At 68.9% G+C, this 57671-nt stretch carries 47 protein-coding genes (1 of these 47 running past the window's edge); 30 read left to right on the top strand and 17 right to left on the bottom strand.

What is annotated here, in order from left to right:
- From C507_RS0117095 to fsa, 5 genes are all read right to left on the bottom strand, one after another.
- Positions 1-303 carry the 5' portion of a LysE family translocator gene (locus tag C507_RS0117095; protein WP_018700941.1) on the bottom strand. The gene continues 339 nt to the left of window position 1, outside the view, so the window shows 303 of its 642 coding nt (coding positions 1-303); it begins with the start codon at positions 301-303; its stop codon lies beyond the left edge, outside the window.
- 63 nt (positions 304-366) lie between these two features.
- A complete protein-coding gene (locus C507_RS0117090; RefSeq protein ID WP_018700940.1) occupies positions 367-903 on the bottom strand; it encodes a DUF3833 family protein in 537 nt (178 codons plus the stop codon).
- A 101-nt stretch (positions 904-1004) separates the two neighbouring features.
- The gene (locus C507_RS0117085; protein ID WP_018700939.1) at positions 1005-1610 is read right to left on the bottom strand and encodes a 2-hydroxychromene-2-carboxylate isomerase; all 606 of its coding nucleotides are present in this window, start codon (positions 1608-1610) and stop codon (positions 1005-1007) included.
- 158 nt (positions 1611-1768) lie between these two features.
- On the bottom strand, positions 1769-2704 hold the full coding sequence (locus C507_RS0117080; protein ID WP_018700938.1) for a tyrosine recombinase XerC: 936 nt from the start codon (positions 2702-2704) through the stop codon (positions 1769-1771).
- A gap of 101 nt (positions 2705-2805) precedes the next feature.
- Complete coding sequence (gene fsa, locus C507_RS0117075) at positions 2806-3462, bottom strand: fructose-6-phosphate aldolase (protein WP_018700937.1); 657 nt, start codon at positions 3460-3462, stop codon at positions 2806-2808.
- Positions 3463-3636: 174 nt separating this feature from the next.
- On the opposite strand from fsa, the gene C507_RS0117065 reads away from it, so the two are divergent.
- The 6 genes from C507_RS0117065 (at position 3637) to C507_RS0117035 (ending at position 11064) form a co-directional block, all read left to right on the top strand.
- On the top strand, positions 3637-5838 hold the full coding sequence (locus tag C507_RS0117065) for a primosomal protein N' (protein WP_245559707.1): 2202 nt from the start codon (positions 3637-3639) through the stop codon (positions 5836-5838).
- Between the two features lie 208 nt (positions 5839-6046).
- Positions 6047-6607 carry a F0F1 ATP synthase subunit delta gene (locus C507_RS0117055; RefSeq protein WP_018700934.1) on the top strand — a complete coding sequence of 187 codons (561 nt, stop codon included), beginning with the start codon at positions 6047-6049 and terminating at the stop codon, positions 6605-6607.
- The gene (gene atpA / locus C507_RS0117050; protein WP_018700933.1) at positions 6607-8139 is read left to right on the top strand and encodes a F0F1 ATP synthase subunit alpha; all 1533 of its coding nucleotides are present in this window, start codon (positions 6607-6609) and stop codon (positions 8137-8139) included. The genes C507_RS0117055 and atpA overlap by 1 nt, the downstream gene beginning before the upstream one ends.
- A 29-nt stretch (positions 8140-8168) precedes the next feature.
- Positions 8169-9062: a F0F1 ATP synthase subunit gamma gene (locus C507_RS0117045; protein ID WP_018700932.1), complete on the top strand. Its 894-nt coding sequence runs from the start codon at positions 8169-8171 to the stop codon at positions 9060-9062.
- Positions 9063-9201: 139 nt separating this feature from the next.
- Complete coding sequence (gene atpD / locus C507_RS0117040; RefSeq protein ID WP_018700931.1) at positions 9202-10623, top strand: F0F1 ATP synthase subunit beta; 1422 nt, start codon at positions 9202-9204, stop codon at positions 10621-10623.
- 36 nt (positions 10624-10659) lie between these two features.
- Positions 10660-11064 carry a F0F1 ATP synthase subunit epsilon gene (locus C507_RS0117035; protein WP_018700930.1) on the top strand — a complete coding sequence of 135 codons (405 nt, stop codon included), beginning with the start codon at positions 10660-10662 and terminating at the stop codon, positions 11062-11064.
- A gap of 132 nt (positions 11065-11196) precedes the next feature.
- Here C507_RS0117035 and C507_RS0117030 read toward each other — a convergent pair whose 3' ends face one another.
- From C507_RS0117030 to C507_RS0117010, 5 genes are all read right to left on the bottom strand, one after another.
- Complete coding sequence (locus tag C507_RS0117030) at positions 11197-12603, bottom strand: serine hydrolase domain-containing protein (protein WP_018700929.1); 1407 nt, start codon at positions 12601-12603, stop codon at positions 11197-11199.
- Between the two features lie 76 nt (positions 12604-12679).
- Positions 12680-13924, bottom strand: a complete 1245-nt coding sequence (locus C507_RS0117025; protein ID WP_018700928.1) for a CCA tRNA nucleotidyltransferase — start codon at positions 13922-13924, stop codon at positions 12680-12682.
- Complete coding sequence (locus tag C507_RS0117020) at positions 13921-14184, bottom strand: DUF6111 family protein (protein ID WP_018700927.1); 264 nt, start codon at positions 14182-14184, stop codon at positions 13921-13923. Before C507_RS0117020 ends, C507_RS0117025 begins: the two co-directional genes overlap by 4 nt.
- A 77-nt stretch (positions 14185-14261) precedes the next feature.
- Positions 14262-14927 carry a CoA pyrophosphatase gene (locus C507_RS0117015; protein WP_018700926.1) on the bottom strand — a complete coding sequence of 222 codons (666 nt, stop codon included), beginning with the start codon at positions 14925-14927 and terminating at the stop codon, positions 14262-14264.
- Positions 14924-15541 (bottom strand): DUF1285 domain-containing protein, encoded by a 618-nt coding sequence (locus C507_RS0117010; RefSeq protein WP_018700925.1) that lies wholly within the window; start codon positions 15539-15541, stop codon positions 14924-14926. The genes C507_RS0117015 and C507_RS0117010 overlap by 4 nt, the downstream gene beginning before the upstream one ends.
- A gap of 234 nt (positions 15542-15775) precedes the next feature.
- On the opposite strand from C507_RS0117010, the gene C507_RS0117005 reads away from it, so the two are divergent.
- Genes C507_RS0117005 through C507_RS0116990 form a run of 4 tightly spaced genes read left to right on the top strand, consistent with a single transcriptional unit; the run spans position 15776 to position 22652 of the window.
- Positions 15776-16783: an AAA family ATPase gene (locus C507_RS0117005; RefSeq protein ID WP_018700924.1), complete on the top strand. Its 1008-nt coding sequence runs from the start codon at positions 15776-15778 to the stop codon at positions 16781-16783.
- Positions 16784-16817: 34 nt separating this feature from the next.
- Positions 16818-17741 (top strand): DUF58 domain-containing protein, encoded by a 924-nt coding sequence (locus tag C507_RS0117000; protein ID WP_018700923.1) that lies wholly within the window; start codon positions 16818-16820, stop codon positions 17739-17741.
- The gene (locus C507_RS0116995; protein ID WP_018700922.1) at positions 17741-20563 is read left to right on the top strand and encodes a DUF4159 domain-containing protein; all 2823 of its coding nucleotides are present in this window, start codon (positions 17741-17743) and stop codon (positions 20561-20563) included. Before C507_RS0117000 ends, C507_RS0116995 begins: the two co-directional genes overlap by 1 nt.
- Before the next feature lie 13 nt (positions 20564-20576).
- Positions 20577-22652, top strand: coding sequence for a hypothetical protein (locus C507_RS0116990; RefSeq protein ID WP_018700921.1), 2076 nt, complete (start codon positions 20577-20579; stop codon positions 22650-22652).
- 52 nt (positions 22653-22704) lie between these two features.
- On the opposite strand, the gene C507_RS0116985 is transcribed toward C507_RS0116990, so the two are convergent.
- Positions 22705-23208: a GNAT family N-acetyltransferase gene (locus tag C507_RS0116985; RefSeq protein WP_018700920.1), complete on the bottom strand. Its 504-nt coding sequence runs from the start codon at positions 23206-23208 to the stop codon at positions 22705-22707.
- A 506-nt stretch (positions 23209-23714) separates the two neighbouring features.
- Here C507_RS0116985 and C507_RS22560 point away from each other — a divergent pair.
- The gene (locus tag C507_RS22560; protein ID WP_018700918.1) at positions 23715-24950 is read left to right on the top strand and encodes a GGDEF domain-containing protein; all 1236 of its coding nucleotides are present in this window, start codon (positions 23715-23717) and stop codon (positions 24948-24950) included.
- A gap of 6 nt (positions 24951-24956) precedes the next feature.
- Here the strand turns inward: C507_RS22560 and argE are convergent, their stop codons facing one another.
- Positions 24957-26105, bottom strand: a complete 1149-nt coding sequence (gene argE, locus C507_RS0116970) for an acetylornithine deacetylase (protein ID WP_018700917.1) — start codon at positions 26103-26105, stop codon at positions 24957-24959.
- Positions 26106-26365: 260 nt separating this feature from the next.
- On the opposite strand from argE, the gene C507_RS21865 reads away from it, so the two are divergent.
- Complete coding sequence (locus tag C507_RS21865) at positions 26366-28150, top strand: adenylate/guanylate cyclase domain-containing protein (RefSeq protein ID WP_169508984.1); 1785 nt, start codon at positions 26366-26368, stop codon at positions 28148-28150.
- Here C507_RS21865 and C507_RS0116960 read toward each other — a convergent pair.
- Both C507_RS0116960 and C507_RS0116955 read right to left on the bottom strand, forming a co-directional pair.
- Positions 28145-28969: a creatininase family protein gene (locus C507_RS0116960; RefSeq protein ID WP_018700915.1), complete on the bottom strand. Its 825-nt coding sequence runs from the start codon at positions 28967-28969 to the stop codon at positions 28145-28147. The genes C507_RS21865 and C507_RS0116960 overlap by 6 nt on opposite strands.
- The gene (locus C507_RS0116955; RefSeq protein ID WP_018700914.1) at positions 28966-29361 is read right to left on the bottom strand and encodes a RidA family protein; all 396 of its coding nucleotides are present in this window, start codon (positions 29359-29361) and stop codon (positions 28966-28968) included. Before C507_RS0116955 ends, C507_RS0116960 begins: the two co-directional genes overlap by 4 nt.
- A gap of 302 nt (positions 29362-29663) precedes the next feature.
- Between C507_RS0116955 and C507_RS0116950 the strand changes: the two genes are divergently transcribed.
- The 9 genes from C507_RS0116950 (at position 29664) to C507_RS0116910 (ending at position 38488) form a co-directional block, all read left to right on the top strand.
- Positions 29664-30680, top strand: coding sequence for an ABC transporter substrate-binding protein (locus C507_RS0116950; protein ID WP_018700913.1), 1017 nt, complete (start codon positions 29664-29666; stop codon positions 30678-30680).
- Positions 30681-30709: 29 nt separating this feature from the next.
- A complete protein-coding gene (locus tag C507_RS0116945; protein WP_018700912.1) occupies positions 30710-31519 on the top strand; it encodes an ABC transporter ATP-binding protein in 810 nt (269 codons plus the stop codon).
- 64 nt (positions 31520-31583) lie between these two features.
- On the top strand, positions 31584-32438 hold the full coding sequence (locus C507_RS0116940; protein ID WP_051089803.1) for an ABC transporter permease: 855 nt from the start codon (positions 31584-31586) through the stop codon (positions 32436-32438).
- 4 nt (positions 32439-32442) lie between these two features.
- Complete coding sequence (locus C507_RS0116935; RefSeq protein ID WP_018700910.1) at positions 32443-33756, top strand: cytosine deaminase; 1314 nt, start codon at positions 32443-32445, stop codon at positions 33754-33756.
- A gap of 2 nt (positions 33757-33758) precedes the next feature.
- Positions 33759-35159 carry an FAD-binding oxidoreductase gene (locus C507_RS0116930; protein ID WP_026319187.1) on the top strand — a complete coding sequence of 467 codons (1401 nt, stop codon included), beginning with the start codon at positions 33759-33761 and terminating at the stop codon, positions 35157-35159.
- 28 nt (positions 35160-35187) lie between these two features.
- Positions 35188-35781, top strand: a complete 594-nt coding sequence (locus tag C507_RS0116925; protein ID WP_018700908.1) for an NAD(P)H-dependent oxidoreductase — start codon at positions 35188-35190, stop codon at positions 35779-35781.
- Positions 35782-35913: 132 nt separating this feature from the next.
- Positions 35914-36399 carry a MarR family winged helix-turn-helix transcriptional regulator gene (locus tag C507_RS0116920; RefSeq protein ID WP_018700907.1) on the top strand — a complete coding sequence of 162 codons (486 nt, stop codon included), beginning with the start codon at positions 35914-35916 and terminating at the stop codon, positions 36397-36399.
- A 176-nt stretch (positions 36400-36575) separates the two neighbouring features.
- A complete protein-coding gene (locus C507_RS0116915; protein WP_018700906.1) occupies positions 36576-37475 on the top strand; it encodes a DMT family transporter in 900 nt (299 codons plus the stop codon).
- Between the two features lie 56 nt (positions 37476-37531).
- Positions 37532-38488: a 2-hydroxyacid dehydrogenase gene (locus C507_RS0116910; protein ID WP_026319186.1), complete on the top strand. Its 957-nt coding sequence runs from the start codon at positions 37532-37534 to the stop codon at positions 38486-38488.
- A gap of 7 nt (positions 38489-38495) precedes the next feature.
- On the opposite strand, the gene C507_RS21860 is transcribed toward C507_RS0116910, so the two are convergent.
- The gene (locus C507_RS21860) at positions 38496-39356 is read right to left on the bottom strand and encodes an isocitrate lyase/PEP mutase family protein (RefSeq protein ID WP_018700904.1); all 861 of its coding nucleotides are present in this window, start codon (positions 39354-39356) and stop codon (positions 38496-38498) included.
- A 144-nt stretch (positions 39357-39500) separates the two neighbouring features.
- Between C507_RS21860 and C507_RS0116900 the strand changes: the two genes are divergently transcribed.
- Both C507_RS0116900 and C507_RS0116895 read left to right on the top strand, forming a co-directional pair.
- Positions 39501-40679 carry a pyridoxal phosphate-dependent aminotransferase gene (locus C507_RS0116900; protein WP_026319185.1) on the top strand — a complete coding sequence of 393 codons (1179 nt, stop codon included), beginning with the start codon at positions 39501-39503 and terminating at the stop codon, positions 40677-40679.
- Positions 40680-40708: 29 nt separating this feature from the next.
- Positions 40709-42886 carry an FUSC family protein gene (locus C507_RS0116895; protein WP_018700902.1) on the top strand — a complete coding sequence of 726 codons (2178 nt, stop codon included), beginning with the start codon at positions 40709-40711 and terminating at the stop codon, positions 42884-42886.
- A gap of 16 nt (positions 42887-42902) precedes the next feature.
- Here the strand turns inward: C507_RS0116895 and ubiG are convergent, their stop codons facing one another.
- Positions 42903-43646 (bottom strand): bifunctional 2-polyprenyl-6-hydroxyphenol methylase/3-demethylubiquinol 3-O-methyltransferase UbiG, encoded by a 744-nt coding sequence (gene ubiG / locus C507_RS0116890; RefSeq protein ID WP_018700901.1) that lies wholly within the window; start codon positions 43644-43646, stop codon positions 42903-42905.
- A gap of 170 nt (positions 43647-43816) precedes the next feature.
- Here ubiG and C507_RS0116885 point away from each other — a divergent pair, with 170 nt between their 5' ends.
- The 6 genes from C507_RS0116885 to clpB all read left to right on the top strand — a co-directional run bounded on the left by C507_RS0116885 (position 43817) and on the right by clpB (position 53580).
- Complete coding sequence (locus C507_RS0116885) at positions 43817-45076, top strand: aspartate kinase (RefSeq protein WP_018700900.1); 1260 nt, start codon at positions 43817-43819, stop codon at positions 45074-45076.
- Between the two features lie 75 nt (positions 45077-45151).
- On the top strand, positions 45152-47413 hold the full coding sequence (gene ptsP, locus C507_RS0116880) for a phosphoenolpyruvate--protein phosphotransferase (protein WP_026319184.1): 2262 nt from the start codon (positions 45152-45154) through the stop codon (positions 47411-47413).
- A 60-nt stretch (positions 47414-47473) separates the two neighbouring features.
- Complete coding sequence (gene prfA, locus C507_RS0116875) at positions 47474-48544, top strand: peptide chain release factor 1 (protein WP_018700898.1); 1071 nt, start codon at positions 47474-47476, stop codon at positions 48542-48544.
- Complete coding sequence (gene prmC, locus C507_RS0116870; protein WP_040401362.1) at positions 48537-49397, top strand: peptide chain release factor N(5)-glutamine methyltransferase; 861 nt, start codon at positions 48537-48539, stop codon at positions 49395-49397. The genes prfA and prmC overlap by 8 nt, the downstream gene beginning before the upstream one ends.
- 584 nt (positions 49398-49981) lie before the next feature.
- A complete protein-coding gene (locus C507_RS21855) occupies positions 49982-50662 on the top strand; it encodes a DUF4167 domain-containing protein (protein ID WP_018700896.1) in 681 nt (226 codons plus the stop codon).
- A 317-nt stretch (positions 50663-50979) separates the two neighbouring features.
- Entirely contained in the window at positions 50980-53580 is a 2601-nt protein-coding gene (clpB, locus tag C507_RS0116860; RefSeq protein WP_018700895.1) for an ATP-dependent chaperone ClpB, read from the top strand.
- A 139-nt stretch (positions 53581-53719) separates the two neighbouring features.
- Here clpB and C507_RS0116855 read toward each other — a convergent pair whose 3' ends face one another.
- The gene (locus C507_RS0116855; RefSeq protein ID WP_018700894.1) at positions 53720-55696 is read right to left on the bottom strand and encodes a M23 family metallopeptidase; all 1977 of its coding nucleotides are present in this window, start codon (positions 55694-55696) and stop codon (positions 53720-53722) included.
- Positions 55697-56005: 309 nt separating this feature from the next.
- Here C507_RS0116855 and adhP point away from each other — a divergent pair, with 309 nt between their 5' ends.
- Complete coding sequence (gene adhP / locus C507_RS0116850; RefSeq protein WP_018700893.1) at positions 56006-57037, top strand: alcohol dehydrogenase AdhP; 1032 nt, start codon at positions 56006-56008, stop codon at positions 57035-57037.
- The last annotated feature ends 634 nt before the right edge of the window (positions 57038-57671 follow it).

Here is a 57671-nt window from a genome sequence, read left to right as displayed (position 1 = left end):
GAAGCCCGAACCCTTGCGGATCGCTTCGACGGCGAGCCAGAGAAGATAGATCGCCCCCACCACCTTGAGGACGAAGAAGGCGGTGGCCGAGGCCGCGATCAGCGCCGACAGCCCGACGACCACAAGCACGGTGTGGACCAGCACGCCGGTCGTGGCGCCTGCCATGGAGGCGAGGCCCGCGCGCCGGCTTTGGGCGATCGTGCGGCTGAGGAACAGCGTCATGTCCGGGCCCGGCGTCAGCGCCAGGGCGGCGGAGGCGAGCACGAAGGCTCCGAGGACGGGCAGGCTGGGGACGAAATCCATGCGGGCGGCTCCGGTGGCAACTCACGTCTCATGCCACAGGAGCGACCGTCCGGCGAGCCGGAATCAGCGCTTGCGAAAGACCACGGTCACGGTGCCGACGGGCACGCCGTACTTCGACACGACGGCCTTGTTGAGGACCGAGGTGGACGATTGCGGGACGAGGACATCCTCGAAGGTAAGGACGCGGGTCGTGCCGCCCTTGCCGACGACCTCGGCGTCGTAGGCCAGGCGGACGGTCTTGCCGTCCTGCCAGATGTCGGCCACGCCAACCACATCCTCGCGGGTGCCCTTGAAGCTGCCGTCCCTCTGCCTGGTGAAGCGCCAGGTCTTGGTGTCGCGCTCGCCGTCGTCGAAGACGAAATCTTCGCGCAGGGTGAGTGTGCGGCCATCCCACGTGCCGCGGGTGGCCACCGTGAAGGTGCGCTCGACCCCGGCAATGCCGCTCTCGAACCGCCCCTCGCCCGCGGTCCTGCCGGCGAAGAACGTCTCGAGCTCCAGCGGCTCGACCATCGGCGGGACCGTCGCTTCGGGCGTCGTCATGCAGCCCGCGGCGAGGGCGCCGGCAAGAACAACGAGAAGGGTGCGGCGGGGAAGGGGCATGAGCTGTCCTTTGTCGACCAGGCTGCGGGGCGCGTCCTCGATCTACGTACGCTTGCGCGCCCTCGAACGGATCGCGCCGCGCTCACCCTACGCGCCGTGCGTCACGTCCGGCCGACGGTCCAGCGAATCGCATCGTCGATCCGGTCGTCGCCCCAGAACATCTCACCATCGGAGGCGACGAAGCTCGGGGCGCCGAAGATGCCGTGCGAGACGGCTTCGTCCGTGTTTGTTCTGAGCGCCATCTTGGCGGCATCGCCCGCGGCCGCGGCGAGCAGGGCCGTGCCGTCGAGCCCGGCGCCATCAAGCGCGGCGCGCACCACGTCGGGATCGGAGATCTGGGCGCCTTCGCCGAACCCGGCATGGAAGATGGCCCGGGTTGCCTCCGCGCGCGCGGTCTCGCCGGTGACGGACAGCACGCAGCGCGCGGCCAGCAGCCCGTTCTGCGGAAACGGGTCGGGCTGGACCAGTGGCAGCTCGCGGATGCTGGAGAGGCGGCCGACGTCGCGCCACATGTAGCGGCCCTTCGCGGGGTAGACGTTGAAGGGTGAGGTGTTCCAGCCCTGGCGGCGAAAGATTGGCCCAAGCAGGAACGGCCGCCAGCGCACCATGATGGCGTGTGTCTCCGCCAGCGCCTCGATGCGGGCGGCTGACAGGTAGGAGTAGGGCGAGGCGAAATCGTAGAAGAAGTCGAGCACGGGCTGGCCCACCGGCGCCTCCTTTGTGCGCTGTCTCAGGCCGGCGGATGGTATGCCCGGCCCGATCGTCGTCGTGCCGCGCCTCCGATCCGGGCAGGGCGAGCCCCTTATCTGGGACAAATCCTGCGCTGCGCAACGTGGGACGAAATCGGCCCGCTTTAAGGAAAGGATCAGGCCCGCGGATGCGCGCGGGCGTAGGCGTCGAGCAGGTGAGCGGTGTCGATGGCCGTGTAGCCCTGGGTGGTCGACAGGCTGGCGTGGCCGAGGAGTTCCTGGATGGAGCGGAGATCGCCGCCGGCGGCGAGCAGATGGGTGGCGAAGGCGTGGCGGAGCGCGTGCGGCGTCGCGGTGTCCGGCAGGCCGAGCGCGCCACGCAGCATCGCAACGGTGCGCTGGACGATGCGTGGCGAGAGCGGGCCACCCTTGGCGCCGAGAAACAGCGCGTCGTCAGGATCCTGGGCGTAGGGGACGAGCCGCAGATAGGTCCCCACGGCGTCCGTCACCGCCGGCAGCAGCGGCACCAGCCGGGTGCGGCCGCCCTTGCCGGTGACGCGCAGGGGAACGCGGGCATCCACCGGCGCGTCGCGCCGGGCAATCGCCAGCGCCTCGCCGATCCGCAGGCCGCAGCCGTAGAGCAGCGTCAGAACGGCGGTGTCGCGGGCTGCGATCCACGGGACTGCGTGGTCGTCGGCGCCGTCGATCAGGGCGCGGGCATCGGAAACGCCCACCGGGCGCGGCAGCGTCTTCGGCGCCTTGGGGGCGGACACCGTGCGGAAGGCGGTGGCGTCGAAGCCGGTGCGCCGCTCCAGATGGGTGGCGAAGGAGCGCACCCCGGCAAGGCCGCGCCCGACGGTGCGGCTGGAGGCTCCGCCCATGCGGCGGCGGGCCAGGAAGGCGCGCACATCCTGGGCCTTGAGGGCGGACAGGTCGGCGAGCGATGGCGGATCGCCGAGGTGCTCGGTGAGAAAGCTGCAGAACTGGCGGACGTCGCGCTCGTAGGCACCGAGCGTGTGCGCGGCGAGGCGGCGCTCGCCGGCGAGCGTCGCCAGCCAGCCCGAAACGGCTTCGGCGAGGTCGGCCTGCATGATCCGGATCGGCGCGGTCATGGTCCCTGTCCCGTTTCGCGTCGAGGGAAATCCCGCGACGGCACTCCAGAGCAAGGACCTAGCGCACCGCCGCTTGCAGACGGGTTAAGCCGGCCGGCCGGTCAGAGGATGGTCTGGCCGGTCTTCTTCCAGTCCGACAGGAAGGCATCGAGGCCCTTGTCGGTCAGCGGGTGTTCCACGAGCTTGTGAATGGTCGCCGGCGGAATCGTCGCCACATCGGCACCCGCCAGCGCGCAGTCGCGCACGTGGTTGGAGGTGCGCAGCGAGGCGGCGAGCAGCTGGGTGGACAGATCCGGATAGTTGTCGAAGACGGTGCGGATCTCGCGGATGAGCTGCATCCCGTCGAGGCCGATATCGTCGAGACGCCCGATGAAGGGCGACACGAAGGTCGCGCCCGCCTTGGCGGCAAGCAGCGCCTGGACGGCGGAGAAGCACAGCGTCACGTTGACCATGGTGCCTTCACCGGTCAGCGTGCGGCAGGCCTTGAGCCCGTCCCAGGTCAGCGGCACCTTGACGGTCACGTTCGGCGCGATCTTGGCGAGCTTGCGGCCTTCCGCCAGCATCGCGTCGGCATCCGTGGCGGTGACCTCGGCGCTGACCGGACCGTCGACGACGTCGCAGATTTCCGCGATCACCTCGGTCATCGGCCGCCCGGCCTTCATGATCAGCGAGGGGTTGGTGGTCACGCCATCGAGGAGGCCGGTCTCCGCAAGCGCACGAATCTCCGCTACATCGGCGGTATCGACGAAGAATTTCATGAGGGCATCCCTTTCGAGTTCCGCGTCGTCATGGGCCAGCCTCGCGCCCGACGCAAGGAGGAATGACGGTGAGCGCCGTTCAGTTCGCATCGACCGGATCCGGCGGCCCGCCTCTGCTGGCGCGCCTCGGTGGCCGGGGACGCGTCGCCTGATGCGGTCGGGATCGCCGTGCCCGTGACGGATCTGTTCGGAACCCCGGAGCCGCGCAGGCCCCGCGCCCACCGGGTCTCGGTGCTGGTGCCGGTGGCGGTCGAGGCACCCTACACCTATGCCAGCGACCGGCCGCTTAAGCCGGGAACCATCGTCGCGGTGCCGCTGGGCACGCGCGAGGTGCTGGGCTGCGTCTGGGACGATCCGCCGGACCTGTCCATCGGCGGCAACCGCATCCGCGAGATCAGCCGGATTTTCGACGCGCCGCCGCTTTCCGACGACCTGAGGCGTTTCGTCGACTGGGTCGCGGCATGGACGCTGGGCAGCCGCGGCATGGTGCTGAGGATGGTGCTGCGGGTTCCGGATGCGCTGGTGCCGGAAGCGCCGATCAAGGCGGTGCGCTTCACCGGCCAGGAACCGGAGCGGCGCACCGACGCCCGGGCGCGGGTGCTGGAGATGGTGCGCGACGGCATGGCCTGGTCGAAGGCGGGCCTGGCAACCGCCGTCGGCGTGTCGCCGTCGGTGATCGACGGGCTGATGAAGCAGGGGACGCTGGAGGAGGTGCTGCTGCCGCCGGACACGGCCTATGCCGTGCCGGACCCTGAGGCGCGGCCGCCGAAGCTTTCCGATGCGCAGGCCCACGCGGCGGAAAGCCTGCAGGCGGCGGTGACGGCGGAACGCTTTTCCGTCTCGCTGCTCGACGGCGTCACCGGTTCGGGCAAGACGGAAGTCTTCCTGGAGGCGGTGGCGGAAAATCTGCGGCTCGGGCGCCAGAGCCTGATCCTGATGCCGGAGATCTCGCTCACCAACATGGTCATCGACCGGATCGAGCGCCGCTTTGCCGCGCGGCCGGCAGAATGGCACTCGGCGATCCCGCCAAGGCAGCGCGTCAGGGTGTGGCGCGGTGTCGCGGAGGGGCGGGTGCCGATCGTGGTCGGGGCGCGTTCGTCGCTGTTCCTGCCGTTCGCCGATCTCGGCCTCGTCATCATCGACGAGGAGCACGACCCCGCCTACAAGCAGGAAGACCGCGTCAGCTACCACGCCCGTGACATGTCCATCGTGCGCGGCCGCGAGGGCAACTTCCCGGTCATACTCTCCTCCGCCACACCGTCGATCGAGAGCCGGGTCAACGCCGACCAGGGCCGTTACCGCCGGCTGCATCTGCCCGACCGCATCTCCGGCGCGGTGATGCCGGACGTCACCGCCATCGACATGCGCCACGACGGGCCGCCGTCGGGCCAGTGGATCTCGCCGATCCTGGCGGAGGCGGCGCGCCGGGTGCTGGACGAGAACCGGCAGGTGCTGTTCTTCCTCAACCGGCGCGGCTATGCGCCGCTGACGCTGTGCCGCACCTGCGGCCACCGCTTCACCTGTCCCAACTGCTCCGCCTGGCTGGTGGATCACCGGCTGCGCGGCCGGCTGGAATGCCATCATTGCGGTCACACCCAGCCCCGGCCGGATGCCTGTCCGGAATGCGGCAGCGTCGACACGCTGGTGGCGTGCGGGCCGGGGGTGGAGCGCATCGCCGAGGAGGTGCGCGGCCTGTTTCCCGAGCGGCGCGTGATGATCCTCTCCTCCGACCTGCCGGGCGGCACCGACCGGCTGCGCCGGGAGCTGTCGGCCATCGGCGAGGGCCAGGCGGACATCGTCATCGGCACCCAGCTCGTCGCCAAGGGCCATACCTTTCCGCTGCTCGACCTGGTGGGCGTGATCGACGCCGACCTCGGCCTCGCCAACGGCGACCCGAGGGCCGCGGAACGGACCTTCCAGCTGCTCACCCAGGTGACGGGCCGTGCCGGCCGGGTCGGCGGCACCGGGCGGGGCATGCTGCAATCCTACGCGCCCGGGCACCCGGTGATCCGGGCGCTCGTCTCGGGCGACCGGGAGGCGTTCTACCGGGAAGAGATTGCGGTCAGGCGCAATGCCCAGCTGCCGCCGTTCGGACGCATGGCGGCGGTGATCGTCTCCGGTCCCGACAAGGCGGAGGCGGAGGCGCACGCCCGGGCCTTCGCGCGCGCTGCGCCGCGAAGCCCCGAGGTGCAGGTGCTGGGGCCCGCGGAAGCCGCGCTCGCCGTGCTGCGCGGGCGCTACCGGTTCCGGCTGCTGGCGCGTTCCGCCCGCGGCGTCGACCTGCAGGCCTATCTGCGCGACTGGATCGAGGCGGCCCCGCAGCCCCGCGGCGGCGTGCGGCGCATGGTGGACGTCGATCCGCAGAGCTTTTTGTGAGAGGCTGGGCCCCAGGTGGCCGTCAGAACGGGGGCTTTCCTGCGCCGCGGTATGTTGCGCCCGGAAATCCCCTGTGCTAAGCGGGCCGCGGCCGCCGGGAAGGCTGGCCGGCCGACGACGTTCGCGTGTCGAATTTTTCTTCGCCCGACGGAATTTAGAGGCCTTCCGGCATCTACTGCCGACCCGCCCGAATGAAAGAAGGACACCGGTGACAGACGCTCCATCGCTCACATCCGGCGTTGCGCTTCGGTACGCTTCCGCGCTGTTCGAGCTGGCGCAGGACGCCAACGCGCTCGACGCCGTCGAGAAGGACGTCGAGGCGTTCGGGACGATGCTCGAAGAGAGCGACGACCTCCGGCGCCTCGCCGAGAGCCCGCTCTACTCCACCGACGAGCAGGTCGAAGCCCTCGACGCCATCTTCAAGAAGGCTGAGCTCGGCGAGCTCACGTCGAACTTCTTCAAGGTGGTTGCCCAGAACCGCCGCCTGTTCGCCGCCAACGGCATCGTTCGCGCCTACCGCTCGCTCATGGCTGAGCACCGCGGCGAAGTCGTTGCCGAAGTCACCACCGCGGAACCGCTGTCGGATGAGAATGCGACCCGGCTTCGCGAGATCCTTGCCGACCAGACAGGACGTGCTATCAAGCTCGCGACGAAAGTCGATCCGAGCCTGATCGGCGGCCTGGTGGTCAAGGTCGGCTCCCGCATGATCGATACGTCCCTGCGTACACGATTGAATTCGCTCAAGACCGCGATGAAAGAGGTCGGTTGATGGATATTCGCGCCGCGGAAATCTCCGCCATCCTCAAGCAGCAGATCAAGAACTTCGGCCAGGAGGTCGAGGTCACCGAGGTCGGCCAGGTCCTGTCCATCGGCGACGGCATCGCCCGCGTCTACGGTCTCGACAAGGTCCAGGCCGGTGAGCTGGTTGAGTTCCCGAACGGCATCCGCGGGATGGCGCTGAACCTCGAGGTCGACAATGTCGGCGTCGTGGTGTTCGGCGACGACCGTGAGATCAAGGAAGGCGACACGGTCAAGCGGACCGGCGCCATCGTCGACGCCCCCGTCGGCAAGGGCCTGCTCGGCCGCGTCGTCGACGCGCTGGGCAACCCGATCGACGGCAAGGGCCCGATCGATGCCGCCGAGCGCCGCCGCGTGGACGTGAAGGCCCCGGGCATCATTCCCCGCAAGTCGGTGCACGAGCCGATGTCGACGGGCCTGAAGGCGATCGACGCGCTGATCCCGGTCGGCCGCGGCCAGCGCGAGCTGATCATCGGCGACCGCCAGACCGGCAAGACCGCGATCATTCTCGACACCTTCCTGAACCAGAAGCCGCTGAACCAGGGCGACGACGAGAGCCAGAAGCTCTACTGCGTCTATGTCGCCGTCGGTCAGAAGCGCTCCACGGTCGCCCAGTTCGTGAAGACGCTCGAGGAAAACGGCGCTCTGGAATATTCCATCGTCATCGCCGCGACCGCCTCGGATCCGGCGCCGATGCAGTTCCTGGCACCGTTCACCGCCTGCGCCATGGGCGAGTATTTCCGCGACAACGCGATGCACGCGGTGATCGGCTACGACGACCTGTCCAAGCAGGCCGTTGCCTATCGCCAGATGTCGCTGCTGCTGCGTCGTCCTCCGGGCCGCGAAGCCTATCCGGGCGACGTGTTCTACCTGCACTCCCGCCTCTTGGAGCGCGCCGCGAAGCTGAACGAGGACCACGGGTCCGGTTCGCTCACCGCGCTGCCGGTCATCGAGACCCAGGCGAACGACGTGTCGGCCTACATCCCGACCAACGTCATCTCCATCACCGACGGCCAGATCTTCCTGGAGACCGACCTGTTCTACCAGGGCGTCCGTCCGGCGGTGAACGTCGGCCTGTCGGTGTCCCGCGTGGGCTCCGCGGCGCAGATCAAGGCGATGAAGCAGGTTGCCGGTCCGATTAAGGGCGAGCTTGCCCAGTATCGCGAGATGGCGGCCTTCGCCCAGTTCGGCTCCGACCTCGACGCGGCCACCCAGCGGCTTCTGGCCCGTGGCGCCCGCCTCGTGGAGCTGCTCAAGCAGCCCCAGTTCTCTCCGCTGAAGACGGAAGAGCAGGTGGCGGTCATCTTCGCCGGCGTGAACGGCTACCTCGACAAGCTTCCGGTTTCGGCCGTGCGTGACTTCGAGGCCGGCCTGCTCCTCTATCTCCGTGGCGAGCACAAGGCTCTCCTTGAGGAGATCTGGGAGAAGAAGGAACTGAAAGACGACCTGCGCGACAAGCTCAAGTCCGCGGTCGATTCCTTCGCCAAGACCTTCAGCGCGTAAACGGCGCCCCCGGCTAACGAGGACGCTCGATGGCGAGTCTCAAGGACCTCCGCAACCGCATCGCCTCGGTGAAGGCGACGCAGAAGATCACCAAGGCCATGCAGATGGTCGCGGCGGCGAAGCTGCGTCGTGCCCAGGAGGCAGCGGAAGCGGCCCGCCCGTACGCGCAGCGGATGCAGTCGGTGCTGGCCAGCCTCTCCGATGCCGTGAAGGGCAGCGACGAGGCGCCGCATCTCATGGTCGGCAACGGCCGTGACGCGACCCAGCTGCTGGTGGTCTGCACCGCCGACCGCGGCCTCTGCGGCGCGTTCAATTCCTCGATCGTCCGGCTGGCCCGCCAGACGGCGATCCGGCTGCAGAACGAGGGCAAGAAGGTTGAATTCTTCTGCGTCGGGCGGAAGGGCTACGACATGCTCCGCCGCGACTTCGGCAACCAGATCGTCGACCTGGTCGAGCTGAAGGAAGTGAAGCGGATCGGCTTCACCGATGCGCAGCAGATCGCTGAGAAGATCATCAAGCGCTTCGAGAACGGCGATTTCGATGTCGCGACGCTGTTCTACGCTCACTTCAACTCGGTGATCAGCCAGGTGCCGACGGCGCATCAGATGATCCCGGCGCATGTCGAGGATGAGGCGGCCGAGACGCAGGCGGCCTCCGACGAGGCCGGCGCGGTGCGCGAATACGAGCCGGAGGAGAGCGAGATCCTGGCGGATCTGGTTCCCCGCAACATCTCGGTTCAGATCTTCCGCGCGCTGCTGGAGAACGCCGCGTCTGAACAGGGTGCCCGGATGAGCGCCATGGACAACGCCACGCGCAATGCCGGCGAAATGATCGACGACCTGACGATGGAATATAACCGGACCCGTCAGGCCCAGATCACCAAGGAACTGATCGAGATCATCTCCGGCGCCGAGGCTCTCTAGAGGCCACGGCGGCGGACGCCTTCACGTACACGATCCACGGCCGCTGCGCCCCGCAGGCGGCGCGGCCGGCGGACCAGACCCAGGAACACCTTCCTCCTCCACCGGGAGGTCGGCCGCGAGCTCGAGACGGAGCAGTCCAATGACCAAGAATGTCGGAAAAATCCATCAGGTGATCGGCGCCGTTGTCGACGTGAAGTTCGACAATGAACTGCCGGCGATCATGAACGCGCTCGAGACCGACAACAACGGCGTCCGGCTCGTTCTGGAGGTTGCGCAGCACCTCGGCGAGAACACCGTCCGCTGCATCGCCATGGACGCCACCGAGGGCCTGGTTCGCGGCCAGGAAGTCACCGACACCGGCGAGGCCATCATGGTCCCGGTCGGCGACGGCACGCTCGGCCGCATCATGAATGTCATCGGCGAGCCGGTGGACGAGGGCGGCCCGATCGCCCACACCGAGAGCCGCCCGATCCATGCGCCGGCTCCGTCCTATGTCGAGCAGTCGACCGAAGCGGAAATCCTGGTCACGGGCATCAAGGTCGTCGACCTGCTCGCCCCGTACGCCCGAGGCGGCAAGATCGGCCTGTTCGGCGGCGCCGGCGTGGGCAAGACCGTGCTCATCCAGGAGCTGATCAACAACGTCGCCACCCAGCACGGCGGTTACTCGGTGTTCGCCGGCGTCGGCGAGCGGACCCGCGAGGGCAACGATCTCTACCACGAGATGATCGAGTCCGGCGTGAACAAGGAAGGCGGCGGCGAGGGCTCCAAGGCCGCGCTGGTCTACGGCCAGATGAACGAGCCCCCGGGCGCCCGTGCCCGCGTGGCGCTGTCCGGCCTTACCGTCGCGGAGTATTTCCGCGATCAGGGCCAGGACGTGCTGTTCTTCGTCGACAACATCTTCCGCTTCACCCAGGCGGGCTCCGAGGTGTCGGCGCTTCTCGGCCGTATTCCGAGCGCCGTGGGCTATCAGCCGACGCTGGCCACCGACATGGGCACGCTGCAGGAGCGCATCACCACCACCAACAAGGGCTCGATCACCTCGGTGCAGGCCATCTACGTGCCCGCCGACGACCTGACCGACCCGGCGCCGGCCACCTCGTTCGCCCATCTGGACGCGACGACGGTGCTCAACCGCGCCATCTCGGAGAAGGGCATCTACCCGGCGGTGGACCCGCTCGACTCCACGTCGCGCATGCTCTCCGCGCTGATCATCGGCGAGGAGCACTACAACGTGGCCCGTCAGGTCCAGGAGATCCTGCAGCGCTACAAGTCGCTCCAGGACATCATCGCCATCCTGGGCATGGACGAGCTGTCGGAAGAGGACAAGCTGACGGTGGCCCGCGCCCGCAAGATCGAGCGCTTCCTGTCGCAGCCCTTCCACGTGGCCGAGGTGTTCACCGGCAAGCCGGGCGTGTTCGTCGAGCTGGCCGACACCATCAAGGGCTTCAAGGGTCTCTGCGAGGGTGAGTACGACCACCTGCCGGAAGCGGCGTTCTACATGGTCGGCACCATCGAGGAAGCCATCGAGAAGGGCCAGCAGATGGCCGCCGAGGCGGCGTAAAGCCGATCCGATCGGACAGGAACAAGGGACCGAGTGATGGCCGCGAGCTTCCACTTCGAGCTGGTTTCGCCTGAGCGTCTCCTGATCTCGGAAGACGTCGACGCGGTCCTGGTGCCGGGTAGCGAGGGCGAGTTCGAAGTGCTCGCGGGCCATGCGCCGTTCCTCTCCACCCTGCGTCCGGGACTGATGCGGGTGCGGGGCGGCTCTAAGCCGGACCGCCAGATCTTCGTGCGCGGCGGGTTCGCCGACACGGGGCCGGACGGCCTCACCGTGCTCGCCGAAGAGGCGATTCCGGTGGAGGAGATCGACCGCGAGCTGATCGCCAGCCAGATCGCCGACGCCGAGGACGACGTGAAGGACGCCAAGGACGAGGCCACCCGCGACGACGCGGAGCGCCACCTAGAGCACCTGCGCGAGGTGCAGCGGGCGCTGGGCCACTAGGCTTCAGAGCTGGGCGGACCGAACACCCTCTCAGATTTTCAGAGTTGCAGAAGCCCGTGTTCGCCGAACGCGGGCTTTTTGCCGTCTGGCTTCGGAGCAAGCCTGTGCCTTACCGCGCCGGTGGCCAACGGATCAGTCGGCCGACGCCGGCCCGCCTTCCGGCAGCGCCGCGATCACGTCGGCCAGCAGGCCCTCGCGGTCGTAGAGGCCCTGCGGGTTGGTCATGCCGAGCCGCACGACAACGAGGTCCAATGATGGAACGATGGCGACGCTCTGGCCATCGTGACCGCGCATCCACAGCGTGTCGGAGGGGAGCGACCCGCCGCGCTGGGGCCAGAGATTGCCCACGGTGAACCGTCCGCCGGAAGCCGCCACCGGCTCCATCATGGTATCGACCCAGCCCACCGGCAGCACCTGCTCGCCGTTCCACAGACCCTTCTCCAGCAGCAGCAGTCCGAACCGGGCCCAGTCCCGGGCCGAGGCGTGGACCCAGGACGAGCCCATGAAGGTGCCGGAGGGATCGGTCTCGAACACGGCCGTGCGCATGCCGATCGGATCGAACAGGGCGCGGCGGGGGAAGTCGAGCCAGCTGGCAACCGGCAGCGAGGCGCGCATGGCGCCCATGGCCAGAACCGTCGCTCCGCTTGAATAGGCCCAGCGGGTGCCGGGATCGTCCTCGAGATCCATTGCAGCGAGAAAATCGACCGCGTTGCCGCTGTCGTACAGCATCGTCGTCGTGTCGGTGACGGTGCCGTAATTCTCGTTGTAGGCGAGCCCGTCGGTCATGGAGAGAAGGGCGGAGAAGGGAATCCGGCTCCTGGGGTCGGCGTCGCTGTTCCACTGCGGCAGCAGATGGTCGAGATCGAGGGCAAGATCGGAATCGGTCATGGCGATGCCGGCGAGGGCCGCCGTCACCGGCTTGGCCATGGACCAGCCGGTCAGCGGGGTCGTTTCGGTGATACCTTCGGCATAGCGCTCGGCGACGATCTGGCCGTCCCGAACGATGACCACTGCACGGGTGCGCAGGTTGCCGGCATTATCGCCCGACGGCTCCTGGAAGGCCTTGTCGATGGCCGCGGAGAGGACGGCCGGGGTCTCGCCGGACACCTGGCTGCCGTCCGGCCAAGCGGCGTTCGGGTCGGCCAGCGAGCCCGCCGTTGCGGCCCGCTCCGCGGCGAGTTCCGCCGGGGTGATCCCGATGGCGAGGGCACAGCCGAGGCCCTCGCGGTGGACGGCGGTGTTGCTGAAGGCTCCGAGACCGAATGGCGAGGCAGTGATCCGCCGGACGGGATCATCCACTGTTACACGGAAGAGATTGAGGAGCGGGTTTTGTCGCCCCAGCACGTCCTCGTCCCAAACCCGATCGAAATCGAGGCCGGAGACGTACATGCCGGAGCAGACGGTCTTGGCCACGTAGGCCGAGCCGATCCGCAGCATGGGCGGCAGCTGCCAGGCGGCGGCCGCGAACGCGCCGGCGCCCACCAACAGGAAGCCGATCAACAGCCAACGGATGAATGCGCGGACGGGGAAGGCGGCCATGGGCTCGGCTCCTAGGCTCGACGGCTTCGGCGCCCTTCATGCCACGGCGGCAGGCGGCCTGTCACCGAAGCGTCTGTCACCCGGCCGGGCCGGGGATCTCGGCAAGTGCGAGGAGCGCCGCGCGGTCGAGGCTGAAATCGCTGTCGACCCAGACCGTCTCAAGCCGTGCCAGCTCGGCACCAAGGTCAGGGCCGGGCGGGTGGCCGCGCTTGACGAGATGCTTGCCGGTCAGCGGAAAGACCGGGATCTCGCCGGTCTCGGCAAGGTCCAGAAGCGCCGGCCACGGGGCTTCGTCGGGCGCCTCGCGGCCGCCGGCGAAGGCGAGCAGGGCGGCATTGCGGAAGACAGGCCGGCCGAGCCGGTAGAGGAGCTGGCGCGCCGGGGCGCCGGGCTCCACGGGAAAATGCCAGACGGCGTCCACGGCGGCGCGCATTTCCAATGCCTCCGCCTTGGACAGCTTCAGATGCGCGGCGATGCGATCGGCATCCTCGACGGTGGCCGCGCCGGCGGCCGCCAGGCGCAGTGCAGGCGACGGTTCGAGATCGCGCGCCTCTTCCATTCGTGCCAGACGGGCCACGCGCTGCGGCCAGGCCATGCCCTCGAACACGATCTCGACGAGCCCGGCCTCGGACATTAGCGCCAGCGTCGGCGCGGCGCCCGGGGCGACGACGAGACGGCGCATTTCCTGAGCGATCCGCTCGGCCGACAGCTGGCGCAGCCCGTCGCGTCCGCGCACCGCCGCCGCATATCCCTCCGCATCCGGCGTGCCGTCACCGTAGCGGGCATGGAAGCGGAAGAAGCGCAGGATGCGCAGATAGTCCTCGCGCACCCTGAGGTCCGCGTCTCCGACGAAGCGCACCTGCCGCGCCATGCAGTCGCCGTAGCCTTGGGCCGGATCGTGCAGCCGGCCGTGCCGGTCAACCGACAGCGTGTTCATGGTGAAGTCGCGCCGGTGCGCGTCCGCCGTCCAGTCTCGGCCGAAGCGGACCTGTGCATGCCGGCCGAAGGTCTCGACGTCCTCTCGCAGGGTGGTCACCTCGAACGGTATCTTGTCCACCACGACGGTGACGGTGCCGTGCTCGACGCCGGTCGGAACTGCCTTGAAGCCGGCTGCCTCGACGCGCGCGATCACGGTCTCGGGCAGGGCAGTGGTGGCGATGTCGACCTCCTGGACGGTCTCGCCGAGAAGGGTGTTGCGCACCGCGCCGCCAATCACCCGGGCTTCCTCGCCGTCCCGGTCGAGCACCTCGAGGAGCGCCCGCGTGGCGGGCGCGGCGAGCCACTCGGCGCCGGCCAGCGACGGCAGATCGGAATCGCTCATTCGAAGCCGCCCGGCACGAGCTTGCCGTCCTCGAAGGTCAGCGGCTTGTAAACGCCGTCGGAACGCTCGCCGGTGGCGCCCAGCGCGACGAAGCCGATCACGGAAAGGAGCAGGCCGGCCACCGTCAGCCAGTAGGGCGCGGGGCCGATGAAGTAGCGCGCGCGGGTTTCCGTAAGGCCGCGCGTGACGGCAAGGAAGATCGCCCAGCCGATGAAGGGCAGCAGGAAGAGGACGATCTGGACGATGATGATGCGCGCCATGGCGGCTGTCCTGGTCCTTGTCGGTTTCGGGGGCCGGCTCCAGGAACGGGGCGGGCCCGGCTGCAGGGGCGGCAGGGTCAGCCGTAGAGACGTTCGAAGAGCGTGCGGACAATCCCCGCGGTCACACCCCAGATATAGCGCTCGCCGTAGGGCATCGAGTAGAAATAGCGTCGCGCCCCATTCCACTCGCGACTGTTTCGAAGGTGGTTGGACGGCGTCATCAGGTGCGAAAGCGGTACCTCGAAGACGTCGGCCACCTCGTGCGGGTTGGCGACGATCTTGGCCGTTTCCGGGATCAGCGCCACCACAGGCACGATCCGGTAGCCGGAGCGGGTGGAGTAGACGTCGCCGTAGCCCAGCGGTTCCACCAGCGAAGGCGACAGCCCCACCTCCTCGTCCGCCTCGCGCAGCGCCGCGGCCAGAGGATCGCGGTCGCCGGTGTCGATCTTTCCGCCGGGCAGGGCGATCTGGCCGGCGTGCGAGGACAGGTGTGGCGTGCGCAGGGTGAACAGCACCGTCGCCGGCTCGCGCTTGACCACGCCGAACAGCACCGCGGCATCGCGCAGGCTCTCGCCCGGGGGCGCAACGTCCTTCAGGTGCGGGTTGAGGGTGTGATCGCCGGCTCCGGCGAAATCGAAGACGGGATTCTTGAGGTCGATCAGCCGGCCGGCGCGGGCCCGGATGGCGCGCCAGTCCGAGTTCGTGTCGGTGCGGCCGGCGGTCGCCGCCATGTCCATCGTCATCTGCTCAATCGCTCCAGCTCCGCCTGGCGCATCATCGGGAAAAAACGGCCGCCCGACCAGACACCGAACCAGTCGGTGCCGTGACGCGCCTCCGTGGAGCCGTGCTCGACCAGCTCGTAAAGGAGCGCCCGAGACAGCCGCGCGTCCAGCCCACCGCGCACCAGCACATAGGGCTGCAGCCCGTCTGTGTCTTCCTCCGGCTCGAAGCGCAGCGGGTGGTTGGCGTCGACGGTGACGACATCGCCGACGTTGGTGCGCACGGTGAGGATCTGCTCGCGGCCCTCGCCGGAAGCGTGCATCTCCACGCCGATGAAGGGCACGTCTTCCACCTCGATCTCGATCTTTTCCACCGGCGTCACCAGGCAGATGCTGCCGTCGGCCTCCTTGCGCAGGACGGAAGCGAACAGGCGCACCAGCGGCTCGCGGCCGATCGGGCTGCCCATGTAGTACCAGAGCCCGTCACGAGCGATGCGGATGTCGAGCCTGCCGCAGTGCTCGGGATTCCAGCGGTCCACCGGCGCGGGGCCTCGCCCGTCGCCGGCGCGCCCGATCAGCGCCTCCAGGCCGGCCAGTCCGCCGTTCACTTCGTGTTGATCGCCGCCGTTTCCAGCCATGTCCCTGTCCCCGCTTGCGGGCGGCGATGACGCGGGCGAGCGCCGCAATTCCGCCGTCCTTCACCGGATCGAATGCACCGGTGGAACATAAGTTGCACTTCTGCCGATGACGAGGACCGGCCATATCGCGCCTGTGCGATGCTGGCCCGGCACCCTACACTCAGGTCAGTGGGCGTGTTGAGATGGCCGGCATCGCCGGGTGAAACATGGGCCGGGCCACCAGAGGACAAATCGATGAGCGTGATGAACAAGCCGATCGGTGCCGACGACGCTGCAGTGGTCGCGGAGGCCGAGGCGGCCGCGGAGAAGATGGTGGCGGCGCGCGAGGAGATCGGCCGGGTCATCTTCGGACAGGAATCGGTGGTCGAGCGCACCCTGGTCACGCTGCTCGCCGGTGGTCACGGCCTGCTGGTCGGCGTGCCGGGCCTGGCCAAGACGATGCTGGTCTCCACGCTGGGCACCGTGCTCGGCCTTGATTCCCGCCGAATTCAGTTCACGCCCGACCTGATGCCGTCCGACATTCTCGGCGCCGAGGTGCTGGAACAGGCGCCGGACGGCACCCGGACCTTCCGATTCATTCGCGGGCCGATCTTCACGCAGCTGCTGATGGCCGACGAGATCAACCGCGCCAGCCCGCGCACCCAGTCGGCGCTGCTGCAGGCCATGCAGGAGGGTCACGTGACGGTCGCCGGCCAGAGCCACGACCTGCCGCAGCCCTTCCATGTGCTCGCCACCCAGAATCCGCTGGAGCACGAGGGAACATACCCGCTGCCCGAGGCGCAGCTCGACCGCTTCCTGATGCAGATCGACGTGCTCTACCCTGACCGCGAGGCGGAACGCCGCATCCTGCTCGAGACCACCGGCGCGATGGATGTCGAGCCGTCTCCGGTGCTCGCCGGGGGCGATCTGGCGCGCTTCCAGCAGCTCGTGCGGCGGCTACCGGTCGGCGAATCGGTGGTCGAGGCGATTCTCGATCTGGTGCGGGCCGCGCGACCGGGCGAGGACGCCGGCGAGCCGGCAAGCGCGATTGCCTGGGGCCCCGGGCCCCGCGCCAGCCAGGCACTGATGCTGACCGTGCGCGCCCGTGCGCTGATCGAGGGCCGGTTGGCCCCGTCGGTGGACGACGTGCTGGCGCTGGCCGAACCGGTGCTGCAGCACCGCATGGCACTGACCTTTGCGGCGCGCGCCGACGGCCGCACCGTTCCCGGCGTGATCGAGGGCCTCACGGCCCGCCTGCGCTGACCGCCCGAACCCGCAGGAGCGGCGACATCTGATCATGGCGCAATCCGATCGCCTCGACCGACCGGACGACGAAGGCAGTGCCGCGCTTCTGGCTGCGCGCTCGGTCGCGTCCTCGATGCCGGACCTGCTCGTCGAGGCGCGTCGCGTGGCGGCAACCGTCGCCATGGGCTGGCATGGCCGCCGACGGGCGGGGCCGGGCGAGACCTTCTGGGAGTTCCGGCCGTTCGAGACCGGCGAGCCGGCCCACCGCGTCGACTGGAGGCGCTCGGCCCGCGATGACATGCTGTTCGTGCGCGAGCAGGAATGGGAGGCTGCGCACACGGTCTGGCTCTCCGTGGATCGCTCCGAGTCCATGGCCTTCGGCTCGAAGCTTGCCGGTGTCACCAAGCGCGACCGCGCCATCGTCCTGTCGCTGGCATTGGCCGATCTCCTGGCGCGCGGCGGCGAGCGGATCGGTCTCATCGACGGCATGCGACCGACCGCCAGCCGGGACGCGGCGGAGCGGGTGGCCAGCGCCCTGATGCACCTCCCGGCGGCGAGCACGCTTCCGGACACCGGCGCGGTCCGTCGCTTCTCCGATGTCATCCTCGTCGGCGACCTGCTGGATCCGCTCGGTGAGATCGATGCCTGGATCGAAGGGCTGGCCGCCACCGGCGCGCGGGCCCATCTCGTCCAGGTGCTCGATCCCATCGAGGAAACCTTTCCCTTCGGCGGGCGCGCCGAGTTCCGTGATCCCGAGAGCGGCACCGCGCTGCTGGTCGGCCGCGCCGAACGCTGGCGCGATGACTATCGCCGGGTGCTGGCGGCCCACCGCGAGGCGCTTGCCGACCGCTGCCGGCGGCTCGGCTGGACCTTTCTCGTTCATCACACCGACCGCTCGCCCACCGAGCCGCTGCTGGCGCTCCGCGCCCGCCTGTCGCCGGCGCAGGGTGCGGAAAGCCTGCGGAGGGCGTCGTGATGGGCGGGCTCCTCTCCCTGGGCTTCACCGCACCGGCGGTGCTGGCCGGCCTGGCCCTGCTGCCGGTGATCTGGTGGTTGTTGCGGGTTACCCCGCCGCGGCCTCAGCGCATTGCCTTTCCGCCCACCCGGCTGCTGCTGGAACTGGTCAAGCGCGAGGAAACCCCGTCGCGCAGTCCCTGGTGGCTGATGCTCCTGCGGTTGCTGATCGCGGCGCTGATCATCATCGCGCTGGCCGGCCCGGTCTGGCGCCCCGCGTCGGATGCCGCCGCCGGTGACGGTCCGCTGTGGCTGGTGGTCGACAATGGCTGGGCCGCCGCGGATGCCTGGACGGAGCGCCGCCGCGTCGCCTCAGGCCTGATCGATCAGGCCCAGAGCGCCAACCGCCCGGTGGTTCTGATCGCGACGGCCGAGGGCAGCAACCAGCCGGCCGAGCCCGTGGAAGCCGCAGAAGCCCGAGACCGGCTGACCGCGCTGGAGCCGCGCTCCTGGACGACGCGGCGCGGCGATCTGACCGATCTGGTCCGCCGGACCGGCGACGTGGCGGCCCCCGGCCTGGTCGCGTGGCTCACCGACGACCTGGAGAGCGCCGGCACGCCGGAGTTCGAGGCGGCACTGGCAGAGGCTGCCGGCGACGCCCCGATCGAGGTCTATCGCGGCGGATCGGCGGGCCTCGTGGCGCTGGCCGGCGTGCAGAACGGCAGCGAGGGCATGGACGTGCGGGTCGTGCGGCTGGAGGATGGCGGCAGCGATCCGGCGCCGGCCGGCGTCCTGGTCGCGCGTGATCGCCGCGGCTTCTCGCTGACGGAGGCGCCGTTTGCCTTCGAGGGCGGCGCCACGCAGACCAGCGTGCGGCTCGACCTGCCTGTGCAGCTGAGGAATGACATCGCCCGGCTCGACGTGGCCGGGCTGGAAACCGCCGGCGCGGTGCAGTTGATCGACGACCGCTGGCAGCGGCGCACGGTGGGCCTCGTCTCCGGCGGCTCGTCCGATCTCGCCCAGCCGCTGCTGTCGCCGCTCCACTATCTGCAGGGCGCCCTCGACCCCTATTCGGAGATTCGCGAGCCGCGCGCCGAGGACACGTCGGCCGCCATCGAACAGCTCATCGACGGCGGCGTTTCCGTGATCGTGCTTGCCGACGTCGGCACGCTGCTTCCCGCCGCCGAGCAGGCGCTGGAATCCTGGGTCGGCGAGGGCGGCGTACTGGTCCGTTTCGCCGGGCCGCGCACCGTGGAAGGCATCGACGACCTGGTGCCGGTGCCCATGCGCGAGGGCGCCCGGGTGCTGGGCGGCAGCCTGTCGTGGGAGGACCCGCAGCCGCTTGCACCCTTCGACGAGGCGAGCCCCTTCGCCGGGCTGGAGATTCCGGGAGACGTGGCCGTCACCCGCCAGCTCCTTGCCGAGCCCGACGCCAGCCTCCCCGACCGGACATGGGCGAGCCTCGCCGACGGAACGCCGCTGGTCACCGCGCGCGGCATGGGAAGCGGCTGGCTGGTCTTCTTCCACGTTACCGCCGACACGACCTGGTCGACGCTGCCGCTCTCCGGCACGTTCGTGGAGATGCTGCGCAAGCTGGTGGGGCTGGCCGGAACGCCTCCCGGAGGCGAGGGGAGCGAAACCCGGAGCGCGCCGCTGCCGCCGCTGCGCGTGCTGGACGGCAAGGGACGGCTGGTGGAGCCCGGTGGAGCGGTGCGCCCGCTGCCCGCGGCGGCCGACGCCGACATCGTCATTGGCCCGGAGCATCCGCCCGGCCTCTATGGCACAGAGGACGGCTTCCGGGCCCTCAACCTTCTCGGCGAGGACGACACGTTGCAGCCCCTCGATCTCGACGCGCTCGGCGACGGCGCGATCGTCTCTTCCTATGCCACCCTCGGCCCGGTCGATCTGAAGCGCTGGGTACTGGGGGCGGCGGCCGCGCTGCTGCTCCTCGATGCCCTCGCGGTGCTGATCCTCGCGGGCGGGCTCGGCGGCGGCGGTCGGCGCCGTGCCGTGGCCGCCGCGGCGGCCGGTCTGCTGGCGCTCGGCCTCGTGGCCGGTCCGTCGCCGGTGATGGCCCAGGAGCGCGACCGTTCCTTCGACATGGAAGCGGCGCTGGACACCCGTCTCGGCTATGTCCTGACCGGCGACGACGGGATCGACGAGACCAGCCGCGCCGGCCTGTCCGGCCTGTCGATGTTTTTGGCCCGCCGCACCGCGCTGGAGCCGGCGGAGCCGATGGGCGTGGACCTGGAGACCGACGACCTCGCCTTCTTCCCGCTTCTCTACTGGCCGGTGACGGAGGATGCGCCGCGCCCCTCCGACGAGGCGATGGCCAAGGTCGACGCCTACATGAAGAATGGCGGCACGATCCTGTTCGACACCCAGGACGAGCTGACTGCCGGGACCCGGGTGGATCAGCTGGGCGCGAGCCCGGCCACCATGCGCCTGCGCGCCATCCTCGACGGGCTCAACATCCCGCCGCTGGAGCCGGTTCCGGACGACCACGTCCTCACCAAGGCCTTCTATCTGTTGCAGGAATTTCCGGGCCGCTATGCGGGCGGGCCGCTCTGGGTGGAAGCGCTGACCGGCGACGCCTCGGCCGCCGGCCGTCCGGCTCGCTCCGCCGATGGTGTGTCGCCGATCATGATCACGGCGAACGACCTCGCCGGGGCCTGGGCCATCGGCGGGGACGGCAACTTCCTGCTGCCCACGGTGCCGCAGGACCCGTTCCAGCGGGAGATCGCCATCCGAACCGGGATCAACATCGTGATGTACACCCTGACCGGCAACTACAAGGCCGACCAGGTGCACGTGCCGGCGCTGCTCGAACGGCTCGGCCAGTGAGGGAACGGTACGCATGACCTGGTCCCTCGCCTTCGACCCGCTGGTCCCCGTCTGGCTGGTGATCGCCTTCGCCGCCGTTGGGCTGGCCCTGGTGCTTGCTGCCGCGGTGCGCAGGGTGCGCGGCGCGGTGATCCGGGCGCTGGCCGTGGCCGCCCTGGCGGTTGCCCTGCTCAACCCGTCGCTGCGCCAGGAGATCCGCACGCCGCTGTCCAGCGTCGCGGCGGTGGTCATCGACCATAGCCAGAGCCAGGGGATCGAGAACCGGCTGGACGAGACAGCCGCCATCCGCGAGGCGGTGGAGGCCCAGCTGGGCGACCTCGACGGTATCGAGGTGCGCAGCGTCGTCGTGGACCGGGCGGAGGGTGCCGGTGCCGACGGAACGAAGCTCTTCGGCGCGGCTTACGATGCGCTGTCCGACGTGCCGCCCGACCGGGTGGCGGGCGCCATCCTGATCACCGACGGCCAGGTGCACGACGCCCCGGCCGAGGGCGCCGATCCCGGCATCTCGGGGCCGGTGCATGCCCTCGTTACGGGCCGGCCGGACGAGATCGACCGGCGCATCGTGCTCGACCGTGTGCCGCGCTTCGGCCTCGTGGACACCATGCCGAACGTGGAGCTCACGGTCGAGGACCAGGGCGCCGGCGAAGGGGGCGGCACGGCGCGTCTGACCATCCGCCGGGACGGCGAGGAGATCGCCACCCGCCAGGTTCCCGTCGGCCAGCGGGTCACGGTTCCGGTGGAAATCGCTCACGGTGGCGACAACATCTTCGAATTCGAGGTGGATCCCCGCGAGGGTGAGCTCTCCGACGTCAACAACCGCGCCGTCGCCATCATCGACGGGGTGCGCGACAATCTGCGGGTGCTGCTGGTATCCGGCGAGCCGCATCCCGGCGAGCGGACCTGGCGCAACCTGCTGAAGTCGGACGCCTCGGTGGATCTCGTCCACTTCACCATCCTGCGGCCACCGGAAAAGCAGGATGGCACGCCGATCAACGAGCTGTCGCTGATCGCGTTTCCGACCCGGGAGCTCTTCTCGGAGAAGATCGACGAGTTCGACCTGATCGTCTTCGACCGCTACCACCGGCGCAACGTGCTGCCGTCGCTCTATTTCGACAACATCGCCCAGTATATCCGCAACGGCGGCGCGGTTCTCGTTGCCTCCGGACCGGACTATGCCGGCCTGCAGAGCATCTTCTACACGCCGCTCGCCGACGTTCTGCCGGCCGAACCCACCGGCGAGGTGGTCGAAGAACCCTTCTATCCGCAGGTGAGCGAGCTCGGCGGCAAACACCCGGTGACCCGCGACTTGCCGGGCGCGGCCGGCGATCCGCCGGACTGGAGCGAGTGGTTCCGCCTCATCGACTCCATCCCCGGCGAGGGCGACACGATCATGACCGGGCCGGACGACAAGCCGCTCCTGGTCCTGTCGCGCCGCGGCGAGGGCCGCATCGCGCTGATGCTGTCCGACCATGTGTGGCTGTGGGCGCGCGGCTTCGAGGGTGGCGGTCCGTACGTGCCGCTGCTGCGCCGTCTCGCCCACTGGCTGATGAAGGAACCGGAGCTGGAGGAAGAGGCGCTCAGGATCTCCGGCGAAGGCGGCGAGCTCGTGGTGGAGCGCCAGACGCTGGGCGACAGCGCGGCGCCCGTCACGCTGACCGCCCCGGGGGGTGAAGAGCGCACGATTACGCTCGAGGAGGCCGAGCCGGGCCTGTGGCGCGCCAGCGTCGACGTTGACAATGTGGGCATCTATCGCGCCGCCGACGGCGAGCGCACGGCGATTGCCCATGTCGGACCGCCCAACCCGCGCGAGATCGCCGACCTGCGCTCGACCACCGAGCGCCTCGCTCCGGTTGCCGCCGCCACTGGCGGATCGGTGGTCCGGGCCGTTTCGGACGGCGCGGTCGACCTGCCGCGACTGACGCTGCGCGATGCGGGCGAACGGATGAGTGGCCTCGGCTGGATCGGCCTCAAGCGCTCGGAGGCCAGTTCGCTGGAGGGGGTCCAGCAGATCCCGCTCCTTTCCGGCTTCCTGGGCCTTGCCGTGCTTCTGGGGCTGATCGGGGCCACGTGGTTCCGCGAGGGCCACTGACTCCCTGTCGGTCAGGCAAGCGGACCTGAAGCGCCCGCAAATGGCGCCGGCGTCACTGCGCTCGGAGCCGGCGCGCCTCTCCGGTGATCGAGCCGGCATCGCCGGTCAGCTCGGCTGCGAGGATCCGGCGCGGGTCCACCGGTCCCGGCAGCGTGATGCGGCCAGGCGTCACCGGCGCGAACCCGACGGGCGCGTAGTAGGGCGGATCGCCCACCAGCAACACCAGACGATGACCGAGTTCGGCGGCGCGCTCGACAGAAGTGCGCACCAGCGCACGGCCGATACCCCGGTTGGCGACGTCGGGATGGACGGCGAGCGGGCCGAGCAGCAGCGCCGGCGCGTCGCCGATCTCCATCGGCGTCAGCCGCACCGATCCGACAAGCCGGCCGTTCCAGGTTGCGACGAAGGAGATGGCCGGGTCGTGCGGCACGCCCTCGCGCAGCCGGTAGGCGGTCCGTGCGAAGCGGCCAGGCCCGAAGGCGGCGTCGTTGAGGTTGTCGATGGCCGGCGCGTCGCCGGGATCTTCAAGTCGGATCTGGTGGGTTTCAGCGGTCACGGTGTTGGCCCCGGAGCAGGCCTCGGTCCGGTCGGTGCGACCGGAAAGGACGGGCTGCTCGTCTTGTCGGTTCTGTCACCGGTTTTCCCGATCGGGCCGAAACCCGGGTCGGACCGGTGCCAGGCAGATGCGGCGGCAACCGCTCCGGGCCGTCCGACGAGGGCTGGCCGAAGCGGATCAGACGAAGCGGATCATCGCCGGCCGGCTGGCCGGGCGATTGTCCGCGGTTCGTCGTCGGATCCTGCCGTGAACCGTCTCCCGGCACGGCGCCGAGGCGGTCCGCGCGTGGCTGGTCGGGAAGGCGATCATTGGCGGGGCCAACTCCAGTTGCGAAACGGGCGCTTCGCTAGCATGCGGGGGGAGGCGTGTCCACGGCTGCCGGCGGTCACGGGCGCAGCGGCGCGGCTGCAAGGCTCGCGACGGGTCGATCCGGCAGAGATATGCGGCGCCAAGTGTGCCATAACGAAATCGACCACAGGGCACGGAGGGGGCAACGGGACTCCGGCATGATTTTTGACGTACGGACGCTCTACACGTCTTCGATCCTGATTCTTGGCCTCGTCGGCCTGCTGCTTCTATGGGCCTGGCTCCAGAACAGGCGCAGCGAAGCGCTGATCTGGTGGGCGCTGTCCTTCCTGGTGTCGACGGCCGGGGTCGTCCTTCTTTCCGATTACGACAAGATCCCGGATCTGTGGACCGTGGACGTCGCGCTGATGCTTTTCATCCTGGCGCACGGCCTGGTCTGGGCGGGTGTCCGGTCCTTTGTCGACAGGCCCTTTCCCTGGCTCGGACTGATCGCCGGGCCGGCGATCTGGCTCATTGCCTACCAGACGACGGACCTGGACGAATCGACCATGGGTCGGGTGCTGCTCGTCGCCACCCTGTCGAGCGCCTACACCTTCTGCGCCATCTGGGTGATGGTGCGCGACGGTGCCTGGAAGCTGCGCTCCGGCCGCCTCGCCATCATCCTGCTGGCGGCTCACACGCTGGGTCACGTGCTCCGCATCCCGATCGCGGACTACTATCCCTATTCGTTCGAGGCCGACGTCGAAGGCATCGCGATGGCCGGCCTGACGCTGGAGCCGATGCTGTTCGCGGTGGCACTCGGGTTCGTTCTCCTGCTGATGACCCGCGAGCGCTGGGACGCGGAGACCACGCTGGCGGCCACCACCGACGTGCTCACCGGCAGCTTCAACCGGCGCGGCTTCTTCGAAGCGGCGGACGCAGCACGAGAGCGCGCCCACCGGAACGGCGAATCCGTTTCGCTGCTGCTTCTCGATCTCGATCATTTCAAGCATGTGAACGACACCTACGGTCACGCCGCCGGCGACGAGGTGCTCCAGTCCTTCACCTCCCGCGTGCGCGGCGTGCTGCATGTCGACGACATCTTCGGCCGGATCGGCGGCGAGGAGTTCACGATCCTGATGCCGCAAGCGGGCGCCGGCGAGGCGGAGGCGCTCGCGGAACGGGTGCGCAACACCGTGGACGCGCAACCGATCATGTGGCGCGCCAACCGGATCCGGGTCTCGGTCAGCGTCGGCCTGGCGGTCGATCCGGAAGCTGGCCGGTCGCTGGACGAACTTCTGGAGGACGCCGACAAGGCGCTCTACGAGGCCAAGCGGCTGGGCCGCAACCAGGTTGTGGCGGCACGTTCCGACGACACGCTCGAACCCGTTGTCGACCCCAATCCGGAGCGGGCGCACCGCGATCAGACGCTGCGGGACGCGGCAGAAGAATCCTGAGCCGGGTCAGGACAGATCGGTGATCAAGCGCCGCATGAAAGCGGTGCCGGCCTCGAGCTGTTCGACGGCGAGGAATTCGTCGGGTTGGTGGGCCTGGTCGATGGAGCCCGGCCCGCACACCACCACCGGCCAGCCGGGCTGGCGGAACTGGCCGGCTTCCGTTCCGTATGAAACCGCATGCATGCCGTTGTCACCGGTCAGGCGTCGGCACAGCGTTTCCGCCGGATTGTCCGGCAAGGGAACCAGGCCCGGCACGTGTGCACGCACCTCGACGTCGACACCGGTCTCCGGATCAATCGCCTTCATCGGCGGCTCGATCGTATCGGCCACGTAGGTCCTGTAGCGGGCCAGGTAGGCAAACGGATCGTCCTCGGGCAGCGCCCGGATGTCGGTGACGAAGGAACAGTCGCGCGCCACGATGTTGTGGGCGGTCCCACCGTGGATCATGCCGGTGTGAATGGTCGTGTAGGGCGGGTCGAACGGTGAACCGTCCACAGGGTGCGCCATGTTCGCCTGCAGAAGGTCGTCGAGGAACGCCACCAGCCGGCAGCCGACGACGACGGCCGACACACCCCGGTTCACCTGGCTGGAGTGGACCGGCTTGCCCCGCACCGTCGTGGTGAAGGAGAAGGTCGTCTTCTGGCCGGTCACCACCCGCATGCCGGTGGGCTCGCCAACGATGACGGCCGAGGGCGGGGCGATCGTCTCCGCCATCGCGGCGATCATCGAGGGCGCTCCGCGACAGCCGACTTCCTCGTCGTAGGACAGTGCCAGATGGATGGGGCGCTTCAGCCCGGCCGCGGCCATCTCCGGCACGAGCGCGAGCGCGATGGCCAGAAACCCCTTCATGTCGGCGGTGCCGCGTCCGTAGAGCAGCCCGTCGCGCTCGACCATCGTGAACGGGTCGCTCGACCATGGCTGCCCCTCCACCGGCACCACGTCGGTGTGGCCGGACAGGACCACGCCGCCGGCCACGTCAGGACCGATGGTGGCGTAGAGGTTCGCCTTCTGGCCGGTCTCGTCGTGAACCAGCGTCCAGCCGATGCCATGGGCCTCGAGATGGTCCTGCACGAAGCCGAGGAGCGAAAGGTTGCTGTCGCTCGACACGGTCGGGAAGCCGACAAGCCGGGCGAGCATTTCCTTCGGGGTCGGCATGAACCATCCTTTCCAGGCCGTCGGTGTCCGCCGGGAGAGACGCCTCCCGAAAGGCCGAATATGGCCACCCGTCGATGTCGCAAACAAGTCGGAAGCAAGCTTCGGGCCGGGGACGGGCGTGCTATGGTGCGGCGAAGCCCGGAAAGCGCCGGGATTGGCCCGCCTCCCAGCACCGCGTGACGCATGATCGCACCACCCGATCGACGGCAAGTCCCCTCCGCCCTGCTCTCGGCGCCCCTCGCCTCGCGGTTGCCGGCCGCATGACCATGGAGCCAGCAGCGGACGGCGCGCGCGCCGCCGATCGAACCGGCCGTACCGGTCCGCCGGGGGGCGGCTCGACGGTGCAGAAGCTTCGGCTGGCAAGCGGCCTGATCCTGTTCACCTTCGTGCTGACCCATCTCCTCAACCACGCGCTGGGCATCGTTTCCATTGCGTGGATGGACGCGGCGCAGTCCGTCCGGGTCGCGGTGTGGCGATCGGTGCCCGGTACGGTCGCCCTGTACGGAGCGTTCACGGTCCATATCGCGCTGGCGCTCTACCGGGTCGCGCGGCGACGCACCTGGCGGATGCCGGCCTGGGAGGCGGCGCAGATGGCGCTCGGCCTGCTGATTCCGCTCTGGCTCATCAATCATGTCGTCGGCACCCGCGCCCTCTATTCCCTGTTCGGGGTGCAGGACGACTATGTTCACGAGCTGACGCTGTTGTGGCCCGGATTGGTTCAGAATCAGACGATCCTGATGCTGATTGTCTGGGTGCACGGCTGCATCGGCCTGCATTTCTGGCTGCGGCTGAAGCGCTGGTATCCGACCGCCGCCCCCTGGCTCCTGTCGGGTGCCGTCGCGGTTCCGCTGTTTGCCAGCTGGGGCTGGATCAGTGCCGGTCGGCGCCTGGCGCTCGCCGGCGAGCGACGCAACAACCTCACCGCCGAGGCGGTGGCCTGGTCGGACCCGGTGATCGAGGCCACGAAAACGGGCTACATCGTCGTGGCCCTGGTGGCGCTGATCGCGGTGCCGCTGACGATGACGCTCCTGCGGCGCGGTCGCGGCATCCGCATCGCCTATGCCGACGGGCGGGTGGTGCGCACCACGCCGGGGCCGACGCTTCTGGAGATCAGCCGGCTGGGCAAGATCCCGCACGCCTCGGTTTGTGGTGGCCGGGGCCGCTGCTCCACCTGCCGGACCCGCATCCTCTCCGGCGGCGAGCGGCTGGAGCCGCCGGACGCCACGGAGGCGCGCGTCCTGTCGCGGATCGGGGCGGCGCCGGACCTGCGGCTGGCCTGCCGGGTGCGGCCGAAGGTGGATCTCGCCGTGCGGCCGCTGTTCCCGATTCGCGAGACCGGCCCGCTTGACGTGGATGCGGAGCGCTACCGCTGGGGCATGGAGCAGGAGGTGGCGATCCTCTTCGTCGACATCCGCGGCTTCACGGCGCTGTCGGAACGCCGGTATCCCTACGACGTCGTCTATCTGCTGAACGAGTATCTGACCGCCATGAGCGGCGCGATCACCGGCAATGGCGGCTACGTCGACAAGTTCATCGGCGACGCCGTGATGGCGATCTTCGGCATGTCCGACGGCCTCGCCGCCGGGTGCCGCGAGGCGCTGGCGGCGAGCGGCGACATGGCGCGCGCGCTCGACGCCCTGAACGCGACCTTCGCCGAACAGCTGCGCGAGCCGCTCAGGATCGGCATCGGCATTCACGCGGGCCCCGCGGTACTGGGCCGCGTCGGGGTAGCAATGGGCGGCCACACCGAAGGGCTGACGGCACTGGGCGACACGGTCAACACCGCGAGCCGGCTGGAGGGCGCAACCAAGGAACTCGCCACGATGCTGGTCTTCTCGAAGGCGGTGGCGGACGCCGCCAAAGCCGACGTCTCGTCCTTCCGCACTTCGGAGATGTCCGTCCGCGGCCGGTCGGAGCCGTTGACCGTCTATGCCGCAGACGATCCCACGGTGTTCGCCGGACGACCGAAGCCGCGCGACGCCCAGCGCCGTGGCACGCTCTGGCGACGCTGGTCCGAAGAGCGCCGGCTCGAGGAGACCCTATAGGCCCGGTGGGTCGGACCGCTCCGCCAGCCGGGCGATGTCGAACCGGTGCATGTCGGTGAGGAGCTCGACGAGGCCCATTGCCGCATGGTGAACGGCGGTACGGCCTTTGGCGGCCGTCGCGGCGGCGGCGTTGCCCATCGCCCCGGATGGGTGAAGATCCTGCGCCATCCAGGCGAAGGCGTGCGGGCCGTGGCCGCGCAGGTGGTCGAATTCCTCGATGAAGTCGAGCTGGGCCGACCGGAAATCCTCCGCGCGATTCATGTCCACCCGATCCGGCGCCAGATGGAGCATCACCGAGGTTTCCAGGTCGTTGCCGTGGATGCCGTAGACGGCCTCTTCCGGATCGAAGGTGCCCTCGGGCAACGCGAAACGGAACCAGCCGGTGTGGACGGCCAGCATGGCGTGCTCCACCCGCAGCTCCCGAACCACCACGTCATTGAGCGGCACGTTGCCGCCGTGGGCGTTGAGGATCAGCAGCTTGCGCACGCCGGCCCGCCGCACGCTGGCGCCGATCTCGATCCACGAGCGGATGACCGTGTCCCAGGAGAGCGTCAGCGTACCGGGCGAGGCGAGGTGCTCGTTCGACTTGCCGATCGCCTGGAGCGGCAGCACCGTCACCGGCAGCTCGTCCGGGAGAAGCTCGATCACCCGGTCGACGACACCGGCGCAGATCGTCGCGTCGGTGGAGACGGGCAGGTGCGGTCCGTGCTGCTCGATGGCGGCGACCGGCAGCACCGCGATCCACGACGCCGTGTCGGCGCCGGCGAACTCGGCCGCCGTCATGTCCGCCCAGCGGCGGGCGGGGAGGCTGCGGGTCATGGCCGGGCCTTTCCGGCGGCGAGCGCCTCCACCTCGACCTTGAATTCAGGGCGGGAGAAGCCGGAGACGATCATCAGCGTCGAGGCCGGCTTGCGGGCCCCGACGAAGCGGTCGCGGGCGCGCATGTAACCCTGCAGATGCTCGCGACCGGTGACGAAGGCGTTGAGCCGCACCAGATCGTCGACGCTCATTCCGGCCGATCGCAGGATTTCCGCGATGTTGGAAAAGCAGAGGTCGGCCTGGGCCTCGACGTCCTCCGGCACCGTGTCGTCCGGCCGCGCACCAAGCTGACCGGAACAGACCAGGAGCCGGTAGCCGGCCGGGACCTCTATGCCGTGTGCATACTGGGCGAACGGCGCGCGGATGGTGGCAGGCGTGTGGGAGGGAAGCACGATCGGATTGCGCTCCTTCGGGCGATGGCCGGCGAACTCTCGCAGCAGGCTAGAGCATTTCTGTCCGGGACCGAAGCGCCGGTGGTAGCCCGGCTTGCCCGGCGACTGCGAGCCGCTATTGTTTCAGATCAGACGGGGTCGCGCGGGGCGGGCGCTCGACCTCTCATCGTGGCACGTGCGTTGCAAACCGGCGGACCTGGACCGGCGGACCGGTTTCGGCACACCGGGTCCGGTGGCCGGAGAGATCACCAGAGGGGGCGGGGCCCGCTGCCCGCCCGCACCGACGCGAGGACGACCGTCTCATGACCCGTGCGATTTCGCTTGCCGCCTGCACCCTTGCCGCCGGTGCGGTCCTGGCCGGTCCGGCCGCTGCGCTTGAGAAGGTGAAGTTCGGAACCAACTGGCTGCCCGAGGCCGAGCACGGCGGCTACTATCAGGCCGCCGCGGACGGTACCTACGAGGCCTGCGGCCTCGACGTTGAGATCGTGCCGGGCGGGCCGCAGGTGAACAACCGCGCGCTGCTGCTGGCAGGACGCATCCAGTTCCACATGGGTGGCAACCTGATCCAGGCCTATTCGGCGGTGGAGCAGGACATCCCGCTGAAGGTGGTCGCGGCGCACTTCCAGAAGGAGCCGCAGGTCATCATGACCCATCCCGACCAGGGGCTCGACACCTGGGAGAGCCTGAAGGACATCGACCTGCTGCTCAGCGACGAGGGATTCCAGTCCTTCTTCCAGTGGATGGTCGCGGCCGACGGCTTCAGGGAGGAGCAGCGCAAGCCCTACACCTTCAATCCGGCGCCGTTCCTCGCCGATCCGCGCGTGGGCCAGCAGGGCTACGTCACCTCCGAGCCGTTCGCCATCGAGACCAAGGGCGGCTTCAAGCCGAACATCTTCCTTATCGCCGACCAGGGCTTCGACACCTACGCCACCACGGTGGAGGTGATGCAGAAAACCCTCGACGAGATGCCCGAGGCGGTCCGCTGCTTCGTCGACGGCTCCGCCATCGGCTGGTACACCTACCTCTATGGCGATCCGTCGGCCGGCGACGCGGTCATCCAGGAGGCGAACCCGGACATGTCCACGGAACAGCTCGCCTACACGCGCGAGAAGCTCCGCGAGTACGGGATCGTCGATTCCGGCGATTCGCTGGAGCTGGGCATCGGGGCGATGACCGATGCGCGCTTCAAGAGCTTCTACGAGAAGATGGTGGCCTCGGGCGTGTTGCCGGAGGGCATCGACGTCTCCGCTGCCTACACGCTCGACTACGTGAACAAGGGGGTCGGTCTCGATCTCCGCAAGACGTTGACCGGCGAGTAGGGCCGCCCGGCGGCCCGGAGAGGGTGTGAATGGCGCAGGCCGCGCAATCGATCGATCCGGCTGCATCCGCGGAGCAGCCGTCCGCCGTGGTGCTCGGCGGCGTCACCAAGCGCTTCTCCAACGGCACGACGGCGATCGCAGACCTCGATCTTGCCGTGCGCCAGGGCGAGTTCCTGAGCCTGCTGGGCCCCTCCGGATGCGGCAAGTCAACGGTGCTGCGCCTTGTCGCCGGGCTGATCGAGCCCAGCGCAGGAACCATCCGCCGCCCGGACGAGCAGAATGCGGACCGCGACATCGGCTTCGTCTTCCAGGAGCCGACGCTGATGCCGTGGGCAAGCGCCTTCACCAATGTCTGGCTGCCGCTGCGCCTGCGCGGCGTGTCGAAGCGGGCGGCCCGGGACCGGGTGATGGAGGCGCTGGACGGCGTCGGCCTGGCCGCTTTCGCCGGCTCCTATCCGCGCGAACTCTCCGGCGGCATGAAGATGCGGGTGTCCATCGCCCGGGCGCTGGTGACGGAGCCGCGGCTTCTGCTTCTCGACGAACCGTTCGCCGCGCTGGACGAGATCACCCGCTTCAGGCTCAACAACGACCTGCTGGAACTGTGGGGTCGGTTCGGCTTCACCGTGGTGTTCGTTACCCATTCGGTGTTCGAGTCGGTCTACCTCTCCAGCCGGATTGCCGTGATGGCCGCCCGCCCCGGGCGCATCATCCGGACGCTCACCGTCGACGAGCCCTATCCGCGCACCGACGCCTTCCGCACCACGCCGCACTATGGCGAGCTTTGCAACGAGACCTCCGCGGCATTGCTCCTGGCCATGGAGGAGGGCCGCCCGGCATGATGCGAACCGGCGCGGGCAGGTCATGAGCAGCGTTTCCGACAGCCGCGGCGGCGCGGCAGGCCCCATGGACGAGCCGGCCGAGGCATGGCGTGCAATGGGCGAGGCCGAAGCCAGCGGACGCAGCCGCGCGGAGCGGTTCGATCGGCTCGCGCGGTGGCTGCTGCCGCTGCTCGTGGTCGTCGCGATCGTCTTCGGCTGGCACCTGGTGGTCGTGGTCAACGAAATCCCGCCCTACATCCTGCCGGGGCCGGGGACGGTCTTCGCCACCCTGGTGAAGGACTGGCCGATCCTGTCTGGCGCGCTCGTCAACACGCTGGCCATCACCACCCTGGCGCTGATAGTGGCGACGCTTGGCGGCGTCGGGTTGGCGATCCTGTTCTCCCAGTCGCGGCTGGTGGAATATTCCTTCTTTCCCATCGCGGTTGTCTTGCAGGTGACGCCCATCGTCGCCGTGTTTCCGCTGATCAACATCTATGTCGACAACACGACCGCAAAGCTCCTGATCTGCGCGTGGATCGTCGCCTTCTTCCCGATCCTCTCCAACACGACGCTGGGGCTGAACTCAGCCGACCGCAACCTGCACGCCCTCTTCCATCTCTACGGCGCCAGCCGGTGGCAGACGCTGCGCCATCTGCGGCTTCCCGCGGCGATGCCCTATTTTCTCGGCGGGCTCAGGATCGCCGGCGGGCTGTCGCTCATCGGGGCGGTGGTGGCGGAATTCGTGGCCGGCACGGCTGGGTTCGGATCGGGGCTCGCCTTCCGCATCATCGAGGCCGGCTACCGGCTCAACACCGCGCGCATGTTCGCCGCGCTGATCCTGATCTCGGCCGCGGGCGTCGCGATCTACCTGGTGCTCAGCCTGGCGTCGCACCTGATCCTGAGGAAATGGCACGAAAGTGCCATCGGCAGGGAGCGCTGATCCGATGGTGTGGCGTCCCGGACTGAGTGCGGGCGACCGGCCGGTCCGGCTCATCGATGCCCATGTGCCGGCGGCGCTGTGCCCGGCACTTGCCGCGGTCGCGGGCGGGCGCGAACGCATTGCGGTGGACATCACGCTGGCCGATGGGCGCGTCGTGGCGATCGAACCGGCCGGGCAGGCGAGGGGGGAGGGAGCCACCGACCTCGACGGCGGGCTGGTCTTTCCCGCCTTCGCCGACGTCCACACCCATCTCGACAAGGGCCATATCTGGCCGCGCACCGACAATCCCGACGGTCGTTTCGGGACGGCACTGAATGCCTGCGAGATCGACCGCCGGCAGAACTGGACGGCGGAGGATGTGCGTCGTCGCATGGACTTCGCCCTGCGCGCGGCGGAGGCGCACGGCACCCGGCTCATCCGTACCCACATCGATTCAAGCCCGCCGCAGCACCGCATTTCGTGGCCGGTCTTCGCCGCGATGCGCGAGGCCTGGCGTGGGCGCGTCGAGTTGCAGGGTGTCGCGCTGATCGGCATCGACGAACTGCCCGAAGGGAGCGATCTCGACGCCTATGTGTCGGTCGTTGCAGACCACGGCGGCATGCTGGGCGCGGCGGTCTACCCGATTGACGATCTCGACGCCCGGCTGAAGCGGCTGTTCGACGCCGCGGTGCGCTTCGGGCTCGACCTCGATTTCCATGCCGACGAGGCGCTCGACCCGGAGGCCCACGGGCTGCGCCGGATCGCCGAAACCGCGCTGGAGACAGGGTTTCCCGGCCAGATTACCGTGGGGCACGCCTGCTCGCTCACCGTCCAGGCCGACGACGAGGTGTGCCGGACGCTGGACGTGGTGGCGCGGGCAGGCATCACCGTGGTCACTTTGCCGCTGTGCAATCTCTACCTGCAGGACCGTCATCCGGGTCGCACCCCGCGGCTCAGGGGGGCGACCATCGTCCAGGAGATGGCCGGGCGAGACATTCCCGTTGCAATCGCGAGCGACAACACCCGTGACCCGTTCTACGCCTACGGCGATCTGGATATGCTGGAGGTGTACCGGGCCGCGACACGCATCCTGCATCTGGATCATCCGCTCGGAGACTGGCCGGCGGCGGTGACCCGGGTGCCGGCGGCGATGATGGGGGAGCCTGGCCGGGGTATCCTGGAGACCGGCGCACCGGCCAACCTGGTGCTCTTCCGGGCGCGCTCCTTCAGCGAGCTGCTTGCCCGGGGCCAGGACGACCGGATCGTTGTTCGCGACGGGGTGGTGCTCGACCGGGTTCTGCCCGACTATCGGGAGCTGGACGACCTTTTTGGAGCATGACGATGGCGGATCTGGACGGCCTCGCAGCGGATCTCGAGGGCATCGCGATCGAGACGCACCCGTCGCTGGTGAAGCAGAAGAGCCGGGACTTCTTCTGGTACTCGCCGGTGCTCAAGCGGCAGCTGGATCATGTCTGCGGTGATCTCGTCGCGTCGCCGAAAAGCGAGGAGGAGGTCGCCCGCATCCTCGCCGCCTGCCACGCCCGCGACGTGCCGGTCACGGTGCGCGGCGCCGGCACCGGCAACTACGGCCAGGCGATGCCGCTGGCCGGCGGGCTGGTGCTGGACCTTGCCGGGATGAACGCGGTGAAGCGCGCCGGACCGGGCTCCGTGGTGGCGGAGCCGGGCGCCATCCTTGCCGATATCGACCGGGCAACGAAGGCGGCCTGCGGCCAGGAACTGCGGATGCACCCGTCCACCTACCGGACGGCCTCCATCGCCGGCTTCATCGCCGGCGGGTCGGGCGGCGTCGGCTCGGTGCGCTGGGGGGGCTTGCGCGATCTCGGCAACGTGGCCCGCGTCGAGGTAATGACCATGGAGGCCGAGCCGCGAAAGCTGACGCTGACCGGGGAGGACCTTCACAAGGTCAGCCACGCCTATGGCACCAACGGCGTCATCACCGAGGTGGAGATGCCGCTGACGGCCGCCCATGACTGGGTCGATGTCATTGTCGGTTTCGACGCGCTGACGCTGGCCGCCGCCTTCGCCGATGGCGTCGCCCGCCACGACGGCATCCTCACCAAGGAGGTGGGCGTCGTCGCCGCGCCGGCCGCCCACGACTATTTCCTGCGCCACCAGCGCTACATCGCCCACGACCAGTCGGTGGCGCTGATCATGGTGGCACCGTTCGCGGTGGACGCGCTGGTGTCGCTCGTTGCCCGCTCGCGCGGCGCGGTCCTCTACCGCTCCGACACGGCGAGCGAGAGCGACCGCAGGGAACTGCCGCCGCTCTACGAGCTGTCGTGGAATCACACCACGCTGCGCGCGCTGCGGGTCGATCCGACCATCACCTACTTGCAGTCGCTCTATCCCTACCCGAACCACCTCGCCAAGGTGGCCGCCATCGCCGATGTGTTCGGCGACGAGGTGATGACACACCTGGAGTTCGTCCGCTTCGACGGGGTGATCGCCTGCTTCGGGCTGGCGCTGGTGCGCTATTCCTCCGAGGAGCGGCTCGACGAGATCGTGCGCATCCACGAGGAGATGGGCTGCCCGGTATTCAACCCGCACCGCTACACGCTGGAGGAGGGCGGCATGAAGCAGTCCGACAGCGCGCAGCTCGCCTTCAAGCGCGAAGCGGATCCGAAAGGGCTCCTCAACCCCGGCAAGATGATCGCCTGGGAGGATCCGGCCTTCGATTTCGCCGGTCGCCAGACCTATCTGTTCCCGGGCCTGTCGCGATGAGGTCCGGCCGCCACGGGGCGCCGGGGCCGTGAAGGTTCTGGTCGTTTACGCGCACCCGTGCGGCGACAGCTTCAACGCGGCGGTGCGCGACCGCGTGGTGGCTGGTCTGCTGGTGGCGGGCCACGAGGTCGAGGTCGCCGATCTCTACGCGGAGGGCTTCGACCCCGTGATGGGGGCGGAAGAACGCCGCCGCTACGACACGGCGGACGTCAACGAGAAACCGGTGGCGGATGAGCTGGCGCGGCTTCGCCGCTGCGAGGCGCTGGTCTTCGTCTATCCCACCTGGTGGTTCGGACTGCCCGCAATCCTCAAAGGGTGGCTGGACCGGGTGTTCGTGCCGCACGCGACCTTCTCCCTGCCGACGGAAACCCGGCGGCCGCAGGGCCAGCTGACCGGCATCCGCGAGATCGTCGTGGTGACCACCTGCGGCGCCACCTGGCTCGTCTCCAAGCTGGTCGGCGAGCCGGGCAGGCGGACGGTGCTGCGGGGTATCCGGGGGCTGTGCGCGCCCCGCTGCCGGACCCGCTTTATTGCACTCTACAAAATGGACACGGTGCCCCTCGCCAGACGGACCGCGTTCCTCGACAGGGTCGAGCGGCTGGCTGGCCGGATCGGAACCTGAGTGCCGGTTGCTGATCGGCAAGGTGCGTTGCCGCCGTCATGTGGGTCGATTACCGTTCTCGAGACGATTCGCTTCGCAGGCTCACAAAGAGTCATGCGACCGTCATTCGCGGTTGGTAGAGACGTACGCACCATGTCATTCAACTATCGAAAGACGGCAACGTATCGGCTCGCGCAGGCGGCGAAAGCCCAGCGCGTACGCTCGGGCGGCCACCTCAGCCGGATCGGCCTGCATCCCGGTCAGGAGTTCGTGCTGAAGGCACTTTCCGACAGCGACGGGCAGACCATGAGCGAGCTCGCCAACGTGCTCGGCGTGCAACCTCCGACCGTCACCAAGATGGTTAGCCGTCTCGCCGGCCACGGTCTGGTGGAGCGGCAGAGCTCCGAAAGCGACGGGCGGCTGTCCCGTGTCTTCCTGACCGAAGAGGGTCGCGACCGGATCTCCGACGTCGACAAGGCCTGGAAGCGGCTGGAGAAGGAGGCGCTGTCCGGCGTCGACGACAAGGACCGCAAGCGGCTGCGCAAGCTGTTGCGGACCATCGAGAAGAATCTCGCGGCCGCGGGCGGGTTCGTCGACAGTCTCGACGAGGAAGCCGACGAGGTCGAAGAACCGGCCTGAACGCGGCGCAGGGCCTGCTCCCGGTCGCCCCCGGACCCGGGTCGTTCCGGGCGCGTATGCGTCTCCCGCATGAAACCCCTGCACGCACACCGCTTCCGGTAGAGCGAGAAGCCTTCTAGGCTCCTGCCTTGCGGACGGGTTCGGATCGGCCGCAGCCATCGAACCGAAAGCGGTGCATGTCGTCTCCTTCCTTGCTGACCTCGTCGGACACGCTGCGCGGCATCCTGCTGATGACGGCGACGGCGGCCCTGTTCGGCTGCCTCGACACGACGGCGAAATTTCTCGGCCAGTACATGCCGGCCGTGGAGGTCGCCTGGCTGCGCTTCGTCACCCATACCGTCCTCGTGGTGCTGCTGCTGCGGCTCTGGTCGCGCCCCTTTCATCTCAAGACCCGCAGGCCGCTGCTGCAGATCGTGCGCGGCACCTTCATGTTCGGCACAACGTCGCTGAACTTCGTGGCGCTGACCTACCTGGACCTGACCGAGGCGGTCTCGATCATGTTCGCCACGCCGCTGCTGGTCACGGCGCTGGCCGGCCCGTTCCTGGGCGAGAAAGTCGGGATGCGGCGCTGGACGGCCGTGTCCATCGGCTTTCTCGGCGTGGTGGTGATCACCCGGCCGGGCTTCGGCACGTTCAATGTCGGGGTCCTGTTCTCGCTTGGCGCGATGCTCACCAACGCCTTCTACATTCTGCTGACCCGAAAGATCGGCACGACCGAGAGCTCGGAAGGGATGATCTTCTATTCCGGCGCCGTGGGCGCGGTGGGCCTCGCCCCCGTGGCGCTGCCCTCGGCGGTGATGCCGGAGCTCTGGCTGGTGCCGCTGGTCTTCCTGACGGGCGTATTCGGCGGGTTTGGCCACTATCTGCTGATCCGGGCCCACCGGATTGCGCCGGCCTCGACGCTGGCGCCGTTCATCTACACCCAGATCCTCTGGATGACGCTGACGGGCTACGTGATCTTCGACGAGATCCCGGGCCTGTGGACGGTGATCGGTGCCTCCATCGTGGTGGGTTCCGGCCTCTACATCCTGCACCGCGAACACCTGAGGAAGGGTGGCGCCGGGGGCCGCGTGTGATAAGCGCAGTCGGGCATACCGCTCCTTCCGACCGACCGCGCCCCCTGGAGGCACCCTTGGCCAAACCAACCGTCCTGATGCTGACCCCGATGCTCCCGGCCATCGTCGAGAAGCTGAACGCACGCTTCGAAACCCACTGGCTGCCCGGGGCCGCGGATCCGGAAGCGGTGATTGCGGACGCCGCCGAGCGGGTGCGGGCGATTGGCATGTTCCCCACCGGCAAGGTGGACGCGGCGCTCATGCGGCGGCTGCCCAATCTGGAGATCGTTGCGGTCGCCGGCGCCGGCTACGAATGGGTCGACATGTCAGAGGCGAAGGCGCGCTCGGTGATGGTCACAAACGCGCCCGATGCGCTGACGGCGGAAGTGGCGGACGTCGCCATGGCACTGATCGTCATGACCGTGCGCAAGCTCGCCGCCGCCGATGCATACCTGCGGGCCGGCCGCTGGGAGGCCGAAGGCCCGATGAAGCTGAGCCCCGGCAGCCTGGTCGGTGCGACGCTGGGCATTCTCGGCCTCGGCCGCATCGGCCACGCCGTTGCGAAGCGGGCGGAGGCGTTCGGGCTAAAGATCGCCTATCACGGCCGCCGCCGGCAGGACGGGGTCGCCTACGCCTACCACGACAGCCCCGAGGCGCTGGCGGAGGCCTGCGACATCCTGCTGGTCGCCACACCCGGCGGCGCCGACACCCATCACATGATCGACGCCCGCATTCTGGAAAAGCTGGGACGCTCCGGCTACCTGGTCAATATCGGCCGGGGCACCGCGGTGGATGAGGCGGCGCTGGTCGCCGCGCTGGAGGCCGGCACCATCGCCGGCGCCGGCCTGGACGTCTACGAGGACGAGCCGCGCGTCCATCCGGGACTGGTCGGGCTGGAGAACGCAGTGCTCCTGCCGCATCTCGCCTCCGGCTCGGTCCCGACCCGCACCGCCATGGGCCAGGCCATGCTCGACAATCTCGAGGCCTGGTTCGAGACCGGCAAGCCGGTGTCGCCGGTCTCCGAGATGGGCTGAGCGCCGGCTAGCCCGTCTGTGGTCGTGGCGGCAGCGCGCCGGTTTCGAAGAAGGCGTTGATCCGGCCGAGGCCCGCCGTCTTCCGCGCATAGGTGAAGGTGCCGTCCTCGAAGATCTCGCGGGCGGCATCGATCGCCATGGCATAGGCAAACTGGGCGATGTTTGAGCCGAGGCTGACCCGGCGCACGCCAAGGGCCGCGAGATCCGCGATGGCAAGCGGGTCGGGTCCGAGCCCGGCGAGCACGTTCACCGGGCGGTCGACCGAGGAAATCACGGCCGCGATCTCCTCGCGGGTCGTCAACCCAGGCGCGTAGAGGCAGTCGGCGCCCGCTTCCTGGTAGGCCTGCAGCCGGCGGATGGATTCCGCGAGCGGTTCGTCCGACCCGGTCAGGAAACACTCCGCGCGGGCGGTGAGCACGAAGGGGTGTCCGGTGGCATCGATGGCGGCACGGGCCGCCGCCACGCGCGCCGCCGCTTCTTCCACCGGGTAGAGGGGGGCGGCCGGATCGTAGGTGGCATCCTCGATGGAGCAGCCCGCAGCGCCGGTTTGCACCACCAGCCGCATGGTCTCCGCCACCTCGTCGGGGGTTGCGCCGTAGCCGGCCTCCGTGTCGGCTGAGACAGGCAACGTCGTCGCCGCCGCCATGTCCGCTATGTGCGCCAGAACCTCGTCGCGCGACAGCGAGCCCGTCGCGTCGGGACGGCCCAGCGCATAGGCATATCCGGCGCTGGTGGTCGCGAGGGCGGGGAAGCCGATCGCCTCGACCATCTTCAGCGAGCCCCGGTCCCAGGCGTTCATCATCACGAACAGCCCGTCGGCCGCATGCAGGTCGCGAAAGCGCTGACCCGCCTCATTCCCGGTTTCCATTGCTTGTACCCCTCCGCTATGCACGTGCCGGTGCCTCCTGTTAGGGAGGCGCGCGACGACGCTGCCTGCACGGACCGGATGCCGCAAGAGCGTTCGGCCCTGCACCTGTCGGCAGCGACCGAAACGTTCGAGGAGGGAACGCCCATGCCGACGCCGATTGCCGCCTTCGACCGGATCGGGGAGGAGAACGCCTTCGCGGTTCTCGCCCGGGCCACCGAGCTGGCCGCCCAGGGCAAGTCGATCATCAATCTCGGCATCGGCCAGCCGGATTTCAAAACCCCCGATCACATCGTCGAGGCGGCAGTGAAGGCGCTGCGCGACGGCCACCACGGCTATACGCCCGCCACCGGCATCCTGCCGTTGCGCGAGGCCATCGCCGCCGACCTGCTGGCGCGCACCAGCGTCGAGCCGCGGGCGGACCGGATCGTCGTCGTGCCCGGCGGCAAGGTCACCATGTTCATGGCCATCCTGATGATGGGCGAACCGGGGGTGGATATCCTCTATCCCGATCCGGGCTTTCCCATCTATCGCTCGATGATCGAGTTCACCGGCGCCCGCCCGGTGCCGATCCCGATCCGCGAGGAGAACGATTTCGCCTTCTCTGCGGAGGAAACCCTGTCGCTGATGAGCGATCGAACCCGGCTGGTGATCCTCAACTCGCCGGCCAATCCCACCGGCGGTGTCACGCCGAAGGCTGAAATCGACGCGCTGGTCGCCGGGCTCGCCGCGTACCCGAAGGCCGCGATCCTGTCCGACGAGATCTACGGCCGGATCCTCTATGGCGATGCGGAGCACGTCTCGCTGCTCACCTACCCGGAAATCGCCGACCGGCTGATCCTGCTCGATGGCTGGTCGAAGACCTACGCGATGACGGGCTGGCGCCTCGGCTATGCCGTTTGGCCGGACGGTCTGTTCGAGGCGGCGCGCAAGCTCGCCGTCAACGCCTGGTCCTGTGTGAACGCCTCCGCCCAACATGCCGGGCTTGCCGCGCTGACCGGCCCGCAGGACGCAGTCGACGACATGGTGGCGGCCTTCGACCGGCGCCGGTCGCTGGTGGTGGACGGGCTCAACCGGCTGCCGGGCGTGACCTGCCGCACGCCGAACGGCGCCTTCTACGCATTTCCCAACATCTCCGGGACAGGCTTCAAGGCGAAGGACCTGGCCAGCCGCCTCCTGGAAGGTGCCGGGGTGGCGCTGATCGGCGGCCCGGACTTCGGCATCCTCGGCGAGGGCTATGTGCGGGTTTCCTACGCCGCCTCGGAGGCGGAGATCGAGGAAGCGCTGGCGCGCATCGGCCGGTTCCTGGAAACCGAGACGCCCTGATCGGGGCGGGCGAGCAAGGGGCAGCGAGCGTGCAGACCGATCGTGCGGACGCGGGGGTCGTGGCGCGGCTTGGCGAGCGCTACTCCGCCTTCGATCCCGGCGCCATGCGCCTGGCTCGCGGCCTTCAGCTCGCTCTCTCCATCGTCGTCGGCATCGCCCTGGGCCATCTGCTTGCGACGCGCGGCATGGATGCCGTCGAGGCACTCTGGGGCGACTGGCTGCGCATGCACGCACCGGCCTATGCGGGGATGTTCACGCATTCCGGCCGGGTCTTCGCCATCACCGCCATCGTCACCGCCGCGGCCTCCCAGGTCGTGCTCCTGATCCAGCCCTCGTCGCGCCGCGTGGAGCTGTGGGGCGCGCTCCAGATCACCGCGGTCTCGGTGGCCTGGTTCGCCATCGTCGGGCTCGCCGCGCCGGCCCGGTGGGGCTATGGCGCGCTGCCCATGCACATCGCATGGATCCTGGTCATTGCCGGGGGTCTCTACATCCGCCGCTACGGCCAGGCGGGAAAGCAGATCGGTATCGGGGTGACGGTGCTGACCCTTTTTGCGGTGCTGATCGATCCCGGCCCGGGGCTCGGCGTCTGGTTCCCGGTTGCGGTGCTTGTCGGCAGCCTCGCGGGCATCGCGGTGCGGCTTCTGGCCTGGCGTCCGTCCGCGGTCCGGGTGTTCGAGGCTCAAAGGGTCGCGTTCCTGGACACGGTCTCCGGCGAGATCGCGGCAATGGCCGCGGCGCTCGGTCGGGGCGAGCGGCCGGCGTCCCGCCTCGCGCTCCTGCGGCGGCGCTGGACGACGGTCACCAAGGCGCTCGATGCCGCCAGCGCGGAGGACCCCTCGCGGGCGGACCGCTTCGCCCGGGGGGCGGCAACGGCCTATCGTCTGCTTCTGGCCGGCGAGGCGATGGACGATGCGCTCGCCGCCATCGACCGCGAGGCCCTGTCCGCCGACATCGTGACCGGCCGGATCCGCGGCTCGCTGGTTTCGCTGTCGCGACAGGTGGCCCGAGCCGCCGGCGGCGAGGTGGTCGCCGACCCCGACTTCGTTCCGGAGCTGAAGCGTGCCCAGTCAGGCCTGATCGCCGCGCGGGATCTCGACCCGAAGGCCAAGCTAGGTCTGATGCGGCTCCTGACCGGCGTCGAGCGCATCGCCGCCTCCATCGAGATGGTCAGCGTCCGCATCGAGCCGGTGTCCTCCGACGCCGCTCAGCCGGTGCCTGGACCAGACCTGGGGGGCCTCGGCCGCAGGCTCGCCATTCAGGGCCTGGTCGCGGCCTCAATCACCACCGGGCTCAACTACGCCTTCCACTTCGAGCATGCCTACTGGGCGACGCTCACCGTGGCGCTGGTTCTGACCGGCACCGTGGGGGAAACGGTGTCGCGCACCATCCGTCGCGCCCTCGGCACCATGGGCGGCGTCATCCTGGCCATCGCGCTGTCGCCGCTGATCGCCCCGGTTCCGGGCGTGGAGATCGCGCTGATCTTCCTGGCGATGATGGTGGCGGTGATGGTCATCGACCTGCGCTACGAGGTGGCGGCGGCGATGATCGGCTTTGCCGTGGTCACCGGCCTTCACCTGATCGAGGGGGCCGGGCCGGCGGTGATGCTGGCGCGCGCTTACGAGACCTTTATCGGCGCCGGGGTGGCGCTGGCGGTGGCATGGACGGTGGCGCCTTCCTTTTCCGGCGATCGGGTTGTCGGCGAGGTGACGGCGTTTCTCTCGCGCTGCCGGGTCGTCTTCCGCATGGCCGCGGAACAGCCGGTCGTGGGCGTCGATCACACAGCACCACTGGAGGCGGACGTGGCGACGATCCGCGCCGAGCTGCCGTCGCTGAGGGCCGAGCGCTGGCTGGGACGGTCCGGCGGCGAAGCCCTGAACGAGGCCATGGTGCTCGTCGAGGCGCTGGTCAGCTATCTCGGCCTGTTCGAGCGGGCCTCGGCCGTGGCCGCGTCGGTGGAGACGAGCGCGGCCGCCGGAGCGGTCATGTCGGATCTGGACCGGGCGGTCGAGGCCGGGTTCGAGGCCGCCATCGCCCCGAAGCTGGCCGCGCCGGACCTGGAGGACCTGCTCGACCGGTTCGGGCAGGTGGCCCCGCTCGACGGCTCGATCCCGGCTGCCGAGGCGTTCGCGCTGGTGGAGCGCTTCTACTACGGTCGCCGGCTCGGGCAGACGCTGGCGGAGTTCAAGACCGCCTGGGAGAAGGTCTGATCCACGGCCCGGTCGCTCAGGCGGCGCTCGGGCGGGCGGTCAGCATCATGTAGTTGACGTCGATGTCGGCGGAGCGCTCCCAACGGTCGCGCAGCGGATCGAAGACAACGCCGGTGGTCTCCAGCACCGAGAGCCCGGTGCCCTCCAGCGCGCTTTCCAGTTCCGACGGCTTCACCAGCTTCTCGTACTGGTGGGTGCCGCGCGGCAGCCAGCGCAGCACGACCTCGGCGCCGAAGATGGCCAGCGCATAGGCCTTGGGCGTGCGGTTGATGGTGGCCAGAAGCAGCAGTCCGCCGGGCCGCACCATCTTCGCGCAGGCCTCCACGAAAAGCGGTACGTCGGCCACGTGCTCGACGATTTCCATGGCCAGCACCACGTCGAAGGTCTCTCCGGCGTCGGCCAGATCCTCCGCGGTGGTGGCGCGGTAGTCGACGGGCACGCCGGCGCGCTCGGCATGCAGCTTCGCGACCTCGATATTGGTCTCCGCCGCATCGGCGCCGACCACGTCCGCGCCGAGCCGGGCCATCGGCTCCGACAGCAGCCCCCCGCCGCAGCCGATGTCGAGAAAGCGCAGGCCGTCGAGGGCCCTGGCGTCGTCCACGTCACGCCCGAAATGGCGGGCCGCGACTTCCTTGATGTAGGACAGGCGGACCGGATTGAACTTGTGCAGGGGCTTGAACTTGCCGCGCGGGTTCCACCATTCCGCCGCCAGCGCCGCGAACCGGTCCACTTCCGCCCGATCGATCGTACCCGTCGCCATCCGACTTGCTCCTTGCGTCCGTAACCGGGCGGATTTGGCCCGCCCGCGCGTGCCCGGCCGTCGCGAGTTGCTGCAACGGCGGCACGGTGATATCTAGCCCGCCAATTCGCGCGGGAAACCCGGTCTCGGGAATCCTTCAGCCCTTTTCACGAACGAGTCGGTATTGGACCATGGCCCGACTGGTCATGAAGTTCGGCGGAACATCCGTCGGGGACCTTGATCGCATCCGCAACGTGGCATGTCACGTCAAACGCGAAGTCGACGCCGGCCACAAGGTCGCGGTGGTCGTCTCCGCGATGGCGGGCGAGACCAACAAGCTGGTGGACTACTGCCGGTCGATCTCGCCGCTGCACGACGCGCGCGAGTACGACACCGTGGTGGCGACGGGCGAGCAGGTCACCACGGGCCTGCTGGCGCTGACGCTGCAGTCGATGGGCGTGGATGCCCGGTCCTGGCAGGGCTGGCAGGTGCCGATCCGCACGGACGGGTCCCACGGAGCCGCCCGCATCGACGCCATCGACGGCAGCCGCGTCATCGAGCGCATCGAGGGCGGCCAGGTGGCGGTGATCTCCGGCTTCCAGGGCATCGCCCCGGACGGGCGGATCTCCACCTTGGGGCGCGGCGGCTCGGACACCAGCGCGGTGGCGATCGCGGCGGCCATCCATGCCGATCGCTGCGACATCTACACCGATGTCGACGGCGTCTACACCACCGACCCCAGGATCGTGTCGACCGCCCGGCGTCTGCCGCGCGTCTCCTACGAGGAGATGCTCGAAATGGCCTCGCTCGGGGCCAAGGTTCTTCAGGTACGCTCCGTCGAGCTCGCCATGATCCACGGCGTCAGGACGTTCGTGCGGTCGAGCTTCGACGACCCGGAAGCGATCCGGGCGAACGGCAACCAGCCCGTGGGCACCCTGATTTGCGACGAGGACGAGATCGTGGAACAGCAGATCGTTACCGGCATCGCCTACTCCAAGGACGAGGCGCAGATCTCGATCCGCAGCGTCGCCGACCGGCCGGGCGTGGCGGCCTCCGTGTTCGGGCCGATGTCGGCCGCGCACATCAACGTCGACATGATCGTTCAGAACGTCTCGCCGGACGGGTCGAGCACCGACATCACCTTCACGGTCCCGCAGAGCGACTATGACCGGGCGATGGCGGTTCTTGAGAAGGCCCGCGACGAGATCGGCTATTCCGGTGTCGAGGGCGCGTCCGACGTGGTGAAGGTATCCGTCATCGGCGTCGGCATGCGCAGCCACGCCGGCGTCGCGGCCGACGCGTTCCGGGCGCTGGCGGAGAAGGGCATCAACATCCGCGCGATCACCACCTCGGAGATCAAGATCTCGGTGCTGATCGATGCCGCCTACGCCGAGCTTGCGGTCCGCGCGCTGCATTCGGTATATGGGCTCGACAAGACGACGACTGCCTGACACCGGCTGGCCCCTTCTGGCGGCCGGCCGTTTTGGCATGTCGCCAGTCCGCGTACGAGGTTCCGGGGAGGCACGATGCGAGGCTCTCTCGCCGGTCCGCGCCTCCTTCTCAGACGGCTCCGCGAGGTTATGGCGGAGCCGATCGATGCGCAGGAACGGCTCGACAAGATTGTGGTGCTCATCGCCGCCAACATGGTGGCGGAGGTGTGTTCCGTGTATGTGCTCCGGGCCGATGGCGTGCTGGAGTTGTACGCGACGGAGGGCCTCAATCGTGATGCGGTCCACCAGACCAGCCTGAGGATCGGCGAAGGCCTCGTGGGCCTGATCGCGGCGGAAGCGCGCGCCCTCAACCTGCCCAACGCGCAGAACCATCCCGCCTTCGCCTACAAGCCGGAGACGGGCGAGGAGATCTACAACGCCTTCCTCGGCGTGCCGATCCTGCGATCGGGGCGCACGCTCGGCGTGCTCGTGGTCCAGAACCGGGCGCACCGCAGCTACTACGACGAGGAGGTGGAGGCCCTGCAGACCACCGCGATGGTGATCGCGGAGATGATCGCGGCCGGCGAAATCGAGGCGCTGGCCAAGCAGGGGCCGGCGCTGGACCTGCGGCGTCCGATCCATCTGGAGGGCGCCGCCCTGTCGGAAGGCATCGGCCTCGGCCACGCCGTGCTGCACGAGCCCCGCGTCGTCGTCACAAACCTCATCGCCGAGGACGTCGACCGCGAGCTGGGCCGTCTCGACAGCGCCCTGGAGAAGGTGCGGCTTTCCCTCGACCAGATGATGTCGCGCCGCGAGATCGCTCATCACGGCGAGCACCGCGAGGTGCTGGAGGCCTACCTGATGGTGGCCCAGGACCGCGGCTGGGCGCGCAAGATGGAAGAGGCGATCCGCAACGGCCTCACCGCCGAGGCGGCGGTGGAGCGGGTGCAGTCCGACACGCGCGCGCGGATGCTGCGCTCCGTCGATCCCTACCTGCGCGACCGGCTGCACGATCTCGACGACCTCGCCAACCGTTTGATGCGCGAGATCGTCGGCCGCCCGCACGGCACCGAGGCCTTCCCGGACGACGCGATCCTGATCGCCCGCAACATGGGCCCTGCGGAGCTGCTCGACTATGATCGCGAGCGCCTGCGCGGCATCGTGCTGGAGGAGGGCAGCCCCACCAACCACGCCACGATCATCGCCCGCGCGCTCGGCATCCCGATGGTCGGCCAGGTGGCCGGCGCCGTCTCCGTGGTGGAGGAGAAGGATCCGGTCATCGTCGACGGCGACGCCGGCGCGGTCCATTTCCGGCCGATGGCCGAGATCGAGCGGGCCTACGCGGAGAAGGTGCGCTTCCGGGCCCGCCGCCAGGCCCAGTACCGGCGGCTGCGCAACGCGCCGGCCACGACCCGCGACGGCCGCGAGCTGACGCTCCAGGTCAATGCCGGCCTGCTGGTCGACCTGCCGCACATGGAGGAATCGGGCGCCGCCGGCATCGGTCTTTTCCGCACCGAGATGCTGTTCATGGTGGCGCACAGCCTGCCGCGGGTGCGCGAGCAGGAAGAGCTGTACCGGCGCGTCTACGAGGCGGCGGGCGACCGGCCCGTAACCTTCCGCTCGCTCGATATCGGCGGCGACAAGGTGCTGCCCTACCTGCGCTCGGTGGACGAGGAGAACCCGGCCATGGGCTGGCGGGCGATCCGTCTCGGCCTCGACCGACCCGGCCTCCTGCGCATCCAGGTGCGCGCGCTGCTGCACGCGGCGGCTGGGCGTGAGCTGCGCCTGATGTTTCCGCTGGTGTCCTCGGTGACCGAGTTCACCGCCGCCCGGGCGCTCGTCGACAAGGAGATACGCCATCTCAAGCGGCACGGCCACGAGACGCCGGAGGGCGTGAAGCTCGGCGTCATGCTGGAGGTGCCCTCGCTGCTCTTCGAGCTGGAGGAGATCCTGGCGGCCGTGGATTTCGTCTCGGTCGGGTCCAATGACCTGTTCCAGTTCATGATGGCGGCCGACCGCGGCAACACGCGGCTGGCGCGCCGCTTCGACCCGCTGAGCGTTTCGTTCCTGCGGGCCCTTAAGCGCATCGTCGACGATTGCGAGCGCGCCCATGTGCCCGTCACGGTCTGCGGCGAGTTGGCCGGTCGTCCACTGGAGGCGCTGGCGCTCCTGGGCCTCGGTTACCAGCAGCTGTCCATGCCGCCGGCGGCGATCGGTCCGGTCAAGGCGATGGCGCGCAGTCTCGACGTGGGCCGTCTGCGCGCCCGGCTCTTGCCGCGGCTGGAACCGGGGCGCTGGCCGGGCAACATGCGCACCTTCCTTTCGGCCTACGCCGACGATCACGATATTCCCCTGTAGCCGGCGCCGCGCGACGCTGTCCGCCGCCCGCCGTCTCCACCAGGTTCAAGTCACGCCATCATGTTCTCACGGGAAAAGCTCGACACCCTGGTCGACCGATTCGAGATGCTGGAAAGCCGCATGGCCTCCGGCGCCGACGCGGAGACCTATGTGGACCTCTCGCGCGAATATGCGGAGCTGCAGCCGCTGGTTGCCAAGATCCGCGACTACCGCGCCGCCTGCGCCGAACTCGACGACATCGACCAGATGCTGGCCGACCGCTCCACCGACAAGGAGCTGCAGGCCATGGCGGAAGCCGAGCGACCCGAGCTCCTGGAACGTATCGAGGCACTGACCCAGGACATCCGCATCGGCCTGCTGCCCACCGACGTCGCCGACGAGAAGTCGGCCATCGTCGAGGTGCGTGCCGGCACCGGCGGCCAGGAGGCCGCCCTGTTCGCCGGCGACCTCTTCCGCATGTACCAGCGGCTTGCCGAGAAGCACGGCTGGAAGATCGAGATCATGTCGGAAAGCGAGGGCGACGCCGGCGGCTACAAGGAGATCATCGCCTCCTTCGCCGGGCGCGGCGTCTTCGCGCGGCTCAAGTTCGAATCCGGCGTGCACCGGGTGCAGCGGGTTCCGGCGACGGAATCCGGCGGTCGCATCCACACCTCCGCCGCCACCGTCGCCGTTCTGCCGGAGGTCGAGCAGGTCGAGTTCGACATTCCCGACACCGACATCCGCATCGACACGATGCGCGCCTCGGGCGCCGGAGGCCAGCACGTCAACACCACGGATTCCGCGGTGCGCATCACCCATCTGCCCACCGGCATCGTGGTGACTTCCTCGGAGAAGTCGCAGCACCAGAACCGGGCGAGGGCGATGCAGGTGCTGCGCGCCAAGCTCTACGAGGCCGAGCGCGACAAGCTGGACGCCGAACGCGCCGCCGCCCGCAAGGGCCAGGTCGGGTCCGGCGACCGGTCGGAGCGCATCCGCACCTACAATTTCCCGCAGGGCCGGGTCACCGATCACCGCATCAACCTGACACTCTACAAGCTGGAAGAGGTGCTGGCCGGCGAAGCCCTCGACGAGGTGATCGACGCGCTCATCACCGAGCACCAGGCGGCCCTTCTCGCCGAACAGGATGTCTGACGGCGCATCCACCGTCGGGCAGCTCATGCGGGCGGCCCGCAGCCGGCTCGCGGCGGTCGGCATCGACACCGCCGCGCTGGATGCCCGCCTGCTGGTGGGAGCCGCGCTCGGTCTCGATGCCACGGGCCTGATCCTCGCCGAACCCGAAGCGGCCGATGAGACAGCTGTTGCGCGGGTCGACGCCCTCGTCGCCCGCCGTCTGGCGGGTGAGCCGGTGGGCCGCATTCTGGGCCGGCGGGCCTTCTATGGTCTTGATCTCGATCTTTCGCCGGAGACGCTTGAGCCGCGTCCCGACACGGAGACGCTCGTGGATGCCGCTCTCAGCTGGGCAGGCGGGCGCCCGGGGCCGCTCCGAATCGTCGACGTGGGGACGGGCACCGGCGCCATCCTGCTGGCGCTCCTCGACGCGCTGCCGGATGCCGTCGGCGTCGGCACCGATATCAGCCCCGGCGCTTCGGCGACGGCGGCGGCCAACGCGGCGCGCCTCGGCCTGGCGGGCCGGGCCGGATTCGCCGTCTGCGATGCGTTGGAGGCGATCGGCGGACCGGTGGACCTGCTGGTCTCGAACCCGCCCTACATTCCCTCGGCCGACATCGAGGGGCTCGACCGGGAAGTGAGGGACCACGACCCGCGGGCCGCGCTGGACGGCGGAGCCGACGGGCTGGACTTCTACAGACGGCTTGCGGAGGCCGCGCCCGGGCTGCTTGCCGGGGGAGGCGCGGTGGTCGTCGAGTTCGGTCTGGGGCAGGCCGAATCGGTCGCCGAAATCTTCCGTCTGGCCGGCCTGTCGAACCAGATCGTGCTCGACGATCTGGAAGCTAGGGCACGGGTTCTTCGTGCTGCACGCGATTAAGGCCGAAATCCGCCTGCCCCCGGCGCAATTGCGACCCACCTGATCGATTTTTACTCTTGGAAATCGCTAAGGAAATCGCTACGTTCCGGGTGCCGACGGGGTTACGGGCAACCCTCACCACATCAGGTGACGTCAAAAGTGGATGCCCACAAGGACCGACTGCACTTGTGCTGCTGGTCCGAAACCTTGCGCCCAAGAGGAGGCCGCTGACCACCGCGTCATTCTCGACTGCGTTCCGATGGCATTGCCGCCAGCGCGGCAATCGCTCGTGGGAAGCCGCAGCTTCGAGGTGGGTGTGCGATTCGGCTAGAGTATCCTGCCGCCGGGAACGGACCTGAGTGCGGGACAGATGCTCGATCTCAAACTGCTGGGGCAATCCAGCCTGCGGTCATCGACCGAAGGTTCGCCCCGGATTGGGGCCTGCCGGGAACCACGCGAAAGCGCAGACGGCGGGTCGTCTTTGAGGTGCTGGAGTTCCGAGAGGATCCGCGAGGACCCGGAGGGCTCTAGTCAGCGGCGCCGAGGCCGGTCCGGGCGATGTTGCCGGGTCATGGCTACCGTGATTCCGAACGAGAAACGATCGGATGAGACAAGGAAATCCTAACAAGCGACTGCGCGGTCGGAACCGTAAGGGCCCGAATCCGCTGACCAAGACGTTCGAGTCCAACGGGCCGGACGTGAAGATTCGCGGCACAGCCCTGCACATTGCGGAGAAGTACCTGCAGCTCTCGCGGGACGCTCAGGCGTCCGGTGACCGGGTCATGGGCGAGAACTATCTGCAGCATGCGGAGCACTATTTCCGCATCGTCGCTGCGGCGCAGGGAGCCAACCAGCCCCAGCAGTTGTCCCAGCGCGATGACGACCAGCAGGACGCGTCCGATCAGCCGCAGGGCCAGCAGAACGGGTCCGGCTCCGGCCGCGACCGGAACTCCGGCAACGGCCACGATCCGGCTGCCGCCGATCAGCCGAGCGATTCCGGCTTCGAACGGCAGGCGTCGAAGGTGAACGGCCAGAAGGCCGATCGCTCCGAGGCGGCCAACGGAAACGGCGCCGGCGACGATCAGCCGGCCGCGGCGGATGCGCCTGCATCCGGCGAGACAGCCGAGGCGACCGCCGATGGCGAGGAGGCCCCGGAGGCCAAGCCGCGTCGCCGGGCCCGCGCGCCGCGTACGACGCGCAGCCGCAGCCGCCGCAACAGCGGCGATGCCGCTGCCGACGCCGGCGGCCAGCCGAGCGACAGCGAAGCGGCTCCCTCGGAGGCGTGACGAACGGAGGGGGCGGTTCACCGCCCCCTTTGCATTTCGCGAGCCTCGCGGCGAGGCCTGGCGGGCCTGAGCGTGTCCGGCCACATTTTCCCGCTCCTTCCCCTTTTGTTGCATATACGCAACACCATATGAGATGACGCGGTCGCCGCAACGGGGCCGCGTTTGTCATGTCCGATCGTGCGTCGGGCGCTCCCGGCGCCTGCCATGATCGATCTCATGGTGCCTCGGCCTGCGGCGTGCGGTTCTTCCACCGACGCGAGTCAGAGGTTGCGGATCGCCGGGCCTTCAGGGACGGCGGACGGAAGGAGAAGAGCCCAATGGACTTCGAGAAATACAGCGACCGTGCGCGCGGCTTTCTTCAGTCGGCGCAGACCCTGGCGATGGGCCAGGGCCATCAGCAATTCACCCCCGAGCACCTTCTCAAGGTGCTGCTCGACGACCCGGAAGGACTGGCCACAGGCCTCATCCAGCGCGCGGGCGGACGGCCCGGCGATGCGCTCGCGGCCGTCGAGGCGGCGCTGGCCAAGATGCCGAAGGTCGAAGGCACCGGCGCCGGCCAGCTCTACCTGGCACGGGCGACGGCCAAGGTGTTCGAGACGGCGGAGAAGCTCGCCAAGAAGGCGGGCGATTCCTTCGTCACTGTCGAGCGCCTCCTGTTGGCGCTGGCCAGCGAGGACGACGCGGACTCGTCGAAGATCCTCAAGCAGGCCGGCCTGACGCCGCAGGCGCTCGAGGGCGCCGTCGACGCGCTTCGCCAGGGGCGCACCGCCGACAGTGCCGGCGCGGAGAACCAGTACGAGGCTCTCAAGCGCTACACGCGCGACCTCACCCAGGCCGCCCGCGACGGCAAGCTCGACCCGGTCATCGGCCGTGACGACGAGATCCGCCGGACCATCCAGGTCCTGTCGCGCCGGACCAAGAACAACCCCGTGCTTATCGGCGAGCCGGGCGTCGGCAAGACCGCAATCGCGGAGGGCCTGGCGCTCAGGATCGTCAACGGCGACGTGCCGGAGAGCCTGAAGGACAAGCGGCTTCTGGCCCTCGACATGGGCGCGCTCATCGCCGGCGCGAAATATCGCGGCGAGTTCGAGGAGCGGCTGAAGGGCGTGCTTTCGGAGATCGAGGCGGCCGGTGGCGGCGTCGTGCTTTTCATTGACGAGATGCACACGCTGGTGGGTGCCGGCAAGGCGGACGGCGCCATGGATGCGTCCAACCTGCTGAAGCCGGCTCTCGCCCGCGGCGAGCTGCACTGCGTCGGCGCGACGACGCTCGACGAGTATCGCAAGCACGTGGAGAAGGACGCGGCCCTTGCCCGTCGCTTCCAGCCCGTCTTTGTCGACGAGCCGACGGTCGAGGATACGATCTCGATCCTGCGCGGCCTGAAGGAGAAGTACGAGCTGCACCACGGCGTGCGCATCTCCGATTCCGCCATCGTCTCCTCGGCGATGCTGTCGAACCGCTACATCACCGATCGCTTCCTGCCCGACAAGGCCATCGACCTGGTCGACGAGGCAGCGGCACGGCTGCGCATGCAGGTGGATTCCAAGCCCGAGGAGCTCGACGAGCTCGACCGGCGCATCATCCAGCTCAAGATCGAGCGCGAGGCCCTGAAGAAGGAGAATGACGAGGCGTCCAGGGATCGGCTCGCCAAGCTGGAGAAGGAGCTCGTCGACCTGGAGGAGCACTCCGCGGAGATGACCTCGCGCTGGCAGTCGGAAAAGGAGAAGCTGTCCAGCGCCCAGGACCTGAAGACCCAGCTGGACCACGCCCGCATCGATCTCGACAAGGCGCAGCGGGCCGGCGACCTCGCCAAGGCGGGCGAGCTTGCCTACGGCGTCATTCCGGACCTGGAGCGCAAGCTCGCCGATGTGGAGGCCAGCGAGGAGCAGGGCGACGTCATGGAGGAGGCGGTCACCGCCGATCACGTGGCGCAGATCGTCTCGCGCTGGACCGGCATCCCGGTGGACCGCATGCTCGAGGGCGAGCGCGACAAGCTGCTGCGCATGGAGGAGGCGCTGGAGAAGCGCGTCGTCGGCCAGGGGGAAGCGGTGCACGCCGTCTCCACCGCCGTGCGCCGGGCCCGCGCCGGTCTGCAGGATCCGAACCGGCCGATCGGCTCGTTCATGTTCCTGGGCCCGACGGGCGTCGGCAAGACCGAGCTGACCAAGGCGCTGGCGGAGTTCCTGTTCGACGACGACACGGCGATGGTGCGCATCGACATGTCGGAGTTCATGGAGAAGCATGCCGTCTCGCGGCTGATCGGTGCCCCTCCGGGCTATGTCGGCTACGAGGAGGGCGGCGTTCTCACCGAGGCGGTGCGGCGCCGGCCCTATCAGGTGATCCTGTTCGACGAGATCGAGAAGGCCCACCCGGACGTCTTCAACGTGCTGCTGCAGGTGCTCGACGACGGCCGGCTCACCGACGGCCAGGGCCGCACGGTCGACTTCCGCAACACGCTGATCATCATGACCTCGAACATCGGGTCGGAATATCTGGCGAACCAGCCGGAGGATCAGGACGTGGAGGCCGTGCGCGAGCTGGTCATGACGGCGGTGCGGGGCCACTTCCGGCCAGAATTCCTGAACCGGCTAGACGAGATCATCCTGTTCCACCGGCTGCTGCGCCAGCAGATGGCAGGCATCGTCGACATCCAGCTCAAGCGGCTGCGCAAGCTGCTGGAGGATCGCAAGATCACTCTGGAGCTCGACGAGAACGCGCGGCTGTGGCTCGCCAACAAGGGCTACGATCCGGTCTACGGGGCGCGGCCGCTGAAGCGGGTCATCCAGAAGGAGGTCCAGGATCCGCTGGCGGAGAAGATCCTCCAGGGCGAGGTTCTGGATGGCGACACCGTCAAGGTGACGCCCACCGGCGAGCGGCTGGTGTTCGAGCCGATCCGCGCGGAAAGCGCCGCGGCCTGACCGCCGGCGCGGTCGGATCCGCCATTGAACACGCGGAGGGGTCGGCGCAAGCCGGCCCCTTTTTTCATGGGTTCTCGGGGTCTGGGACCCTCGATGGGTGGCCGCTGGGGCGACCCGGGGCAGGGCCCGGCCGGCGCACTCAGTTGCTGGCGATCCGGGCTTCGGACGGCACGTCGCGCTTGATCAGCGCGTCGATGCGGGCGCGTTCCTTGTCGAAGGCGGCCAGCATGTCGCCGGACAGCTCGCGGCCGCGCGGCAGGCGGATGCGCAGCGGATCGACCGGGCGGCCATTCACGTGCACCTCGTAGTGCAGGTGCGGTCCGGTGGACAGGCCGGTGGAACCGACATAGCCGATCACCTGGCCCTGGCGGACCCGGCTGCCCTTCGACAGCCCGTCGGCGAAGCCCGACTGATGGCCGTAGCCGGTCTCGTAGCCGTTGGCGTGGCGGATCAGGATCCAGCGGCCATAGCCGGACTTCCAGCCGATCTCCTTCACCGTGCCGTTGCCGGAGGCGAAGATCGGGGTGCCGCGCGGGGCGGCCCAGTCGACGCCGTAGTGCGGGCGGGTACGGCCCAGGATCGGATGCCGGCGGGTGCCGAAGCCGGACCGGAACACGCCGCGCGCCATCGGCTTGCGCATCAGGAATTTCTGCGCGCTCTTGCCGGTCTCGTCATAGAAGTCGAGCGAGCCGTCGTCGGGCGTGCGGAAGCGGTAGAAGCTGCGCTCAACGCCGCCCAGCGTCAGCGAGGTATAGAGCACCTCCGGCGGCGCGTCGGCGTCGGCCGCCTCGTCTTTCACGGCGTGGAAGACGGTGAACTGGTCGCCCGGGCGGACGCGGCTGTTGAAGTCCACGTCGAAGGAGTAGGTGCGCACCAGATCGTCGATCAGGTCTTCGGGAATGTCGTGCTCGATCGCCGTCTGGTAGAGCGAGTCGTAGACGGTCGGGGCCTGCCCCTGCGGCGCCGGCTGCGGTCGCAGGGCAGCGAGCTCGGTGGCCGGCACCACAGCATCTTCCGGTGCCTCCGCAACGACGAAGGCCGCGTTGTCGTTCATGGCGACCGAGGCGATGTGCTCGGCGTCGTTGTAAAGGCTGACGCGGACCGGATGGGTCCCGGCATTGTCATCGAAGCCGTAGCTGTCGATCTCCATGCGCACGGTCTGACCCGGCGCCACGTCATCGACCTGCCAGGCGGTGCGGAAGACGGAGGTGATCGCCTCGACGTTCTCGTCCGACGCGCCGTAGGATTCCAGAATGCTCTGCAGCGTGTCGCCCTTGGCGACCAGCGCGACCACCTCGTTGGTGTTGATCTCCGGCGCGCCATCTTCGGCCCGTTTCGCCAGCTCGGACACATTCTCCGGCACGATGGAAATGGACGTATCGGTCATCGTGCCGGGATCGGCGAAGGCGAAGTCGAAGCGATGGTCGAAGGCGAGCGAGGTGTTGGCGAACTCCACCGAGGCGGTGCCGTCGAACCATTGCTGCTCGCGTAGCTGCGCCTCGGCCTCGTCGGTGGAAACCTCCGCGCTCGGCGCCAGCGCCACGTCGGTGCCGGTGGGGAACTCGGTCTCGGTGATGGTGATCTCGCCGTCCACCTGGGCGTCGTAGATGGCGTCGGTGGCCACCCGGCTCGGGAACACGGTGGTGTCGGAGAAGATCGCCAGCGGATTGAAGGGCGGGATCTCGCTGACGATGTCGCTGGTGCGGGTGATCAGGCTTGCCGTCACCAGCGCGTAGGGCTGCATCTTGATCAGGTTGCGATCGCCCATCCGGGTGACGGTCGACACCTCGATCACCTGCCGGTTGGAGATCTCCTCTGCGGTCGGCTTGATCCGGTCGCCCTTGGCGGCCGGGCCGCCGCCGGTCACCGCCGCCACGTCGCCGACGTGGGCGGAGGCCGGTAGGGTGATGGAATAGCGGCCGTCCAGCGCGCCGATCAGCGCGCCGCCCATCAGCACCGTCGAGGTGATGCCGGTCAGAACCGTGCCGGCCAGCCAGCGCATGCTGACGGAACGTCGACCGAAGGCCTCCGGACCGCTCGGGCCCACCACGAGCGGGGGCTCCTCGCCGAGATCGACGGGGGTATCGGTGGCCTGGGTGTTCCAGCCAACTTTCATCGGTGCTGCGTCGGGCCTCGGTTTGCGCTGCGAATCTCAGACGTGCGCTCGCTCGGACGGATCCGGGAGGACACCAAAATCATCCCAGGTGGCAGAAAGATGACGGGCTGAAACAGTTCGTCATGCTGAGTGATCGGACCCTACCCGACCGCTCCCGGTGGTTCAAGCGACCAGGCCGGATCAGACCGGCGGGTGCCGGCGGCCATCGGCGTGTGCGCCGCGCCGGAATTGAGGGATGTCATGTCGTTGTCTCCGGTGCCGGATCACACTCTCCGCATTCCCTTCGGGGCACACAGGCGGAGGCTCGGCATGGCGAAGATGATGAAGGCGGCGGTGGTCCACAGGCTGGGTGATCCTCTGGTGATCGAGGACGTTCCCGTACCGGAGGTCGGCCCCGGGCAGGTTCTGATGAAGGTGGAGGCGTCCGGCGTCTGCCACACCGACCTGCACGCGGCGTCGGGTGACTGGCCGGTGAAGCCGACCGTGCCGTTCATCCCCGGCCACGAGGGTGTCGGCTATGTCGCGGCCGTCGGTGCCGGCGTCACCGCGGTGAAGGAAGGCGACCGGATCGGCGTGCCGTGGCTGCACACCGCCTGCGGCCACTGCGAACACTGCCGTACCGGCTGGGAGACGCTCTGCTACGACCAGCAGATGACCGGCTACACGGTGAATGGCGGCTTTGCCGAATATGTGCTCGCCGATCCCGCCTATGTCGGGCATCTGCCCGACAGTCTCGATTTCGGCGCCGCGGCCCCGGTCCTGTGCGCCGGCGTCACCGTCTACAAGGGGCTAAAGGAAACCGACACCCAGCCCGGCGACTGGGTGGCCATCTCCGGCATCGGCGGTCTCGGCCACATGGCGGTCCAGTACGCCAAGGCAATGGGCCGCCACGTGGTCGCCATCGACGTGGCCGAGGACAAGCTGGCGCTGGCCCGCGACCTCGGCGCCGACGCCACGGTGGACGCGCGCGCCAACGATGCGGTCGAGCAGGTGCGCCAGATCACCGATGGCGGCGCCAAGGGAATCCTCGTTACCGCCGTCTCCCGGGCCGCCTTCGCTCAGGATCTGGCCATGGTTCGGCGCCACGGCACCATGTCGCTGGTGGGATTGCCGCCTGGAGATTTTCCGCTGCCCATCTTTGACATGGTCCTCAACCGCATCACGGTGCGCGGCTCCATCGTCGGCACCCGCCAGGATCTGGTGGAGGCGCTCCAGTTCGCCGGGGAGGGCAAGGTCGCCAGCCACTACTCGTGGGGCGAACTGGACGACATCAATGCCATCTTCGACCAGCTTCGCGAAGGCCGCGTCGATGGCCGTATCGTGATGCGCATCGGCGGCTGAGCTCGGAAGACAGCGCGCGGGCAGATCTAGGGGTCCGCTCGCGCGCGTACTATACCAAGGCAGGTTGAGGTCTGCGAGCCACCAGGCCGATCGGTTACGCAGCCACGCGGATCGTCCCGGCGTCGGAACCGGCCGGTGATGCTGTCCCGCAGCCCTCGCCGGCGGCCGGACCGCCGGCCCTCCTGCCAAGGGCGTCCTCGTCGGCGCACCGGTCGCGAAAAGCTTCGCCGCGCCACTTTTTTTCGCAGCGCAACCAACACCGAAATTTCATATATAACAATCAGATAGCGGACGGGTCGCCGCGTCCGGCGCGCCGGATAAGCCCGTTTTATGGGCTGGTGTGTATTTTTTCTGACTGTTGGCGTTGACAGTTTTGGGGGCTGGGATCTATATACACGTCACTGACGGCGGCGCTGCCGGCCACGGCGGCTTTTTCCTCTGTCGGTCCTCTTGACAAGGCGAGGTTCTGGACCTGGGCAACCGGGGCGGGCTTCTTTGTCGCTGAGGGATGGGTATTGGGTGAGGTTTTCTCCCCGGTTCTTTGACAAGTGAATAGGAAGAAAGAGAAACGTGGACGGCGAGGTTCGCGGTGCCAGCAAGTGGCATCTACGAGACTTCGGCGGACACGTGAGAG

The organism is Amorphus coralli DSM 19760, assembly GCF_000374525.1.
Lineage (GTDB): Bacteria > Pseudomonadota > Alphaproteobacteria > Rhizobiales > Amorphaceae > Amorphus > Amorphus coralli.
Note: the sequence above shows the minus strand (reverse complement) of the source record. Positions and strands in the feature narration are given on the sequence as shown.

Bases quoted from the DNA above. Each gene is read 5' to 3' on its own strand.
- C507_RS0117090 (WP_018700940.1), bottom strand. From the start codon at position 903: ATGCCCCTTCCCCGCCGCACCCTTCTCGTTGTTCTTGCCGGCGCCCTC.
- C507_RS0117080 (WP_018700938.1), bottom strand. From the start codon at position 2,704: ATGACCGCGCCGATCCGGATCATGCAGGCCGACCTCGCCGAAGCCGTT.
- fsa (WP_018700937.1), bottom strand. From the start codon at position 3,462: ATGAAATTCTTCGTCGATACCGCCGATGTAGCGGAGATTCGTGCGCTT.
- atpA (WP_018700933.1), top strand. From the start codon at position 6,607: ATGGATATTCGCGCCGCGGAAATCTCCGCCATCCTCAAGCAGCAGATC.
- C507_RS0117045 (WP_018700932.1), top strand. From the start codon at position 8,169: ATGGCGAGTCTCAAGGACCTCCGCAACCGCATCGCCTCGGTGAAGGCG.
- atpD (WP_018700931.1), top strand. From the start codon at position 9,202: ATGACCAAGAATGTCGGAAAAATCCATCAGGTGATCGGCGCCGTTGTC.
- C507_RS0117035 (WP_018700930.1), top strand. From the start codon at position 10,660: ATGGCCGCGAGCTTCCACTTCGAGCTGGTTTCGCCTGAGCGTCTCCTG.
- C507_RS0117030 (WP_018700929.1), bottom strand. From the start codon at position 12,603: ATGGCCGCCTTCCCCGTCCGCGCATTCATCCGTTGGCTGTTGATCGGC.
- C507_RS0117025 (WP_018700928.1), bottom strand. From the start codon at position 13,924: ATGAGCGATTCCGATCTGCCGTCGCTGGCCGGCGCCGAGTGGCTCGCC.
- C507_RS0117020 (WP_018700927.1), bottom strand. From the start codon at position 14,184: ATGGCGCGCATCATCATCGTCCAGATCGTCCTCTTCCTGCTGCCCTTC.
- C507_RS0117015 (WP_018700926.1), bottom strand. From the start codon at position 14,927: ATGACGATGGACATGGCGGCGACCGCCGGCCGCACCGACACGAACTCG.
- C507_RS0117010 (WP_018700925.1), bottom strand. From the start codon at position 15,541: ATGGCTGGAAACGGCGGCGATCAACACGAAGTGAACGGCGGACTGGCC.
- C507_RS0117005 (WP_018700924.1), top strand. From the start codon at position 15,776: ATGAGCGTGATGAACAAGCCGATCGGTGCCGACGACGCTGCAGTGGTC.
- C507_RS0117000 (WP_018700923.1), top strand. From the start codon at position 16,818: ATGGCGCAATCCGATCGCCTCGACCGACCGGACGACGAAGGCAGTGCC.
- C507_RS0116995 (WP_018700922.1), top strand. From the start codon at position 17,741: ATGGGCGGGCTCCTCTCCCTGGGCTTCACCGCACCGGCGGTGCTGGCC.
- C507_RS0116990 (WP_018700921.1), top strand. From the start codon at position 20,577: ATGACCTGGTCCCTCGCCTTCGACCCGCTGGTCCCCGTCTGGCTGGTG.
- C507_RS22560 (WP_018700918.1), top strand. From the start codon at position 23,715: ATGATTTTTGACGTACGGACGCTCTACACGTCTTCGATCCTGATTCTT.
- argE (WP_018700917.1), bottom strand. From the start codon at position 26,105: ATGCCGACCCCGAAGGAAATGCTCGCCCGGCTTGTCGGCTTCCCGACC.
- C507_RS21865 (WP_169508984.1), top strand. From the start codon at position 26,366: ATGACCATGGAGCCAGCAGCGGACGGCGCGCGCGCCGCCGATCGAACC.
- C507_RS0116960 (WP_018700915.1), bottom strand. From the start codon at position 28,969: ATGACCCGCAGCCTCCCCGCCCGCCGCTGGGCGGACATGACGGCGGCC.
- C507_RS0116950 (WP_018700913.1), top strand. From the start codon at position 29,664: ATGACCCGTGCGATTTCGCTTGCCGCCTGCACCCTTGCCGCCGGTGCG.
- C507_RS0116945 (WP_018700912.1), top strand. From the start codon at position 30,710: ATGGCGCAGGCCGCGCAATCGATCGATCCGGCTGCATCCGCGGAGCAG.
- C507_RS0116940 (WP_051089803.1), top strand. From the start codon at position 31,584: ATGGACGAGCCGGCCGAGGCATGGCGTGCAATGGGCGAGGCCGAAGCC.
- C507_RS0116935 (WP_018700910.1), top strand. From the start codon at position 32,443: ATGGTGTGGCGTCCCGGACTGAGTGCGGGCGACCGGCCGGTCCGGCTC.
- C507_RS0116930 (WP_026319187.1), top strand. From the start codon at position 33,759: ATGGCGGATCTGGACGGCCTCGCAGCGGATCTCGAGGGCATCGCGATC.
- C507_RS0116920 (WP_018700907.1), top strand. From the start codon at position 35,914: ATGTCATTCAACTATCGAAAGACGGCAACGTATCGGCTCGCGCAGGCG.
- C507_RS0116915 (WP_018700906.1), top strand. From the start codon at position 36,576: ATGTCGTCTCCTTCCTTGCTGACCTCGTCGGACACGCTGCGCGGCATC.
- C507_RS21860 (WP_018700904.1), bottom strand. From the start codon at position 39,356: ATGGAAACCGGGAATGAGGCGGGTCAGCGCTTTCGCGACCTGCATGCG.
- C507_RS0116900 (WP_026319185.1), top strand. From the start codon at position 39,501: ATGCCGACGCCGATTGCCGCCTTCGACCGGATCGGGGAGGAGAACGCC.
- ubiG (WP_018700901.1), bottom strand. From the start codon at position 43,646: ATGGCGACGGGTACGATCGATCGGGCGGAAGTGGACCGGTTCGCGGCG.
- C507_RS0116885 (WP_018700900.1), top strand. From the start codon at position 43,817: ATGGCCCGACTGGTCATGAAGTTCGGCGGAACATCCGTCGGGGACCTT.
- ptsP (WP_026319184.1), top strand. From the start codon at position 45,152: ATGCGAGGCTCTCTCGCCGGTCCGCGCCTCCTTCTCAGACGGCTCCGC.
- prfA (WP_018700898.1), top strand. From the start codon at position 47,474: ATGTTCTCACGGGAAAAGCTCGACACCCTGGTCGACCGATTCGAGATG.
- prmC (WP_040401362.1), top strand. From the start codon at position 48,537: ATGTCTGACGGCGCATCCACCGTCGGGCAGCTCATGCGGGCGGCCCGC.
- C507_RS21855 (WP_018700896.1), top strand. From the start codon at position 49,982: ATGAGACAAGGAAATCCTAACAAGCGACTGCGCGGTCGGAACCGTAAG.
- clpB (WP_018700895.1), top strand. From the start codon at position 50,980: ATGGACTTCGAGAAATACAGCGACCGTGCGCGCGGCTTTCTTCAGTCG.
- C507_RS0116855 (WP_018700894.1), bottom strand. From the start codon at position 55,696: ATGAAAGTTGGCTGGAACACCCAGGCCACCGATACCCCCGTCGATCTC.
- adhP (WP_018700893.1), top strand. From the start codon at position 56,006: ATGGCGAAGATGATGAAGGCGGCGGTGGTCCACAGGCTGGGTGATCCT.